Here is a 57,671-nt window from a genome sequence, read left to right as displayed (position 1 = left end):
CTATTCCGCTGACTATCCGGGCAACATTTCGGCTCCGGGGGAACCTCGAAAAGGTGGGTGGGCTTCCCCTGCCGGGGCATTCACGGCCACCTGGTATTTTTATGACACATTCGATCCAACAGATACGCGCAGAGCCCTTTTGATCCCTTCTTACAACCCTATAAATTCTTCCGGCGTTCCAACCGGAGCAGTAAAGAATCGGGAAAATGGCCTGCGCGGGCCTGTTATCAATAAGTATCCAGATGACGACCCTACCGCATTTGCAGGCAACGATATCCCTATATGCCGCTATGCAGACGTGCTTCTTATGATGGCAGAGGCCATTAATGAACAACAGGGCCCTGTTTCAGAAGCCCAGGGCCTCATTAATCAAGTGAGGAATAGAGCAAATCTTCTTGATCTGGAAGGAGCGGATATTGCTTCCACAGAGGCCTTCAGGGACGCCATACTTCGGGAAAGAGGTTGGGAATTGTTTTTTGAGGGACAGCGAAGAATAGACCTGGTACGGATGGGAAAATTCACGCAAATTTTGACTGCGGCAGGGAAAACGCCTCAACCTGGGACAGGGTTGTTTCCTGTGCCCCAATACATGCTTGACTGGGGGATGGAACAGACGCCGGGATATTAGTAGTTTGCAGATGACCCTGCGGGACACCGAACGCACGCTGGAGCGTTGAGAAAAAGAATATGCCTTAGGACAATGAAAATGAAGCGAAATACCGAAAATAACAACTAGAACTATATATTATGTTTTTAAACAAAATCATCGGCCTATTGCTCGTATTACCGACATTCATATTTGCCCAACAGGTCAAAATTCCTGATGGTTGGTCGGATGGCTATGCTTACGCCAACGGAATTCGAATTCACTACTACCGCGCTGTTCCTCAGCCGGATAAACCCGTGATGGTGATGGTACATGGCGTTACGGATAACGGACTTTGCTGGACGACGCTGGCCTTGAAACTTCAGGATACATACGACATTTATATGCTTGACGCCCGAGGACATGGATTGTCTGATCCTTTTACCTCGAGCGATAATGGCGAGACGTTGGTGAAAGATGTAGTCGAATTCGTAAAGGCTATGGAATTCAGCAATCCTATACTGATGGGGCATTCGATGGGTGCAGCTACAGTAATGAGGGTAGGAGCGGAGTATCCCGAAGTTGGCCGTGCGATCATCATGCTGGACCCTTTGCTTCGCGCTCGTACCGGTGGTCCTGGTGTGACGGCAAGGAATAGTGCAAACCGAAACCCTCAGCCGGAAAGTAGACCGCAATCCGGAACATCTAACAACAGGCTCTCTGTGAGCATGTTCGGAAGTCCTGAAACGCTGGTTGCGCAAAACAATTATAGTTTCGAAGAGCTAGTAGTCCTCGGACGTCGCCAGAACCCCTTGTGGGACGAGATGGATATTGCATACTGGGCGCTGTCAAAAAAGCAATATCACGGGCCATACACCAGCGAGGCTGCTCAAGCTATGAGTGGCACGATGAATATTGGTAATTCACTAGCTAAAATTCAGGTGCCTGCCATCATATTAAAGGCGGATGCTTCTCCCGAGGTTCGTAAAACAAACGAAGCGGCAGCTGCTGTCATGCCGAACGGCAAGCTCGTACACATAGACGGAGGCGGACATAACCTGCATCATGATAAACTGGAACGCACTACTCAAGTGCTACAGGAGTTCTTATCAACGCTGTAACAACCTGAAACGCCAAATGGAAGTTGAATTTCGTAGGATGAAAACAGATTGATTAAATGCTAAATTAAACAATAATGAGCCATATAAAAATTTTAATAGCAGTAGCTGCAGTGCTGTTTCTCACATCTTGTAGCAGTCAAAAGGGAGTCAAAAGAGGATCGAACGCATTCGTGAAAGGGGCAGACATCGGATGGCTCAAGCGGATGGAAGCTACTGGCTATAAGTTTTACGGCGACGATGGCACGGAACAGGATTGCTTTAAAATCTTAAAGGATCACGGTATCAATACGATCCGGTTGCGCACCTGGGTAAATCCAAGAAATAATCATAATAGTAAAGAAGAAACTGTCGAGATGGCTGTCCGCGCAAAAAAATGGGGCATGCGGGTGATGATCAATTTTCATTACAGCGACAGTTGGGCCGATCCGAGTAAGCAAAAGAAACCGGCAGCATGGGAAGGGCACGACTTTCCCACCCTGCTGAACGATGTTTACGACTACACTTACGATGTGATAAACGCCATAAAAAATGCAGGCGTGACACCGGAATGGGTGCAGGTGGGGAACGAAACTCCGGGAGGAATGATTTACCCGGAAGGGAGTACGTCAAACTGGCCTCAATTGGCGCAACTAATCAACAAAGGCTATGATGCAGTAAAAGCGGCTAGCCCTAAGTCGAAGGTCATCCTGCATGTGGACCGTGGCAACGATAGTGCCCGATTCGTGAGCTGGTTCGATAACGCCCGCAAGCATGGTGCTAAGTACGATGTGATTGGATTGTCGTATTATCCCTGGTGGCTGGATGGTAAGCCTGATTATACATTATCAATAGATGATCTGGCTGCAAACATGAATAACGTATCAAAACGATACGGAAAGGAAGTGATGGTAGTCGAAGTGGGAGGCGAGGACAATCAAGCTCAAAACACCTACGATATGTTGGTAGCCGTGCAGCAGGGGGTTAAAGCGGTCCCCAATGGTAGGGGACTCGGAGTAATCTATTGGGAACCACAAGGTGCCAGGAGCTGGAGCAGGTATCCGTTAAGCGCCTGGGGCGACGATGGCAGGCCTACAAAAGCTCTGGATGCGTTTTTAGTCGAGTAAGCTGTGTACTGGATTACAGTCAAAAAAATGCTGTATGCAAAATTGAAGTCACATGCAGGAAGAGTCGCTATCCATATATGATTGGTAGATTTGGACATTAGTGTTGCCCCGACCGTACCCCGGGGTTCCAACCGTTGTGGTTTTCGCCTTCCATTCGAAGCCGACCGGAATAGATAGTCTTGAGCGGTTTCAATTCTGGATGCCGTTGAACAACAACATGTTGACGGGCAACTAGGGTTCTGCCCCACTTTTGGTGCTCATAACGGAGCGAAAACCTGTTTACTCCAGAATTTACAGTTAATCCACTGGATGAAACTATTTTACCCTTTCTGCTTTTGAAGGCTTGCGGATTTAAGGAAGCTTTAAATCTTTCTGTTCGAACACCTTTTTAAGTGTCGTTAGCGCTTTGGATCGGGCAAAATAAACCGTATTGGTGGTGGTGCCTAAGCGCTCACAAATTTCCTGGGTACTCAGCCCTTCGAGATAGCTCATTCGAAATATAGTAGCCTGTTGTTCGGGAAGATTATTAACTTCCTGAACAACAATATCTACCAACTCTACATGTATCATTTGTGTGAGGATGTCGGCATCTGGCTCAACTAAATCCGCTAGAGCCTCTTCCTCCTCCGTTTTTAAATTATTTTTCGGTGAGCCTACATAATCGTAACAAGCATTTCGAGTCGTTATATATAAGAAAGCCTTCATACTATCTACAGATTTGACCCTATCCCTTCCTTTCCAAAGTTTATAAAAAGAATCCGAAACAATCTCCTCCGCTACTTCTTTGTTTTGGACAATGGAATAGGCAAAAAAACGAAGCGATTTACCAAATTTTGACATAAAATACATCAATCCGGACTCTTGACCGAGCTGAACCTGGCGCAGATATTGAATGGCTTGCTTCATAAAACAGACCTGAAGTTTATAATTTTTTAGGCGTAGTGTAAATATAGGAATAAATAACAGGAAACAGAGAAGTTTTACTTGCAATTTACCTATGGTGTGCCCCACCTTCCATTCTCCATTGGATTAGCTTAGGTAGCCGCAGGTACCGCTTGGCATTATATATCCAGTTATCCAAGGCACACAACAATCCGTTCGGTTAATGCGCTACATTACATCCTTTGACTAGATATTATCAATCATAACATTGATTATGATCAGGTAAATAATTGGAATTATAAGGCATTTGGATGCCAAACAAGGGCAATGCGTTAAAATTTTCTCAGATAGATAGCTTTCGCAAGCATACCAACCACACCGAACTCCGGCCCATATCACCCATCTTTGGAATCCAGTTTCTACAAGGTGTTTAATTGATGACGGAGTGCCTCTATGGCCTTTGGCAATTCCGCTTCCATGTCCGTAAAGCCGCACTCCAGCGCAATTTTCCCCGTATACGAGATATCCCTGAGCGCCCTCAGGTATGGTCGGAAATCGTCGCCAGCAAATCCCGGGGCCGTCCTTTCGGCCATTTCCGCGATATCCACATGGTATACGTAACGGTTACCAGCCAACACGATATTCTCGGGTGGTTCAGCTTCCCGCAACATATGGAATATGTCCACCAGCAGTTTAAAATTGGGGTGGCCGACCCTAACGGCAATCGCATGCGCTTCCGCCACGGTGTTTATAAAATTGGTCTCCCCGGAATTTAAATTCTCCAAGCATATCATCACGTCATATCGCTCAGCCAATTTGGCAAGCCTAATACACAATTCGACAAACTGGTCCGTTGCCTTTTCCCGGTCGAATCCTTCGGGGATACGCCGTGACCCACCACTGCCAAAAACAATCATCCGCACCCCCGCTTGCTGCGCCCGTTTAAACACCTCGTCCGCATATGACATCACCCCATCGGGATTGGCATCCTTACCCACCACTTTCAATTGCCCCGGCAAGAAAACGTTGCACGCATAAACTGGAAAGTCCTTCACGAAAACAAGGCTGTCTGCTGGATAAGCGGGTTTCAAATAGTCCTGCACGCCTGGCTGTATGAAACCGTACCCGCAACGCTTTAACAGGTGTATATGCTCCGTTTTCGTGCAAACGCCCAGTTCGGGATGGAATGGTTGAGCCTGCCCGTGGCACCTCAGGAATACGCAAACAAGTATTCCCACGGTCCATGTAAAAATTATCGGTTTCTTTGTTCTGATTTTTTGCACGATGTTGTTCGTCATGGTCATTTGCGCTTTAATAGTTGAATACGGTGCCACCGGCTAACACCTGTTTGGTTATGGGGTCAAACGTAGCCCGTTGCCCGGTACGGTACGCCGCGTTGGCCATGATGCAAGCAATCGAATGGTTGTATCCTGCTTCTATAGGCGCATGTGGGGTTTTGCGCGAGCGGACGCACTCCATCCAATTCCGCATATGCGCCGAGGTGAGTGAATCTCCTCCAGTATTGGCTTCAGACGCTGCCTGTACCTTAGGCAGCCCAAAGGCTTCCAACTGGTTGGGTTTCATCCCCATCGCCGCCGCATGGTTGGCCGCCAATCCACCTGTGGGCGTGATTTCGTTTTTATCCAGATCCAGCATCCCAGCATTGGAGTAATAAAGTTCCTTGGTGTCTCCAGCGGAATTGCTGAAACGGGAAGAATAAACCACCTGGAAACCCTTCCCCGGACCGTCCAACAGTCCGTAATCGAATACCGCCGTCAAGGTATCGGCGTTCGTGCGCCCATCCCGCCACTGGTAAATGCCTCCGTTAGCCGTCACGCTGCGCGGATATGGAAGATCGGTGAACCAATGCACGGTATCAATCTGGTGGCTCATCCATTGGCCTGGGATACCCGAGGAATAGGGCCAAAACAAGCGGTATTCTAAGTATTTCCTCGGATCCCAATGTTCATGGGGCCGGTTGATGAGGAAGCGCTTCCAGTCCGTGTCGCCTTCCTGTATGGAAGCCGTCAACGCAGGTAGCCTCCACCGCCCCGGCTGGTTCACATTCCAGCACATCTCCACCATCACGATATCGCCAAACCGCCCTGAGCGGATATACTCGTTCGCAGCGTGGTAATTTGTCCCGCTACGGCGCTGTGAACCGATCTGGACGACAACCCCGCTCTTTTTCACCGCCTCCAAAGCCGTGTTTGCGTCATCCATCGTTTCCGCGAAGGGTTTCTCGCAATAGGCGTCCTTTCCGGCCGTGGCCGCTTCCGTAAGGTGGTAGGCATGCTGGAAGTCTGCCGTGCTGATGATGACCGCATCCACGTCATTACGGGCATACAGCTCCTCGTTGTTCCGGCATAGGCCCACCTCTTCCCTCGTCTTTTCCTTGATCAGCGCCTGGCCTTCGGCCCTTCGGCGGTTCCAAATATCAGACAAGGCCACGATTTCGAAATTCATCCCCTGCGCATGGTCCAGGAAAGAGGGCAGTAATGATGATTTAAAGCGATCGGAAAAACCGACCACACCTACCCGGATCCGGTCGTTTGACCCCATGATTTTGCCATAGCTTCTGCTGCCCATCCCTACCCCGCCGATGGCCAGCCCTAAGGAGGAAATCGCTGTTTTCTTTATAAATTCTCTTCTGTTATCCATAATTATTACGTGTTTATTACTACATGGTTGTACTGGCAATTAAAAACCGAGTTAACAGAGAAACACTACAAGTATATCACAATCACCCAGTTGAAACCCAAAGATAGACTTTAATTATAGCCTGTCCACAGAGTCAGTGGTTAGGCTATAACGCTGCTTGCAGCCTCATGAAAGCCCTTGAAACATACGCTTTGAATAATGGTGTCTGGCAAGGCGCACGAAATGAAAAAAAGCGCAGTTTACTAATAGTAAATGAGCATTTTTTTAATAAGTGCAACGAAGCTAGGCGACATTATAGACAGACACTAATTATCGAAACTTAATCATCTCCGTGTCTGTCAAAGCCCTATCAAATACCGCAAGTCCTCCTATTTCACCCTTAAAAAAATTCCCCATCTTACCTGCAACGAAAACCGCTCCTACTGTAAAATCAGACCCGTTGTCGCCTATGCCATACGGAAAATAATAAGGGTTTTTTGACTGTACGATTCCATCTGGATAACCTTCAAATCCAGCAGTATGACTAATCAATTCTGCTTTCCTCTCCTCAAAAACACCATTTAAGAAAGATTTGATATATTTCCCATCATATGTAAAACCAACACAGACCCATTCTTCCAAAGGAACCAATTGTTTACTGGCCGAATAGTCAATTGAATAGGGAAATGGACCAGTAGGTTTCCCTGATTGAGAGATGTGACCACATACCTGGTTTGTCCCATTGTAATGAGGTAAATTGACAAACAGCCCATATTGCCTCTTCCCACCATCTGCATACTCATTCCACATTCCTGCGATAAAGCCGATCCCACTATCTCTTCTTTTAATCCAAGCGATTACAGTCACCTCATTCTGACGAACATTTAACGCACCAGTATCTTCATAAGGAATTGACAAGTAAGCCTCCCCGCTTAATTCGATAGCATAACCCGACAACGGACCTCCATCAATCCGTGGGATTTTGTTCGATGCCTCGCTAAGTCTTAACATATTCCCATCAATGCTTGAAACTCTATCAGTCCCTTCTTTCTCTTTAAAGTCCCATAAAGCAACTAAACCGTCCGTAGATTTTAATGTGGCATAGCGATCAGAACTGGTTTGTCCATAACAGTCTCCATTATACATGAGGGTGAATAAAATTATTACTAAGAATGGGGATAAAGAGCATTTCATTATACTATTAATTTAAGTGTTCATCATCATGACGCCTGTCAATATCCCGGGTTTTGATCTCGTTCGGGAACCAAAGCTTTATTGTAATTCATTTCAGACAGTGGTATTGGCCATAACATATGTCTTTCGGATACATCAATATTATAAACATCCTTCATTGTTACTTTAGCGATGCCGAGACGCTTTAAATCTAGCCAGCGTTTCCCCTCATAACAAGTCTCGTAACCTCTCTCTTTTACGACTACGTTTAAAAACGTCTCCATATCGGTATAATTTTCCAATTTGAAGTCTATTGGCGAGGGTTGATTTACCTGATATCCATATCCCCTTCGGCGCACTTGATTTAGTGCTTCCAATCCGCTTTCGGTAGCAACTCCGCTCACTCTACAATCCAGCTCGGCATACCACAATAATAAATCTGCGTATCGATATAGCGGATAGTCAATTCCAATAGAATTTGAACTAGGGGCACTTTCATCTCTGTACTTCCTGTTTAAGAGGGTTGTGGGTCCTAAACCAATATCCCATTCATACCAGTTAAATTCTTTTCTTAGGTCATTTTCATCCCAGTTTTTAATGACTTTATTTTCCGAATCAGAATGTAGCGCAAAATAACCAGCGCCTCCTAAATAACCAGCTGCAGGATGATGAGGAAACAGCGGAAATTGCCAACCCTTGCCGCCTTCCCTAGCGTATTTTACATAAAGTATTTCCTCTGTTGATGAAGTCGCATCGGTGCCAAAAATTTTTAGAAAATCTTCAGAATTATTTATCTCGACTAATTTATACTGATTAGAGGCCATAATGTCTTCTGCGATTTGCTTTGCTTCTTGATATCTTTCCAAGTGCAATAAGCATTCAACTAAGACAGTTTTAGCGCTCCATTTTGATGGAGTCCCCTTCTTTCTAGGTTGATCCGGAAGATGCTCAGATGCAGATCTCAAATCTTCTTCAATCAACGCCCAAACCTCACTTACCGGCGCACGTGGAATATCCACAACCCCCATATTATCCGCTGTTCGTAAGGGTACTCCTCCCCAGTTTTGAACCAATATTAAATACACTAACCCTCTAAGGAATTTAGCCTCACTCAAAGCTAGTGTTTTTTCACTATCATTCAAGGATTCACTTAAAGGCACTCGGTCCAATATTATATTTGCATTTCTGATAGCCCTATAAAAATTGCCCCACATACCATCTACACGCACTATATTTGCATCATCTAAGCCCTGAAACTTGCTCACCAACGTGTAGCTCCCTCTGCCGAATCCATAATCAGCATATGCTTCTTGCTGGGCCGGGTAAAGGTCTTTCATGGGCGTCGCAAACGGCGCATAAATTGCATTTAAACCACCTTCAACTTCTTCTTTCGTATTATAAAAATTCTCTGAGGCCAGTGATTTCGGGTTCTCATCCAATAAATCACCACAAGACACAAATATTAAAAGAAAAAAAACAACGATATGCGTTTTCATATTTTTTTATTTAAAAATCCAATTTTAATCCAAACGAAATGGTTTTTGAGGTAGGGTATGATAAGTGATCAATACCAATATTAATTGAAGAAGCACCTCCCCAAGAATTTACTTCTGGATCAAACCAAGAATATTTTGTAAATGTGATTAAATCTTGTCCACTGATATAAACCATAGCTTGCCTAACCCAATCCAATCCTAATTTCTCGCAGGGAATATAATATCCTAATTGAATGTTTTTTACTTTTAAGAAAGATCCATCTTCAATAAATCGGTCAGAGACATTAATAGGATTGCTTTTAGACAAACGAGGATTCTTAGCGGCTTTATTTTCAGGATTCCAACTATCGTATAAGATATCTTTCGTTTTATTCAGACCGACCAAGTAGTCCATATTTACTGTAGCTTTACTCATGTTGAAAATATCATTACCATAGGAGCCTAATAAGAATAAATTAAATTCAAAGCCTTTATATTTGAGGACATTATTCAAACCACCTGTGAATTTAGGATTTGGATTTCCAATTTTTGATTTATCATTAGAAGATAGACCTTGGCCCGGATCTGACCTCTTGTAAATAATTCTTCCTTGATCGTCGTATCCGTCCTCTCGATAACCGTAAAAAATTCCCAGTGGCTCTCCCTCTTTTAGTATATTAACATAGTCATTAAGAATTGTTATATTTATATTAGAACCACGGATCACTTGCCCATCATTAAGCTTAACTACCTTATTTCTGTTAAAGGCTATGTTCCCAGAAACTTGCCATGAAAAGGCTCGGTCGATGACGTCTGCGTCAACGCTTAACTCAACCCCCCGATTTTGTATTTTACCAACATTACGAATCGAATTCAAATAACCTGTTGATGAAGGAATCTGTACATTATTTAATAAATCTTTTGTGTTCTTTACATAATAATCAGCTGTAAACCTCAATCTGTTATCCAACAAAGCTAAATCCAACCCAAAATCTACTTGAATTGTCGTTTCCCACTTTAAAGAAGACGGCAACCTAGAAGATGGTGAATAAGCCGTAACCAATTCCTTATCAAGAACCACTTTAGTGGCCTCTAATACATTTAAAGTTTGATAAGGGGATATTGCAGTGCTCCCACTTGTACCATAACCAACACGAACTTTCATATCCGATATTAACTCAATATCACTCAAGAAATCTTCCTTTTTCATTCTCCAGGCAAACGCTCCCGATGGGAAAATCGCCCATTTATTACCCGTACTATATCTAGACGAGCCATCAGCCCTAATGCTGGCAGTAAAGAGATATTTGTTATGAAAAGAATAATTAACTCTACTAAGATAGGATATCAAGCTCCAGTCAGTATAGCTTGATCCCGGAACACTAAAAACATCCGCCGAGCCTACATCATGTGTCTCGGAAAGATCACTTACAAACCCACTTCCTCCCAAATTTGCACCTTTATTGACAAATGATTGGTATGTTATTCCGGCCAATGCCGTAAAATCATGTATACCTTGGCTGAACGAATAAGTGACGATATTTTCACTTAATAAATTAAGACTATTACCTACTTGAATAGTTGCCAATCCATTGGAATTATGAAAATTCTTGGTAGCATAAAAATCGGTTCTTTGGTTACCATTCTCCAAACCACCTGACAGTTTAATGGATAGTCCAGAAAGGGGTTTGATGGTAACGGCCCCATTTAAAAGCAACGTACTTGATGAAAGCGCATCCGTTTGCTCATATAAATAATTTAATGGATTAATCAGTCCGTCAGATATATAGGTATAACTACGATTAAGAATAGTTAAAGATCCGTCATCTTCGTAGGGTTGCAACGTGGGCGGAGCGCCAATCATCCCTGCTATCATGGAATTTCCTCTTCCTCCTCGAGCTGAGTTTTTTCTTGAGCTCTCAATTTTACTAAAATTTGTGTTGAGTGAGAAGTCAAAATAAGAGTTTAACTGATGAGACAAATTGGCCTGTAGCGTATAACGAGAATAGTCGCTATTACGAATAATACCTTGTTCATTGTAACTACCAAATGAGGTAGAGAACACCGTTTTATCGTTCCCTCCTGACAAAGAAATGCTTTGGTTCAATAACGGTGCGCTATGAAAAACTTGATCTTGCCAGTCTGTTCCTTCTCCAAAACTCCCTGGGTCGTTAAAATAGGGTTGACCTCCGTCATTTTCGAACATCGCATTAATCATCTGCGCGTATTCAGATGCATTCAATAAGTCTAATTTTTTACGTATTCTATTTACACTATATCCCCCTGTATAATTTACATTCGTCTTGCCTGCCTTACCTTTCTTTGTGGTAATAATTACAACACCATTAGCACCTCTTGATCCGTAAATCGCTGTAGCAGATGCGTCCTTTAATATTTCAATCGATGCTATATCATTGTTGTTTATCAAATCAGGACTACTACTAAATGGAAAGCCATCAACGACGTATAAGGGTTCATTACTGCCCATAATAGAATTTGTACCTCGAATACGTATATTGACTTGACCGCCGGGAGATCCTGTCCTGGGTAGAACATGCACTCCGGAAGCTCTTCCTGCCAATGCTTGAGCCGGAGAGGAAACGGGCAATGAAGTTAGTTCAGATGAACCAACAGAAGCTAATGAGCCAGTAAGATCGGATTTTCTTCGCGTCCCATATCCCACAACAACCACTTCATCCAAATCATCAATCAGTCCCTTAAGTTTTATACTAACCTTTGGTCGATTAGCTATTTCTATTTCAGAAGATTCAAACCCGACTATGGAAAATACTAAAATGTGAGCATTGTCCGCTACCACCAATGAATAATTTCCCTGCTCGTCCGTCATCGTTGCTATCGTAGTGCCTTTGACAGATACGGTAACTCCCTGCAAAGGCTCACCTTGTTCATCCGTAACATTTCCGCTAACAGTTTTTTGTTGTTTAATTGGTTCTACGGCTGTATTCTCCTTCTCCTCAACCGAGTGCCTTATTACGTTGGAAAACGTAACGATAATCGTTTCATCATTCAACACCCAATCTACTGGCTTCCCTTTTAGCAATTTATCCATCGCCTTTTCCAGACTTAAATTATCTATTCGAACATTGACCTTGATACCGGCCAAATCTTTGCCGTTCAAGAAGAATGGGTGTCCGCTTTGTTGCTGTATGCTCTGCATCGCCTGTACCAAAGAAATGTTCTCTGCCCGAAGCGTAACGGTTTGGGCAAAACCTTCTGCAGCAGCTTGTAGTACACTTAAGCATGTAAGAAATACTGCCAGTTTCATAATCAGGAGCAATCGCTTGGTTAAAGACCATCGCCGATCTTTAACTTCTTGATAAAAAATCATAAATTTGTAATGTTTAGATCATGTTATAATTAAAATGGTTAGTCATATGTCGCACATTTGTTTAATCATTATAATGAGTTCCAAACGTTACCGAGTAGTGTGTCCGCACTATTCGGTTTTTTTTGAACCCGCTTTTTTCAAATGCTTCGATAGGTTTGCAAGTCTCTTCTCATAATTTTTTTGGTTAATGGTTAAAAATCTATTTATTATAGTACGGTACACCGTTATATTCTTAGCCTTTTGCTAAGGAGAAACGACTAATCTGTTCATATCGCCCACCTTTTCCATCCTAAATTTCACCCCCCCTACCTCCAGGATTTTTAATACTTCAGCTAATCCTTTCTCCCTACTGATCTCGCCGTAAAAATGAGATATAGGCACTTCCCCTTCATATATAACCTCCAAGTTGTACCAACGACTCAAGTCTTTCATCGCCGCATGGAGTTCTGTCTCATAAAAAATAAACTTGTTATTTTTCCATGCTATATGCCGATTTACATCCACCTTACTTTTAGATAGCGCTGATCCTTGCAATATACCTTGTTCTCCTGGCGTAAGTTTCAGGCTGCCTTGATTGGATTTCAACAATACTAAGCCCTCTACCAATGTCGTTTTGGTAGCAGGTTCATCTGCATAAGCCATCACGTTAAACTGCGTGCCCAGTACCTCCACCACCTGGTTAGGAGTTTCGACAAGAAAAGGGACGCTACTTGAAGACTCCTTCCTGTTACTATCTTTTCTAAATAGCTGGGCTACTTCAAAATACGCTTCTCCGTCCAACGCTACCACACGTTGCTCATCCGAAAACCGAGTGGGATAGGTTAAGGTCGACGCCGCATTTAACCATACTTTTGTCCCGTCTGGTAAAGTGACCTGATACTTTCCGCCTTTGGGGGTGGTAAGTGTTGCCATGGATATCGTTTCGTATTGATCAGATGGAATAATTGTCCCGTCATTATAGGTCAGCTTATCTCCTACAACGATACCGTCCCGCGCACTACTCAACTCGATGACACGTCCATTTGCCAAGGTAAGTTGAGCTCGATTGCCTCCCGGATCTATATTATGTATAACTTCAAGGTTTTCTGAAGCGTCCTTTTGACTACCAACATCATACAGGATAGCCGCAACTGCAAACAAAAGAATAGCCGCTGCATAAGGAATAACTTTGGATAACATACGACTAGGCTTATGCGCTTTACTAGCAACTGAGGAAGCTATTTTGGACAACGTTCTTCTTTCTAATTGCTTCTCCCAACTTTCTTGATCCAACTTTTCTAACTCCATCCACTTCAAAGCATCTTTCCATATCATATCTCCCTGAAGAACTTTATCCAAAAAAACTTTATTGGCGGGGTTATCATCCGCCCAAACCTGCAAACGCAGACGCTCGTCGGAGGTTAAAACCCCATCCATATGCCGTTTAATCAAAGTCGCTATATCCTTAGTTTTATACATGGTATATCCGTAGGTAGCTATAGATACGGTACAAGGAGAAAAACCTTAGTAAGAATATAAAAATTGTACTGGTTAACCCCTCTTTTAAGGTATTTATCCACAGATGCATCCCACAGACGGAAGACAGGTCATTTCGGATGCCGGTCGGCACGGTCTGGAACCGATATTACTCCTTGAAAACCAACCGAGCCTGATAAAAAACAAAGAAAATGTAACTTGGACAAAATTGGTGTTCCAGAATTCGACGAAGACAAATTTGGAAATGGGTCGGTGTATTTGTATCAGTTGAAATAGCTCCGGTAGCCATCGGAGTTTTCTGCTTTCGCCCTTTCATCTGAACTGTTTTGGTTTCAGTTTTTGGCCAGCAAGTTCAGCAATATCGTTGATTCGTTTTTGTCGTGTTTCGGCCCGTTTGGCAAGAACTATCCATTGTAAAATCATTTTTCTCATAGACTTACTTAAACTTACAAAAAAGTCCTTTGAGCCTCGTTTGGTTTTGAACGCTTTTTCTAAGTCTTTGGGTATGATTAGTTCTTCAACTTCGTCCAAGATCGTCCACGAACCATTTTGCTTTGCGGTTTCGATGCTTTCATATCCTGCTTTGGTCATAAGTCCCGCTTCAATAAGGTTCGCAACCTTCTCTTTGTTGATTTTTGACCAAGTACTTTTTGGTTTACGTTTACAAAAAAACTGATGTGATTCTTCAGAATCTATAGCAACTTTCTTGCTATCTATCCAGCCAAAACATAAGGCTACATCAACAGCATCACTCCAATTAATAGTCGGTCTCTCTGAATATTTTTTATAAAAAACAAGCCAAACTTTGTCCTTTTGAAAGTGGTTTTTCTCTAACCACTTTCGCCAGGCCATTTTACTCGTTGGATAAAATATCGCTATATCACTTTTTGACATCCTTATATTATTGATTCCAAGATAATCTTATTTATTTAGCGAAAACTCATTTAAATGCAGAAGTTCTTGCACTAATAATGTATTGAAACATTATAGAAATTATAAGCTGTCATTGGTGCATTTGTAATACCAATGTTTTTGGCAAATTACAGAATACCAATATTCAATTAGATATATCTGCGGCCGTTGAGTCTGTTGAAAAAAGAGTAAAAGAAATCCTTACTTCATGCCAGTTTGGAAGCTTGGGAACAAGCTCGCAGTAAAACGTCCCAAATTGAGAACAAGCCTTTACCAAAACAGCGCATAAAGCATCACCAAAATCAAGCAGATTATAAAGCCACCTATATTGAATACCGGATCTGTTTTAAACAATGATTTCTTGATAATAATGGCCTTGTCGTAATCTTTCCCCTTCCCTTCTATATAACTTAATACCACCATGATGAGCATGACCAAAATCCAGGTAATCATCATCTGGTGCATAAAGGGTAGATTCAAAAAGAACAAGCTTTCTGACCAGCCATTGGGCCCTACCTTGAAATAAAATGCGATGGGGATTGATGCCAAGATACCCCAAATTGCTGCATTATTGGTGGTCTTTTTCCAAAACAGTCCCAGCATAAAGACCGCAAGGATACCCGGGCTTACAATGCCGGTATATTCTTGAATATACTGGAAAACCTGGCCCAAACTGGCCAACTGAGGGGCAAGAATAATCGCGATGACCAAGGCTAGAAAAGCAGAAATCCTACCTACACGTACCAATCCTTTTTCTGAGGGTTTCTTTTGAAAATAAGGTTTATAGATATCCATGGTAAATATGGTAGCCGTAGAATTTAACATGGAAGCTACAGAAGATACAATGGCTGCCGCTAAAGCGGCCACTACCAGGCCTTTTAATCCTGATGGCACGAATTCCTTGATGAGCCACGGGGAAGCGTTGTCGTTTATTATTCGTCCTGTCTTTGAAAAGAACGAGGGATCGGCATGACTTTGTGTAATCTGTCCGCTAGGATCCATATTCATGACATACGCCACAATGCCCGGTATGACTACGATAAGCGGAATAAGCAGTTTGATGAAACCTGCAAGCATGATTCCCTTCTGTGATTCCTTTAAGCTTTTGGCCGCCAGCGTTCGTTGAATAATATATTGGTTGAATCCCCAATAGTAAAGGTTGGCCACCCACATTCCACCAATTAGGACCGCCAAGCCCGGCAAATCCCACCAGGCATCCTTGCCATCTGGGGTAATCACTTTGCCTTTTTCGAGTACCATGGAAAATTTTTCCGGTACTTCGTTATAGACCTTCACCAGACCCGAGATAATCCCTCCATCATCTGAAATATGCGTTAGGGCCATATACGTTGTGATCAAGCCGCCGACAATCAACAATATGACTTGTACAACATCTGTCCAAGCTACTGCAGAAAGCCCGCCGTATAAGGAATAAGCCGCCGCAAATAAAGCCAACCCAAAAATGGCATACATAAATATGGATCCATCGCCAACCCCAAGTATGGTATCCAGCGCCGTGGCTCCTAGGTAAAGGACCGAGGTCAGGTTTACAAAAATAAACAGGCACACCCAAAACACAGCTAAAATAGTCTTTAGGTTCCTACCATACCGTACTTCCACAAATTGCGGAATGGTATATAGCTTCTTCTCTATAAATATCGGGAGGAAATACTTGCCTACGATCAATAGTGTGATGGCTGCCATCCATTCGTAGGAAGCGATGGCAAGCCCGATGGCAAAACCCGACCCAGACATGCCAATAAATTGTTCTGCTGAGATATTTGCAGCGATTAACGATGCCCCTATCGCCCACCATGGCAATGATTTACTCGCCAGAAAGTAATCCTCGGAAGATTTGCCTTTCCCCCGTGAAACCCATAAACCAATTCCTATAATCAATATAGCATACCCTATAAAGATTAATTTATCTAGTAAAGTGAACTCCATGTCTTAATTAAATATACTGTTGATTTTGTCTTAGCGCTGGGATTTCCATAGCCATGTATTACCTATGCATGATTAAGTTTATAATGCCGACTAATGTAAATATTAATCGCAAAATATCAATGCCTCGTGCTATTATTTGCTTTATTTTTTTGCAAAAAAATACGCAAATACCTCAAATTAAGCCCTTTAAAATAGTGTTAAAAAAACACTAAGTCGTCATTAAATAGAGTTTGTCCATGAACTCAGTGTCTTGGATAGAATGTTCGCCAACAAGGCTTGTGCAGTGAAAAAAAACGCAGTTTACTGATGGTAAATGAGCATTTTTTGAGCAAGCGTAACGCAGTTGGCGGCCATTATAGACAGACACTAAATAAACTGATCGATAAAATGTTGGATTACCCAAGGATAGAAGATAATGGTGAGAACAATACCAAAAATTGCTCCGTAAAAATGTGCATCGTGGTTGATGTTGTCCTTGGCATTCTTGGAAGCCCATACGCAATACCCTAAAAACAAGATGCCAAACAACCACGCCGGCATAGGGATCACCATGAAAATGCCCAGCATCATTTTGGGGTCAAACAGAATGAAGCTAAATAGCACGGCACATATTGCACCTGAAGCGCCCAAGCTATAATACGAAAGGTTGTTTTTCTGCTTGATGACCGTTCCAATGTCACTCAACACCAATCCCAGGATATAAATCACTGCAAACTGCACATGCCCCCAGGCACTCAGGCTTGCCAACAACGCTTCTAACGAAAAGCCAAAGAAATAGAAGGTAAGCATATTGAATAACAGGTGCCCCCAATCCCTATGAATAAGCCCACTGGTAAGTAAGGTGTGCAAACGCTGACCCCTGCTTAGGCTGTAAGGGTGCAACATGAATTTCCCAAAAAGGTGGTGGTTGGAAAAGGTATAAATGCTCGTGACTATGGTAAAGGCAAAAATGATACTCGCCACTGGTGTTCCTATCAGGTATTGTTCCATGCTATGTTGTTAATCGGTCGAAAGTAAGAAAAATTATCCGCTGTCAAAATAAATCCAATTGCTTTCCGTGCTTAGGCGCGAATAAATCCGTCCGGAGGTTAGGGATCGCTGTCTGCGACATATATCGCTTAACACTCGATTTAAACAATTGCCTGATGCTCTCCGCAATCTTGCCCTCACCCCGCATCCGCAGCCCCCACCGGCTATCATTCAATTTGCCACCATGGCAAGCTGCGATGTTGTGGAGCACCTTTTCCGCACGGTCTGGATAAGCCTTATGCACCCAATCCGTAAACAACTCACCTATGGCTCCATTTAACCTTACAATGGTGTAGCCTGCTGCACGTGCGCCATGTGAGGCGGCGGCTTCAATCACTGCGGGCATTTCGTCGCTATTAAGCCCCGGGATAATAGGAGCGCACATCACCATTACAGGTATGTTTGCTTCGCTTAGCTTTTGGATGACCTTGAGCCTTCCTTTGCCTGTCACTGTACGGGGTTCCATTTTTTGACGGAGTTCCTCATTTAGCGAGTTGATGGTAATTGCAACATGCACGAGCTTGAGCTTGGCCATTTCAGCGATGATATCCACATCGCGCAGTATAAGATTGTTTTTGCTGATAATGGATACTGGATGGCGGTACGCCAGCATGATCTCCAAAATCGCACGGGTGATTTTCAGCTTGCGCTCAATGGGTTGATAGCAGTCGGTGTTGCCCGAAAGCATGATCACCTCAGGCTTATAGCCTTTTGCATTAAACTGTCGTTCCAATACTTCGGCCGCATTCCGTTTAACGATGATTTTACGTTCGAAATCCAGTCCTGCGCTATATCCCCAATATTCATGTGCATTACGGGCATAGCAGTAGATGCATCCATGTTCACATCCTTGGTAGGGATTTACGGAGTAAGCCATGGGTAGATCGGGGCTATCGCTTATACTGATGACTTTCTTCGGGTTTTCCTCGATGAGTTGAGTATCTGAGTTTTCCAGAAATTCCTCGTCCAACCCTTCGATATGCTCAGCTACATAGCGATGGGCCGCAAATTTATTGTGTGTGTTGACTTGCGCCCCGCGTCCTTTGAAATATTCCGGATTTTGTATGGTATCCATACCACAAACATACTAAAAATATTAGTATGTTTAATGAAAAGATTCCAACAAAAACACATACACTTCCTTGGGACCATGGGCTCCCAAAACGAGGGTCTTTTCGATATCGGCGGTGCGGCTCGGTCCGGTAACGAAGCTAATCATTGAGGGAAGATTACTACCATATCGCTGACGCATGAGGTCAAGGCCATCTTTGATATCCATCATCAGCTGTGCACTATGAGCCACTACTATATGTGTATGGGGAAAGATTGATAATCGACGTCCGGCGGTATTTCCATTGCTCACCAAAATGCTCCCTGAGCGGGCAATAAGCGCTTCACAGGTGGTAATACCAGCCTCCGTCTGTATAAAGTCCTTATCCGTACGGAAATATGGAAATTCGTATTTATCTAGCAGTTGCTGGATACTGGGCTCCCAAGCATACATTTTGCGTAGCTTTTCCTTTTCTGCCAACAAAAGCAAGTTTTCGATGAGCTGTATCTCATCTTCGCAATAAACAAATTTTCCTGCTACAGCCGTAAACTGCTGCGCAAACAAAACATCAATTGGCGTCTTTTCATCCTGATATAGGGGTGTTTCCTCAAAATTGGGAAATGGATGTTCCCGCTTTTGCAGCAGCGCATGCCTTATTTTTTTCAGCATTTGCTCCTTGGCTGTGGTGGTTTTTATGTTTTTCTGCAAAACAATGCCAAATAATTCCAACGCGCATTGCCATCCCCTATCTTCGGGATGGCAACTCCACGTATCTTGTTATTCCAATCCCTTATCAACGGATTGGTCATCTTTTGATGGCTTGTCACCGAACGTTCCTGAATTGTCGCCTACACCATCATGTACCATGCCTTCTGCCACCGTACTTTGGTCTCCGTCTTCTCCGTTTACAAATTCATCATAGGTAGTCCGGTTGTCAAAGGGACGCCTACCGAGTATTTCCTCCAAGTCTGACTGGAAAAGGATTTCTTTTTCAAGCAGTTTTTCCGCAAGCATGACAAGTCCTTTCTGGTTATTGAGCAACAACTGCTTTGTTTTCTCGTAAATATCTGATATCAATAGGCGTACTTCTTCGTCTATGAGCTCAGCGGTTTTCTCAGAATAAGGCCTTTGGAATTGGTTTTCCTGGTTTTCACTGAATGAAACGTTACCTACACGGTGATTCATGCCATATACCGCAATCATCGCATAAGACAGCTTAGTGATGCGCTCCAAGTCATTTTGAGCACCGGTTGAAATCTTGCCAAACGTGATGTCTTCTGCTACCCGTCCGCCCATGGTCATACACAACCCATCTATTAGTTGTTCAGTGGTGTACAAAAACTGTTCCTTAGGTAAATATTGGGCATAACCTAGTGCGGCAACGCCACGCGGTACAATAGATACCTTGACCAGCGGATCGGCATGCTCGAGATACCATCCGGCTATAGCATGCCCAGCCTCATGATAGGCAATAATACGTTTTTCCTCAGGCGAAATGATCTTATTTTTCTTTTCCAGTCCACCAATTACCCGGTCGATCGCATCCTGGAAATCTTGCATCTCTATGGATGCTTTATTGCGTCTTGCAGCAATAAGTGCCGCCTCATTACATACGTTGGCAATCTCAGCACCCGCAAAGCCGGGGGTTTGTGCCGATAATTTCTTGGCATCTACTTCTGCCGCAAGTTTCAATGGTTTGAGATGTACTTTGAAAATCTGCTCTCGTCCAACCAAATCCGGTTTGTCTATGGATATCTGCCGGTCAAAACGTCCGGGGCGAAGCAAAGCCGAATCCAACACGTCGGGCCTATTGGTCGCGGCCATGATGATAATGCCCGAGTCCGTACCAAAACCATCCATCTCCACAAGCAGTTGGTTCAGGGTATTTTCACGCTCGTCATTGCCACCCATGACACTGTTTTTCCCCCGTGCCCGGCCAATGGCGTCAATCTCATCAATGAAAATGATACAGGGAGCTTTGTCTTTCGCTTGGCGGAATAAATCACGCACGCGCGAAGCACCTACACCTACAAACATTTCTACAAAATCCGATCCTGAAAGCGAGAAAAATGGCACCTGTGCCTCACCTGCCACGGCTTTTGCCAATAAGGTTTTCCCTGTGCCTGGAGAGCCGACCAGCAATGCTCCTTTGGGAATTTTGCCTCCCAGATTGGTATATTTCTTGGGATTTTTAAGGAAATCAACGATTTCCATTACTTCCTGTTTCGCTTCTTCTAGGCCTGCAACATCGCTGAACGTTATCGCCACCTGTGCTTCCTTGTCAAACAGTGTAGCTTTTGATTTTCCAATGTTGAATATCTGTCCACCAGGGCCACCGCCTCCACCACCCATGCGTCGCATGATGAAAATCCAAAACACGATGATCAGCAGCAATGGTAGCATAATGGAAAAAATCCACCCGGTCCATGCATTGGTACGATCTTCCAACCTTAGCGATACCCTGTCATTTTGCTCAATTCCTGCCTGTGCCTCGTCAAGCTTGCGTTCTAACGCATCATAGGACCCATCCGTGAAAAAATATTGGGGACCGTTATTGGGCGTTAAGGTAAGGCTATTGGCACTGGGACGTACCTTTTCATATTTTTCATCCGTGAGGCGATCTTTCTTGATAAATACTTCAACAAAAAACAAATCATTCCGTTTGTAAGCTACCAGCTTATCCACATCTCCCTTTTTGAGCATGTTTTCTTCAAACTCATGGTAAGTGATTTGCTCCGCTTTATCGTCGCTAAACAGATATTGTAAGACAAAAAAACCTAAAATCATGGCCACCCACAGCCACATAATATTGAACCGCGGCGGCTTAGGCGTCACTTTCTTACTAGGCACTCTCTTCATTCTATCGGGTCCGTTCGACATATCTTTCCTTTATCGTTTCATTTATATTTTAATGCAAGACGCGCTTAAGCTATGATGCACTTTGATAATATTCCAATTCGGCATCACCCCATAAGTCCTCGATGCCATAATATTTTCGTTTGTCGGTTTTGAATATATGCACCACGACATCTACAAAATCCAGTAATATCCACTCTCCATGTGCTAATCCTTCTTTTCGCCAAGGTTCTTGCTGCAATGCTTTATACACCTCCTCTTCCACGCTTTTGGCCAGTGAATTGACCTGAGTGGAGGAGTCTGCGTGGCAAATTACGAAATAATCTGATACCGAACTATGGATATTCCTCAAATCAAGCCGCACAATTTCATTCCCTTTTCTTTCCTGCATACCTTGGATTACAACCTCAGATAAGCGAACGGACAAGCCTGATTTTTTATTTTTTACCATTAAAAAATGTTATAGTTTTGGGTAATATTACCGCTAAATTTATAAACATATTGCAAAGTAACACAATTTTGGGATTATTTGTTGGACAAAATATCATTACATTACAGCAGGTGCCCTCTACAAACGAATACCTAAAAGATAAACTGTCAAATTCCACGCCACTTGCCGAGGGGACTGTAATAATGGCAGTACATCAATTTGCCGGTCGTGGGCAAAAGGGTACTTCTTGGCATAGCGAGCCGGGCAAAAACTTAACTTTCAGCCTATTATTGACCCCTACTTTCCTCAATCCCAAACATCAATTCAGCTTAACTGTGGCTATCAGTTTGGCTATCGCCCAATGGCTGGAATCGTTGCTCCATACAGCAATAAAGGTGAAATGGCCTAATGATATCTACATCGGGGACAAAAAAATCGGAGGTATCCTTATTGAGAATATCCTGAAGGGGAAGGTTTGGAAGTCGGCCGTTGTGGGGATAGGTATCAACGTAAACCAGGTCGATTTTCCCGAAACATTCCAAGAACATTCCATTGCCATCAAACAAATTTTACATAAGGATAGCAATATAGGCGAATTATTGCCCGACCTTTGCAAGTATATTGAACGGGAGTACTTCGAGTTGAAAAATGGGGGTTTTGAAGGGCAACTGGCTATGTATAAGCAATATCTATACAGGCTTGGCGAAGTCCATCCTTTCCTGATTGACGGAGTAAGTGTAGCTGGCGTATTATGTGGGGTAACGGCGGCAGGCCGTTTGATGATTGATTTTAATGGGCATGTGGTTGATTTTGACATCAAAGAGGTTGCGTTTTCCGTTAAACCCAATTGAAACTATAAAAAAATGTTAAAGACGTTAAAGCCACATTGGAAATAGTTAACTTTGGCAGCGCTAAGTCATGCATCACTAATCAATATATGGAGGTGCTGATTAAACCTCTGCAAGCAATTGCTGTCTTATATATTGTAAACAACAAGAAATTAATTTATAGCATATCATGAAGAAAATCACATTAGCCATAGTAATACTCTTATTTGCCGCAGGTGGTGCCTTCGCGCAAATTCTAGAACCCGTGAAATGGCAGTTTGGCGCAAAAAAAATCAATGACAAAGAGGCGGTCATTTTCATGAAAGCCACCATAGATAATGGCTGGCATATCTACTCCCAAAATATAGAAGAAGGGGGGCCGATAAAAACCTCGATCACGTTTAACCCTTCAGGCGACTTTACCTTGGTAGGGAAACCTGCCGAACCAAAACCTAAGACTAAACATGAAGAGGTCTTCGGGATGGATGTTGCCTATTTCGACAAGGAAGTGGTATTTCAACAAAAAATATCACTGAAGAAAGGTGCTACAACGGTAAAAGGCGCCGTGGAATTCATGGCTTGCGATGCCAACCAATGCCTCCCACCGGATGAGGTTGAATTTACGGTAGCCGTGAAGTAAGGGAGCTTAAGCCCATTAACATATAAAGATAAGGCAGGTTCCTGCCTTTTTTTATTAGTTTTGCATTCCCTTAAACGCATCAATTAATGAAACGTACGTTCCTCATTTTATCCCTGCTATTGGGCCTTCTGTTTGGCATAATACCTGCCGTTCATGGCCAGGATACGTTGCTCAACTTCGACGATGTAGAATTTTCAGATGGGCAGGACACCACTGTGGAGGAATCGCTGGAGGTGCCCGATGATGTGGTATTCACGGACGGGCAGGACACGACAACCGAGGGTTCCGCAGTGAACACGGACCGAGAAGATGAGGTGAACGATGCCGCCCCCCGCACGCTTTGGGGCATCTTCATTGCTGGGATTATCGGCGGGTTCGCCGCATTTTTGATGCCATGCATCTATCCCATGGTACCCCTTACGGTTTCATTTTTTACCAAACAAAGTGGGACAAGGGTAAAAGGCATTATCAATGCCTTGCTATATGGTCTTTTCATCATCGTCATCTACGTGGCTTTGGGGATGCTGGTTACCCTCGTTTTCGGAGCATCAGCACTCAATGAGGCCGCTAGCAGTGCCTGGTTTAATCTCTTGTTTTTTGCAATCATCATCCTATTTGCCATTTCCTTTTTAGGTGCTTTTGAAATCACCCTCCCTTCACGATTTGTCAACAAAATGGATGAAAAGTCCAATAGAGGCGGGTTATTGGGTTTGTTTTTCATGGCATTTACACTGGCTTTGGTATCGTTTTCATGTACAGGTCCCATCATTGGTTACCTACTTGTGGAGGCAGTATCAAAAGGCGCTTTGATGGGACCAGCCATGGGGATGCTAGGATTTTCGGTAGCGTTGGCTATCCCTTTCATGCTTTTTGCCTTTTTCCCTTCCTGGCTTAAGGAGATGCCTAAATCGGGAGGCTGGTTGAATACGGTGAAAGTTTCCTTGGGATTTCTGGAACTGGCTTTGGCGTTTAAGTTTTTATCCAATGTAGACCTCGCGTACCATTGGGGCATCCTTGACCGAGAGGTATTTTTGGCCATTTGGATTGTGATTTTTGCCTTGTTTGGTTTTTATCTCTTGGGCAAGCTGAAGTTTTCGCATGATAGTTCGGTGGGATTCATTTCCATTCCTCGGCTCTTCTTGGCGATAATGGTTCTTTCATTTACGGTCTACATGGTTCCGGGGATGTGGGGGGCACCACTAAAGGCCTTAAGTGCCTGGTTGCCGCCATCACCCACCCAGGATTTCAACCTTCACCAAGTGGGTTACACCTCGGGCGATCCACAGCAAAGCACGGGTATTGTGAAGAAATATGGCGACGTGTTCCACGCCCCCCATGGCATTGACGCTTTTTATGACTACGATCAGGCGCTGGAATACTCACGACAGGTCAACAAGCCCGTCCTCTTGGATTTCACCGGATGGAGCTGCGTGAATTGCCGGAAAATGGAAGAATCTGTATGGCCGGATCCCCAAGTATTGAAGCGCCTTAAAGAGGACTACATTTTGGTGTCATTATATGTCGACGACCGTACCACCTTGGAACCAAGCGAGCAGTACGTATCCGAATTCAGTGGTAAGAAAATTAATACGGTAGGAAGGAAATGGTCCGACCTACAGGCGTCGCGATTTGGCACGAATGCCCAGCCGTACTATGTCATTGTAGATGGACAAGGCAAGCAGTTGGTGCCCGCGCAAGCATATAAAGAAGACATTCCACATTACATCAAATTTTTAGACAGCGGTTTGGCTGCATTCAAAGCAAATACGCCAAATTAAAGCAAACTTATTTAGCATAATGAGCAACATTAAAAACATTGCCGTATTTACATCGGGTGGAGATTCCCCCGGCATGAACGCTGCAATACGAGCTGTGGTTCGGACTGGATTATTTTATAACCTGAATGTATTTGGTATCGGCCGTGGTTATGACGGCATGATCCATGGTGATATTTTTCCCATGAATGCCAAATCGGTGGCCAATATCATCCAACGTGGTGGTACCATACTCAAGACTGCCCGAAGTGAGGAATTTCGAACCGTCGAAGGAAGAAAACTGGCGTACGAAAATTTGAACGCACACAGCATTGACGCTGTGGTGGCCATTGGCGGCGACGGCACATTCACCGGGGCGGCCAAATTCATTGAAGAACATAACATCCCATTCATTGGTCTGCCCGGTACCATAGACAATGATCTAGCAGGAACGGATTTCACGATAGGCTATGATACGGCTATCAATACCGTCATTGAAGCCGTTGACAAAATTCGAGATACAGCAGAATCACATGATCGTGTTTTTGTGGTGGAGGTTATGGGTCGCGACTCGGGATTGATTGCCCTACGTTCGGGTATCAGTGTGGGTGCTGAATGTGTGCTTATTCCTGAAATTAAGGTGGATTACGAAGCCATGATGGATCGGTTGGATCGAACCCGCAAAAACAAGGCATCACGGGTTATCATCGTGGCCGAAGGCGATGAAGAGGGTGGTGGCTTTGTGGTCGCCGAACGTATCAAAGCCCGTTTTCCACACTATGATTTGCGGGTTTCTATCTTGGGCCATATTCAGCGTGGAGGTAGCCCTACTTGCATGGATCGCGTATTAGCAAGTCGTCTCGGGGTTGCCGCCGTGGAGGCCTTATTGGAAGGTCGGCGGGGTGAAATGGCGGGGTTAATTCACGGACAAGTATCGTTTATTCCATTCAGCAAGGCCATCAAGCATATCGGCTCGGTCAATGACAATTTGCTTCGGATAGTAGATATCCTTTCATCGTAAAAATAAAAAGGGGAGTGTTGCTCCCCTTTTATATGATACTAATTTAGCATTTCTTCCAATACGGCATGTAGCTCTTCTTCTCGCAGGTTCTTGGCGATGATTTTTCCTTCTGGATCTAGTAGGAAATTAGCTGGGATACCGCTGATGGCATATAGCGCTACCACATCAGACTCCCACCATTTCAATTCAGACACATGCGGCCAGTCCTGTAAGCCGTCATCGTGAATGGCCTTTATCCATGCTTCCTTTGCACCCGGACGATCAAGTGACACACCGAACACGGTAAAATTCTTGTCCTTAAATTTATGGTACGCTTCCACTACATTGGGGTTTTCTTGGCGGCAAGGACCGCACCAACTTGCCCAAAAATCGACCAGCACATATTTACCCCGAAGAGAAGAAAGCGCTATCTCATTGCCCGCTGTATCCGGTTGCGAAAAATCCGGTGCAATCGCACCTACATCTACCCGCTTGATATTTTCAAGTTGCTTAGTGATGGCTTTCCCTTTTTCGGAATCCTTGAGTGTCGCTGATAAATTATTGAAAGCCGGTTCTATCACTTCCTGTATTGGTTCTGATCCCACATAAGGCATAAGTAAATCAAGGCTCACAAAACTTTTGGGATTGGCACGAATATATTCAAAATCAATACCCTTTTGTTCTTCTTGTACGGCCATAGCTTCTGTTTGAAGGCTAACCATGAAATTGGCGTCTTGCTTTTGCTCATCAGACGCAGCTGTATAACGGGCTATCAAGTTGTCCATTTTCGCTTTTGGAGACTTCAACTTTTCCTGGTATGCTTTGAAATCTTTATTCGTATCCCCACCTACTATGGATGCATTTGCCAATGAATCATTGGCCGTAATCTTAATTGCCCCTTTCTCAAGGTAAATCTCTACATGGTCTGGACGCTCAGTTTCGCGGATATCTCCTCCTTCATGCGCAAGCAATACCATGGCCCGTGACGGACCGGCTACACTGCCATGAAATTTGAATTCCCCATTGGACACCTCCGTCGAATCCAACACCGAACCTCCTTCTGTACGATAACTTAAGTAGGCCTTCGCTGGCGCACTCACTGTGCCAACTTTTGCTGTAACCGTAAAGTCATCCTGTGCAACCACCGCCATGGGCAATGCCGCTATCGCTACCAAAACCAGCTTTTTCATCATATGTGTTCTCTTTTTAATTGTGTGCAATTTGACAAAGATGCTATATTTTCATGGAACCTCTATGTTCATAAACGGATTTTTATGAAGGGATGTTTTGCTTATCAAGCTTTTCTCGCAATATTTTTAAAGGCGGGAGACACGGGTTAAGCAAAACTTATCTACGTTGACTAAATCCCATCACACGTATTGCCTTGCCTTAATTTCTAAATATTTGTTAATCGTATTGACGGTAAGATCCTCAGGAGGTGTAAGGATGGTTTGAATCCCATGCATGTTAAGTTCACGTACGAGCTGCTTTTTCTCGTATGCAAATTTGGAGGCGACGGTATGCAGATAAATTTCCTCTACGTCGTTTGCTGCTTTACCACCCAGTGTACCCAATTCCGTGTTTTCAAAGAAAACCACGATTAATGCATGGAATCGAGCTATTTTCCGGAGAAAAGGGAATTGCCTCTTCATACCGGACAGACTTTCGTAATTCGTAAAAAATACCAATAGGCTACGCTGTTTGATGGTTTGTCTGATGGTTGTATAGAGCAATTCCATATCGGTTTCCAAATAACGGGTTTTCTCCTTGTATAGCACCTCCATGATACGGTTGAGCTGTCCGGTTTTCCGATCTGCGAGCACGACCGCTCCCTTCCTATCGGATATGGTAATAAGCCCCGCCTTATCTTCCTTGAGCATCACCACCTTTGATAAGGCCAGGCTTGCGTTGATGGCATAATCCAGCAGGCTCAGTTGATTAAACGGCATACGCATTACACGCGACTTATCTATGACGCAATAGATATGCTGCGACCGCTCATCTGTATACGTATTGATCATCAAATGCCCTTGCCGGGCTGTGGCCTTCCAGTTAAGTGTCCGGTAATCATCGCCTGGCACATAGTTCTTGATTTGGTCAAACTCCATGCTATGCCCAATCCGTCGCATTTTTTTTACACCATAATCGCTCAGTCGGTTGGATATGGCCATCATTTCGTATTTCTTTAGCTGGATGAAGGATGGATAAACGGGTAATGTATCAGATTTGCCTACATTGTATCGCCGCTGTACCAAGGCGATGGGTGATTGCACATATAACCGGATGATCCCAAATGCATACTCCCCACGTTTAACGGGCCTCAGTTGATAGGTTATCGTTTTCCGCTCTCCCACCGCTAATTCCGTATCAAACCATACATTCCGGCGTTGGAATTGCACAGGCACTTCATCAATCATTCCCACTTTAATCTGGAAGCCATAGCGGTTTTCTATATAGATGCCGATTTCATTATCATCCCCATTGCTTAGTCGTTCTGGGGCTTGCCGATGCGCATATACTCCATTTTTGTTATGATAAAGGATGAAAATATCGATAAGCAGCAAGGCTAATAATACATAGAAACAAATTATTGGGAGTACCTCGATGGCAGGAAAGAAAAATGCAAGTAAATATAATATGGAAACCGTACCCAATGCTACAAACAGTCGGCTTGTGAGGAATAAATCAAGATAAAAATTACGAAAGAATTTCTTCACTGCTTACTAACTTTCGGACTTTCCAACTTACTGACTTTCCAACTGGTTCACACAAAGGTCGCAAAGGCGCTGGCGCTTACCGCGCAAAGCTTTCTTGACGCCGTTGGACTTACTGACTTTCGGACTTCCAACTTCACCACCTGCCACTGGCTCCGCCGCCGCCGAAACCGCCGCCGCCAAATCCACCGAAACCACCTCCGCTACCACCGAATCCGCCACTTCCTCCGCCGAAACCACCTCCACCACGGCCCATGCCACTGAGTAATGTCCACCACAACAGGTCTGACGCCCCTCTGCCATCCATCACTTTGCCGCCACCGCGGCCACCACCACCCCGCCCAAATAGGCTAAGAACCACCACAATAATGATAAAAATGAATATGAGGGAACCAAATCCCCTACCCTTGCTTTCCTTCTTTGGTGGAGCTGTATATTCCCCTTTGGTATACGCCATCAGCGCATCCGTAGCCCGGTCAATTCCTGCGAAATAATCCCCTTGCCGGAAGGCAGGTTTGATTTCGTTTTCGATAATGCGGTAAGCAATGGCATCGGGCACTGCGCCTTCCACGCCATATCCGGTCTGTATGGTTACCGCGCGGTCACCCAAAGCCACTAGCAATAGGATGCCATTGTCGTGCTCCTTTCCTCCAATACCCCATTTCTGCGCTAGCCGCGTACCATAGTCTGCAATGTCATGACCCTCCGTCGACTGCATCACCACCACTGCTATTTGGGTGGATGTACTATCGTCAAACGCCACCAGTTTCCGCTCCAGCTGTTCTACCTGTGCCGCTCCCAATGTCTTGGTATAATCGTTGACAAGCTTATTGGGCTGTGCCGGAAAGTCTTGCCCGAACACTGTACCACTTAATAGCACAAATAGCGTTAAAAAATGAATAAGTCTAAGTCTCATTGTTTTCCTTCTGCCCATTTTTCCCTTCATTTTACCGCTACTCTTTACCATCCCCAAACGCAATATCATTGGGCAATTCATTGATATCATCATCTTGGCGTGGGAAAAAATGCTGCAGTTGCTCCCCGGCATGGGTAATGCCTTCTATGAGCCCTTGTACTAGATTATTTTGTTTGAAATGTTGTAACATGAGGTCTTTGGTCTCCTCCCAAAAATCAGCTGGTACACGACTATTGATTCCGCTATCGCCTATGACGGCAAATTGGTGATCTTCCACGGCAATGTATAGCAACACACCGTTATGAAGGGCCGTTTTGTCCATTCCCAAACGGCGAAAATACTGGGCCGCTCTGTCCAACACATCAATCTTGCAATGCGCTTCCACTGCCAGGCGGATTTCACCTGACGTGTTGTTTTCAGCCATGTTAATTGCCTGTACAATCCGTTCTTGTTCTTCTTCAGTAAATATTTCCATTTATTAGACGTGAGATTTGGGACATGAGAGCTGATTGCCGACGGCTGATAGCTACCCACTAAAACTGCACTTCCGGTGCTTTCTCAGCTCCTGCTTCTGAGGTGAAATAACCTTTCTGCTTGAAACCAAACATTCCGGCAGTGATGTTATTGGGGAATCGCCTTACCGATGAATTGTATTCCTGTGTGGCTTCGTTAAATGCTCTTCTTTCCGTACTGATCCGGTTTTCCGTTCCTTCCAGTTGTACCTGCAACTCTTGGAAATTCTGTGTGGCTTTCAATTCAGGATAACGCTCCACCGTGACCAGTAAGCGGCCCAGGGATTGCGATAATGCATCCTGTGACTGCTGGAACTGCTGTATGGCCTCCGGGGATAGGTTTTCAGGATCCACGGTGATAGAAGAAGCTTTGGCACGAGCTTCGATGACTTGCGTGAGGGTTTCCTGCTCGAAATTGGCTGCACCTTTCACGGTATTTACCAAGTTTGGGATAAGGTCTGCCCGCCGTTGGTAAGCGTTTTCCACTTGGGCCCATTTGCCTTTTACGTTTTCTTCCAAATTGACCAATGTGTTATATCCGCAAGAACTGAATGATAAAGCGGTGAACAGGCCAACAATAGCGATGACTAATCTTTTCATATTGATTGAAATTAAAATCTATACTGCCACTAATTTAACACTTTGATGGCAAAATCCATACCTTTGTTACGCTTCGGGATAAAAACCCGACATCATTTCATGCAAAAAGAGATTGAATTAAGTATCCCACCAGAGAAAATCACGGACGATGCTTATATTATCCAAAAGGGCGCAACCCAACTGAATGTTGCGCTATCAAGTGTTAAAAGCATAAAAATCCGTAAACGTTCCATCGATGCACGGAGCAGATTAGCCGTGTTCCGCATCCGGGTAGTTTTCTTTATCGATGAAACGCCTGTTCCTGATATTTTCCACTTCCAGCATGCCAATGTTGCAGATGCAATGCCTATTATCATCATCGGTGCTGGCCCGGCAGGTTTGTTTGCGGCCCTGCGCTGCATAGAACGGGGCCTACGCCCCCTTGTTATTGAGCGTGGCAAAAATGTGCAGGAGCGACGTAGGGACTTAGCAACACTAAATAAGGAAGGCATCGTCAATCCAGACTCCAACTATTGCTTTGGTGAGGGTGGTGCGGGCACTTATTCCGATGGGAAGCTGTATACACGATCCAATAAACGGGGGGATATTCAGCGTGTATTGCAACTGCTAGTAGCCCATGGTGCCACTGAGGACATTTTGGTAGATACCCGCCCGCACATTGGCACCAACAAATTACCGCATATCATCCAAGCTATCCGTAATACCATCTTGGAGTACGGCGGTGAAATCCACTTTAACAGCAAGGTGGTAGATATTACGGAGTGTGCCGGACAAGTACAAGGCGTCACACTGGCTTCAGGAGAGCAACTGGCTGCCAACTCCGTCATTGTGGCCACCGGACATTCTGCCCGAGATATCTATGAACTGTTCCACAATAAACGCTGGCATACTGAGGCCAAACCCTTTGCCCTTGGCGTGCGTATTGAGCATCCCCAAGACATCATCGACCAGGCCCAATACCATTGTGATGTACGGAGCGAATACCTTCCTCCTGCTTATTACAGCCTAGTGGAACAGGTAAACGGACGGGGTGTTTTCTCTTTTTGCATGTGTCCAGGTGGAATCATTGCTCCTTGTGCTACAGACAAGGGTGAAGTGGTGGTCAATGGTTGGTCGCCATCCAAGCGCAACAACCCGTATGCCAATTCGGGCACTGTGGTACAAATCAATTTACAGGATGTTTCAGATGTAGCACATTATCCTTTTGCCCTGCTAGATTTCCAGCGTGAAGTGGAGCAACGAGCATGTGTAGTTGGGGGCGGTAAATTGGTGGCTCCTGCACAACGGATGGTAGATTTTGTACAAGGCAACTTGTCTACTTCCTTGCCAGAAAATTCCTACAAGCCGGGCACCAAAAGCGCCTTGTTATCCGACGTGTTACCTCCTTTTGTACACGATGCCTTGCAGCAGGCACTTCCGCTATTTGGCAAAAAAATGAAAGGTTATTATACCAATGAAGCTATTTTGGTAGGGGTGGAATCGCGCACTTCTTCCCCCATTCGGATACCTAGGGATAAAGACACCATGCAGCACCCGCAGGTAAAAGGATTATACCCCTGTGGAGAAGGGGCCGGATATGCCGGAGGCATTGTATCAGCGGCAATTGATGGGATGAACTGTGTGGATCGCATAAAATCCTAAGAGGTTTTGAAAACCTATTAGGTTTTATATCAAACTATCCATTTTCAAGTCCTTGCTCCACCAGATGCTCTACATATTTACGCACGGTAGCATTGGCAAAACGGTTGGTCACATCAAAAGCAAATGCATGGACCAAGAGCACGCGCGCTTGTGCTTCGCTGATGCCCCGCGACCTTAGGTAGAACAATGCCTGATTGTCGAACTGCCCGATGGTACAACCGTGGCTACATTTGACGTCATCCGCAAAAATCTCAAGCTGCGGCTTGGTATATATGGCAGATTTCTCGCCGATGAGCATGTTATTGTTCTGCTGGAATGCATTGGTTTTTTGTGCATCGAGGCGTACAAATATTTTGCCATTGAACACCGCTGTGGACGTGTCTTGTGTAATATTTTTATACCATTCGTAGCTTTCACAGTGCGGTTTGAGGTGGTCTACGACCGTGTGATTGTCTACAAACTGGTTTCCAGCTGTGAGGGTAACGCCATATAAGTGACTTTCAACCTGGCTGTCATCCAACCGAACATTGATGTTATTGCGCACAAAAGCCGATCCTGGAAAACTGCAATTATAATTGTTATAAAGACTATATTTTTTCTGGTAGATTTCTGTGTGATTAATGTAACTACTTTGTTTTCCAGCCAATTGCAAGTAATAATGATGCAGTTTTGCATTTTCATGTACCACGATTTCGCTTACCAGACTGTTCAGGTTATTTGCCGCGTTATCTTCAGTAATAAATGATTCGATTAGCTCTGCCTCCGCATTGGCTTCAATAACATAGAGATTGCGTGTTTGCGTAAACAAAGGCTCCGTGGCAGAGGCTACATGGATAATGTGGATGGGCTTTTCCAGCACGCTATTTTTGGTTACCGTTATAAAAACTCCTGATTTGAATAATGCAGTATTTAACGCCACGAAGGGATTATCCGTCTTATCCGCGTATTCTGCAAAATACTTGGCAAAGGATAACTGGTCAAACGCCTCTTGGATAGGCAGAATATGGAGGCCAGGCACATCGATGCCCGAAGACAACTCGGCATTGAAAATACCATCCACCAACACCACCCTATATGTATCCAAATTAGGAATAGCCGCTTTACCTATAGCCACCTCGGCTTGAGAGGTCGACGTATCCAATAGATAATTTTGACTTATAAGCGGCTGAACATTGGTGTACTTCCAATCCTCATGTTTGACAGTAGGGAATCCCAGCTTTTCAAAACGTTTAAATGCCTGTCCACGAATCTCATCCAATGAATGGGGGCCCTCTTCCGTAGGCATCCGTTCTTCGTAGGCCCTAATCAGTTGTTTGTATAATGAATCAGTAACTTGTGTAATCATTGTTTGTTTGGTCAATCCGCCATTGCTACCTATTTCGGCCAATGCTTCGTCTACCACAGTTGTTGCTTCCTCACGCTCAATGGTGTCTCCCTTATGTTTATATTGCGTTTTCCGCACCAGCTGTCTCTTTAATCCAATCATAGCCCTTTTCCTCCAATTCTAATGCAAGTTCCTTTGTGCCCGAACGGACAATACGGCCATTGTACAAAACATGCACGAAATCGGGCACGATATATTCCAGCAATCGTTGGTAGTGAGTGATGACAATGAATGCATTATCCTTTGAACGCAGTTGGTTTACGCCTCTTGCCACGATACGTAATGCATCAATATCCAATCCAGAATCCGTTTCATCAAGGATGGCCAATTTGGGTTGCAGCATGGCCAACTGGAATATTTCGTTACGTTTTTTCTCGCCGCCAGAGAATCCTTCGTTCAACGAACGGTTGGCCAGCTTGGCCTCGAATTCCACGAGTTTCTGCTTTTCCTTCACCATATTCAAAAAATCCCTAGCTTCCACGGGTGGCAGTCCTTTGTATTCGCGAATTTCGTTGATGGCAGTTTTTAAAAAATTGATATTGGATACTCCTGGGATTTCCACTGGGTATTGGAATGCCAAAAACACACCTTCACGCGCGCGGTCTTCAGGCGATAGTTCCAGCAGATCTCGTCCGTCAAGCAACACCTCCCCTTCGGTCACCTCGTAAGATTCCCTTCCAGCCAAGACATTACCCAATGTACTTTTGCCCGAACCGTTGGGTCCCATGATGGCGTGTACTTCTCCGGCATTTATTTCCAAATCCAACCCTTTAAGGATTTCTTTTCCTTCTACTTCCGCGTGTAATTTTTTTATACTTAACATTGCTTTTGTTATCTCTCAACGCCGTGTAGACGTTATACTGTTCTTCAACTCTATCTATTAATTTTACCCAAGCACTAACACTAACGCCTGAGTATTAACGAAACGCCTACTGACTAAGTACTAATAAGTATTAGACCTACCCCACACTGCCTTCCAATGATATGGCCAGCAATTTCTGTGCTTCCACGGCAAACTCCATGGGCAGTTGATTGAGTACTTCTTTGGCATAACCATTTACGATAAGTCCTACAGCCTTCTCCGGATCGATACCTCTTTGGGTAAGATAAAACAATTGGTCCTCACCGATTTTCGAGGTGGTGGCCTCATGTTCCAATTTGGCAGATTTGTTCCTGTTTTCGATGTATGGGAATGTATGCGCCCCACAACGGTCGCCAATCAAGAGTGAGTCACACTGGGTGAAGTTACGAGAATTTTCGGCTCCAGCCGCTATCTTGACTAGCCCGCGGTAACTATTGTGGCTGTGTCCCGCTGATATCCCTTTGGAAATGATTTTGCTCTTGGTGTTTTTGCCCAAATGGATCATCTTGGTTCCCGTATCGGCGACCTGTCTATTGCGTGTAAGGGCCACAGAATAAAACTCGCCCACAGAATTGTCTCCCTTGAGGATCACCCCAGGGTATTTCCAAGTGATAGCCGAACCTGTCTCTACCTGTGTCCACGAAATTTTACTGTTGTCGCCTTTGCATATACCCCGCTTGGTAACAAAATTGTAAATACCTCCTTTGCCATCCTTATCGCCAGGATACCAGTTTTGTACGGTTGAATATTTGATTTCTGCATCTTTAAGTGCTATCAATTCCACCACGGCGGCATGCAATTGGTTTTCATCACGCATCGGGGCGGTACACCCTTCGAGGTAGCTAACATAGGCCCCCTCATCAGCAATGATCAACGTCCGTTCAAATTGTCCGGTATTCTCAGCATTGATACGGAAATATGTCGAGAGTTCCATGGGACAGCGCACCCCCTTGGGGATATACACAAAGGAACCATCCGAAAATACCGCAGAATTCAACGCAGCATAAATATTGTCTGTTTGTGGCACAACAGAGCCTAGGTATTGTTTTACCAATTCAGGATGTTCCTGTACAGCTTCACCAAACGAGCAAAAAATAACACCTTGCTCTTTCAGTTTCTCACGGAAAGTGGTTTTCACTGATACGCTATCAAATACGGCATCTACGGCTACCACACCTGCCAACACTTTTTGTTCATCCAGTGGGATACCCAATTTCGCAAATGTGGAGAGCAATTCGGGATCCACCTCATCCAAACTATTCAATTTCGGTTTGGCTTTGGGAGCAGCATAGTATGATATATCTTGGAATGATACCGCTGGATGGTCAAAATTCTGCCAAGTGGGCATATCCATCTGGAGGAAATGCCGCAACGCCTTCAGCCGCCATTCCAATAGCCATTCAGGCTCATTCTTTTTGGCAGAAATCATTCGCACTGTATCTTCGGTCAGCCCTATTGGGGCAATATCCATTTCGATATCAGTGGTAAATCCGTATTTGTATTCTTCGAGCGTCAGCTCCTTCAATAATTCATTATCTTTCGTACTCATAACGCTTTCCCCATTTTGATAAACAAGCAGACGGGCAACCGTCAAACTTCAGAAGTGCAAAGTTACGATTTAAGTGGCAATAAATCTTAGTTATTACCTGTTCATTTTACGTTAAACAGGAGAAAATCAAGCTGATTTCGAGGTTTTGAACTTAAAGCCACCGCTTCTCCATATATTTTTACAAATTGGTGATAATGGCTGATAACACGTGCTACCTCTACCTTATTTCAGATTACCACAACCCATTAACGAATAATATGGAAAATAAATTGTATTATTGCCAAATATAATTTGGTAACGGTATCTATACTCATTACAAGGACAATAACATCAAAAGTATGCCATTCCAACCCGATAAAACCGATTTCAAAATCCTGAAATTACTACAGGAAAACGGCAGGATTACCAATCTACAACTGGCGTCAAACATTGGGCTTTCGCCCGCCCCCACCTTGGAGCGTGTACGGAAACTTGAAAATTCGGGCTATATCAAAAGTTATCATGCCTTCGTGGATGAAGAAAAATTGGGACTGGGTATCAAATCATTTATACAGGTTTCGCTCGACTTTCATACTCACAATGCCATCCCCGAGTTTGTGGAAGCTGTGCGGAGCATCAAGGAAGTGACCGAATGCCATCATGTGACCGGGCAATGTGATTTCATGCTCAAGGTATATGTGAAAGACATCAAAGCCTATGAGTCGGTCATCATGGAAAAGATCAGCAAAATACCATATGTGAAAACTTTCCAGACGATGATGATCATGTCTACCAGTAAAAAAGAACCCATTGTGCCAATGGAGTATTAATGCTTAGACCTCCCAGTTGATGGGCTCCAACCCTTGCTTCTCCAAAAACTCATTTACCTTGGAGAAATGCCTGCATCCAAAAAAACCGTTGTTTGCCGAAAATGGTGATGGATGCGCCGCAGTAAGGATATGGTGTTTATGATAGTCAATGATGGCCGCCTTGTTCTTGGCATATCTACCCCACAATAAAAAAACAATACCACTCCTGCGTGCAGACAATTCAGCGATGGCCTTATCCGTAAACGCTTCCCAACCCTTACCTTGGTGCGAACCTGCGGTATGTGCGCGCACGGTCAACGTGGCGTTGAGCAGCAACACTCCCTGATCGGCCCATGAAGTTAAGTCGCCGTGGTTGGGAATTTGGAGTCCGGGAATATCCGCACGTAATTCCAGATACATATTTCGAAGTGAGGGCGGTATGCCCACACCTTGGGGAACGGAGAAGGATAAACCGTGCGCTTGATCCACATTGTGGTAAGGGTCTTGCCCGAGGATAACAACTTTTACCTGATCAAATGGCGTATGATTAAAAGCATTAAAAATGAGGTTGCTAGGGGGATATACGGAATATTGTGCCTTTTCCGTTCGTAAGAACTCTTTGAGTTGCGACATATAAGGCTGCTCAAATTCGGATTCCAATACCGCTTTCCAGCTGCTTTCTAACTGTATGCTCATGTTTCCAAAACTAAGAAAAATTTGTTTTTGCAATTATACACCTATGTACAATTTTGCAGAAAAACAATTTTGTCGATCTCTTCGCTGTTGTTTGGAACAAATTATGCATAGTGGAAAATACATTTTGCAAAATCTACAATAAAACAAGTTGTTTAAGCGCTCAAATAAACGGATATTTGCATAGTTTTTGTTGAAACAGTGTTACAAAAGAAATAGTACATGTCAAATCTTGTTCGAATTATCATATCCTCCCTTTTGTTGGCGGGAACTGTGGCTTTATTCTTTTACGGTGAATGGGGCTGGGGAATACTGGGTATCCTAATTACCATCATTGCATTTGTGACCATATTCTTCAATGAAAATATGCTCGTTGCTCAGTTTTACCTGCGTAAGGAAAACATGAGTAAAGCAGCCAAATGGCTAGGACACATCAGTAACTATGAAAAGCAACTTATCCGCGCACAGCATGGATATTATCATTTGCTTATCGGTTTGATCGAGTCGCAGAAATCACCCATGCAATCCGAAAAATATTTCAAAAAAGCGCTGTCTTTGGGTCTGCATATGGGGCATAACGTAGCGTTGGCTAAGCTTAGCCTCGCGGGTATAGCCATGGCCAAACGAAATAAACGGGAAGCTACCAAATACCTGCAAGAGGCCAAAAAGGCCGATAAAAATAAGCTGTTAGCCGATCAAATCAAAATGATGAAAGACCAAATGGGCTTGATGGATCGGCAACAAATTCGGTACAGGTAGATTAGGCGTTTATCAGTTGCTCAAGTAAGCATCTAAAAACCGGCCACTTTCTGTGCTGTCTTCGAACACGATTTTCACTACTTGGATAAAAGCTGCTGTCGATGAAATGTTTTCAGCGGTAACCACCAACTTTACAGGAGCGTCAGGCTGCAAGAGGTAATGCAGGTAGTTTTGCTTATCTTCAAACCGCATCAACACACGGCCCAGCGCCATTGTCGAAAAATAATAGGCGTTCCGGTCATCATCCACCAACTGCGTCCCATAAATGTTGATTTTAAGTTCACGCGGATTTTCCTTAAGGCTGGTCAGCAGTAGTGTTGCCGTAGCCGTATTGGTCGCCGAATCGATATGGAATTGCTCCGTTTCAAACTGGATATCATCCACAACAACAACACTGGAATCCTTGGCAGCGGGTTCTAGGTTGCTGTTTTGTGCGAAAACAAGGGTAACCGATGGAAGCGATAATGCCAGTATTAATAATGTGGTCTTCATCATATATGATTTGAAATAAACAACCGCCGTCACGATATGATCACCTCAACCGATCGGCCGACTTAATTAATTTTTCATCCCTACGAATACCGCCAATAGCCATAAGCATAAATATAATGCTTATTGGCAACAGGAAAAAGCCTACACCGATGTTTCGGGCAGAAAGGAATTGCTTAGCTTCGATCAATGCCGCGCTTGATAAGGTGTACAACCAAAAACCAAATAAGACAATGAGCACAATTTCCAAGACAATCAGTTGGATTTGTAACTTGCGATTACGGAATTTGAAGATGATATATAAAGGAAATGCACCCAACAACACCGTGGCAACGGTTTGTAAAATGAAAAATTTCTCCCTAACGGCTTGCCCCTCTAGACCATAATACGCTCCTTTCACATATAGCGCTTTGCCCATACCGCCAATATCCGAATATTGCAGATAAGGGAAAAGGAATAAAGCAAAGATCATAACTGAAGCCAAAATCAACCAAATACTCTGGATGCGTTGTATCATAGGGATATATAATTATTAATAGGGCAAATATAGGGCTTTATGTGCCTTTGGGATATGCTTTTTTTGTTTTTTTACTATTGGCTATCAGCAATCGGCTTCCAGCCATCAGCTCCCAGACCATCATCAACCATTAACCACCCGCCATTAACCATTATCCATAACCAAATTTCATACCTTTGCATCCGTGGAAACAACAAGCAGGCGGTTTTTTATCGAAATAGCCTTCAACGGCGGCAGCTACCATGGTTGGCAAATCCAACGGAACGCCGTGACCGTGCAAGAAGTGCTTGACAAGGCGTTGAGCGTCGTTTGGCACCAATTGATCACCACAGTAGGATGTGGCCGAACGGATACGGGTGTGCATGCAAAGCAACTATATGCACATTTCGATGTTATGGATGATGGTCCTTTTGACCAACCCGATAAGGCCTTGCATAGCCTCAATGCGCTGCTTCCCTCTGATATCGCGGTCAAGCGGTTCATCGCTGTGGCACCCGATGCCCATGCTAGGTTCGATGCCGTGAACCGTTCCTATGAATATCATATGCATTTTCGGAAAGACCCATTCCTCCATGGTTTTTCATGGCGGCTCCGCGACGTCCCAGATGTGGAGGCCATGAACAAGGCGGCTAAAATCTTGCTGGAATATGAAGATTTTTCCTGTTTCAGCAAATCAAATACCCAAGTATACACCAATATTTGTCGCATCACACAGGCAGTATGGCAGTGGGAGGATGATGGGCGGTTGGTTTTCCGCATTTCGGCCAACCGCTTTTTACGCAACATGGTTAGGGCCATCGTGGGCACACTAATGGAAATCGGGCGAGGCGAAAAGCCATCCGATTATATACACACCGTCATCTCAAGTAAGGATCGTTCGGTGGCCGGCGCTTCTGTACCTGCATGCGGCCTGTACCTTACTGAAGTGGTCTATCCTTATTTTTAAGGTTGTCTTAATGATGGGAGCGCCTTCAGCAAGAAAGCATTACTTCTCATTGCCACCTCCTTGCATTCCGTTTAAGTCAAATTACCTAAATTTGGGCATTAATTCAGCGCAACATGAATACACTTCCATTTATTCGGATCATGATCCTAGCTGCATTGCCTGTTTTTTTTGCCTGCCGGGAATCACCCCGTGAGCAGACCAAAGCCACGGCGCAAATCCGCTATGCCTACACACCTAAATATGGCACACTACGAATAGCCAGTGATGTAAACAACCCAGAAATTACCGCGATCAAGCTTTTCAATGACAAACGTACTGATTCATTGACCGCTGTCGAAACGGAAAACGGTGCTTTCATGCTCGTTGTAGACGAATTGCCTTTCCACGAGGTCTACTTCCTGGAAATCAGCGGTAAATCTACGCGGAAAGGCACCAATGGGTTGAGCTGGACCGAACATATTCCGATATGTTTCGAAGGGCAGGCTGACCTAAGCCTAGAACATCGCTTCTTTGATCATCCTGGTTCCATCAGCAAGGTTGAATTTTCCATTGCCGGAGGTGGTGAAGAACAGCAGTTGTTGAATGAATGGCAAGAAGCTCTCAACCACAAACAGGCTGACGTTGAAGGCCAAGTGGTTGGTTTCGGGCAGCTGTCTGCCTCACCTGATCAAGATGCAGAAGGCATTGACATAACCCAACAATTTTTACAACAAAAGAAGCCGTTAGTTGCCTCGCTCTTTTTAGCCTACACTACCAACGACCACCGGAGGCATACTGCGGATTACCTGGATCTGTACATGTCATTACCGCCCCAATCCCAACATACAAAATACGGAATCGACCTCATCCAACGGTTAGACCGAATCAGGGCACCTATACAGCACTTAAACCCCTACACGCAGGTAGTGGCTGTGGACCATGGGTTAAAACCCGTTAATTGGGAAGCTTTTAATGCCCACAAGTATCTTTTATTATCCTTTTGGAAGAGCACGGATAAAACATCGCATGCCAACATGAAACAGATCGTAGAAAAGTTACCACAACTTGAACAGCAGGGAACTGCCGTTGTATATTTATCATTGGACAACAAATTCAGCCGGTGGAAATCCGCAAGTGAAGCAATGAATTTGAAACACAGCTACAAATTGCGAAATGGAGTGCAGCAAAAATTAATTGATTCGCTTTACTTGACAGAGCTCCCCCGCTACATACTCATCCAACCTGATGGAGCGGTGGTTGATGCAGATGTGTCTGTTGAAGAGCTCCCCAAACTCCTGAAGCTCGTGGAGTAACTAGGGTTTGACAAACCGATGAACTTAGATACCATGCAAAATCGTATTTTTGCATCCGGCTAATTTATTTTGGTCAAAAAAAGCAGTTTAAATTGAGCAATCCCCAGGTAACCGGCAAAACATATGATGCACACCTGCTCCGCAGGATGATGCGGTACGTACGACCCTATCGGGCCATTTTCATTGTTTCCGTACTACTTACCATCATCATGGCCGGTGCTGCCCCGGCCCTACCCATGCTCACCGAGTATACACTCGATAAATTTATTCTCCAAAATGATACAGCTGGCCTTCGGATCATGCTGCTATTGATGTTAGGCCTATTGCTGCTGCAAACTGTTATCCGATATTTTCACACGTTGATGACCAGTACCCTCGGGCAATCCGTTATTCGAGATTTACGTATCGATGTGTTCAACCACATCACCAGCCTTCGTCTCAAATATTTTGACCATACCCCGATAGGCCGGCTCATCACCCGCACCGTTTCGGATTTGGAAACCATTGCCAATATCTTCTCCGAGGGACTTATCCAGCTAATCGGGGATATTCTCCAATTGGTGGTTATCCTCGGCGTGATGTTTTACACGGATTGGAAGCTTACGCTTATCGTATTAATTCCAATGCCCTTGATGATTGGCGCCACATACATTTTCAAGGAAGCCATGAAATCGGCTTTCCAGGACGTGCGCAAATGGGTTGCCAATTTGAACACCTTCTTGCAAGAACATATTTCTGGCATCAGCATCATCCAGTATTTTGCCCGAGAAGCACAGGAAATGCGCAAGTTTAAAGCAGCGAATGCTGAACATCGCAATGCGCATATACGAGCCAATTGGTATTTCTCCATTTTTTTTCCTGTCATTGAAATCATCATGGCCATTGCATTGGGGCTATTGGTATGGTATGGTTCAAAATTGGTATTAGCCGGGGAAATATCGCCCGGCGTCATTGTCGCCTTCATCATGTACATCAACATGATCTTCCGGCCTATCCGGGAATTGGTGGATAAATTCAATACGCTGCAAATGGGCATGGTGAGTGCTGAACGTATCTTTGCCGTACTGGATACCGATGAGAAAACACCGAATAAGGGGACGAAGCAACCCAGCCGTATCCAAGGGGAGATTACCTTTGATCATGTTTGGTTTGCGTATGACGAAGATAAGTGGGTGTTGAAGGATATCAACTTCAAAGTAAACCCCGGCGAGACATTAGCTTTGGTAGGCGCCACGGGGGCTGGTAAATCTTCTACAATCAATATCCTTAGCCGCTTTTATGAGGTCAATCGCGGATCGATACTGTTGGACGGTTTAGCTATTCGCGAATACGAGCTTAACTATTTACGCCGTACCATCGCTACGGTGTTGCAAGATGTGTTTCTATTCTCTGATTCTGTGGCCAGCAACATTAGCCTCAATGATCCAACGATTACCCGGGAACAAATCGTAGAAGCCTCACAGCAGGTGGGGGCACACGAATTTATCATGCGGTTGCCGGGGGGATATGATTATAAGGTGCAAGAGCGCGGGGCTACCCTCTCCTCCGGACAGGCGCAGCTCATCTCCTTCATCCGGGCCTTAGTGCATAATCCGAGAATATTGGTGCTGGATGAAGCCACCTCATCAGTAGACACCGAATCTGAGGAACTTATCCAGCAAGCCATTGATACCCTGATGAAAGGACGCACCTCCATCGTCATTGCCCACAGGCTTTCCACCATCCAAAAGGCCGATAAAATCATCGTGCTCGATAAAGGCGAGATGAAAGAAATGGGCTCACATCAAGAGTTGCTACGTATGGATGGCTACTATAAGCGGCTTTACGACCTGCAATATCATTCGGCAGGTATCTAGTCCTTCAGTGTTTTAAATTTCTCCCAGGCATTCACCCGGTATTTTAGTTGACATCATTGTTTTTTGTTTGCCTCCCATTTACGGCACCGAAGTCCGTAATCGGAAAGTCGCTTTGCGGGAAATTATACACTTTAATCGCGGGCATCGAAAAGGCGGCATCCACACGAACGGTATTGTAACGGCTGACGCTGTCCTCAGCGTAGACAGCTACCGATCCGCTTTCGCTCAATTTATAAACCTCCGTACCGGCTAGCAGAAAACAGCCTAAACCATAATCCTCAAAGTCCGGTTGGCTTGAATAGGTCACGGGCTGCCCGTCTTTAGGTTCCTTACCAGTTCCTTGCACATAGCCCAGGAAACCGCTTTCATGCAAAGCTTCGCCCGCTAGTGCATTCCAAGCTTTGGTGATAACCGGCAAATATACATCCACATCCACCAATCCCTTATTTAATGCCCACGCCATCCCATACGCGAAAAGCGCCGTGCCTGTTGTTTCCTTTCCGCCGAAGTGGTTGGGATCATGCAGGCTCACATTCCAGAACCCATCCTGGCGCTGCAACGGAATTAACGCTGCAAGCATGTCTTTCAGATCCTGCCGGTACTCTGCGTAATGCGGGTCTGCTTCGGGCAATTCTTCCAATACACGCACCAAAGCGGCAACCACCCAGCCATTTCCGCGCGACCAATAGCAATCTTCCCCGTTGGGTTCCCGGTGGGGGGGTACGAAATCCTTATCCCGCCACCATAGCTTGTCTTCCGGATTGTAAAGGCCGTTGCCGCCCTCCCGGTATTTGGCGTGGCTATACAGCTCATACATCTTATCGAAATAGCGCGTATCTTCGAGTGTTACACCAAGCTTGGTAAAAACGGGCATCGCCATCTGGATGGCATCGATCCAATTCCAGTCGTCCGCCCGTTCATTTTCCACCATCCGGTCAACATTATCTTTGATATTACGAACGTAATCAGGATTCTTATCTATTCGATAGAGATCGATATACGTCTGGCCGCAGCACTGGTTATCGGCATCGCGAGTCACCGACTGGTAAGCAGTTTCCCAATTATGTTTGTTTCCCCATTGCACAGCATATTCGTAATACCGTCTGTTCTCATCTATTGTGTATAAGGCCATTAACCCTTCGTAATAGACGGCCCGGGTCCAGATATTGGCCGGACGGTCCTTATTGGTGACGATGCGTTTGCCAGCATCGGGCCATTTGTCCATGAAATAATCATTCACCCGCCTAAGTTGTTGCAGCACCTGCTCTTTCTTGGGCAGTTGGTCGCCGTCAAAAGGTAGACCAGACGTAACGATCACAGGTTTCGGTGTTGGTGGCAGGTCCTCACCTATGTAAAATCCGGTGTGCGGGGGCTGGTTATACCCCACGTTTTGCCATGCTGCGCTTAACCGATACTGTGGATCATGCATTAGGGTGTGCAGTCGGTGTGGCGTCGGAATCGTCGTGGAATAAATGCGCAGGGATCGGTGGTCTGCCGTGGGAAAGATCACTTCTTCCCGCCAATCGCCAAAGATATCTGCGCTGAGTACCGGTGTAGATTTGGTTCCGTTTATGGATACACACCCGTCGGCGGTAAAAATCGGTCCCTGCCTGTATTTGTCAATGGTGATGCCATTAAGTAATTCTCTTGTGAGGTCACCATCCCACCAGATTAGAAAATTCACGGAACTTGGCATGGGGCCTATCCGTTCACCTTTTGTGTTTAACAGTCCGCCTGAGCCTAAATACCAGAGCTCGGCACCCGGATTATCTCCGTCAATGTTCGCCCCGACGCCCCGCCCTACATCCTGGCCGTACGCGCCCTGCCAAAGCGCCTCTCCGGTACGTGCGTCGCGAAGTGCGGCACCCGGACTATTTACCGGAGGGTTTTCATGGATGGTAAAGATCTCCAGTCCGGGACGCGAGGGCACCAGGTTACCCAAGTGCTGGGCATCCCCATGCCCCCAACCTGTAGTATACAGTGGTTTGCCATCATCATCGATTGCCATCGCTCCGTAAATAACCTCATCTTTGCCATCTTCGTCCACATCGGCAATGCTCAAGTTATGGAATCCTTGCGCGGAATAAGGATTGTTGCCATCTTTTGAGTCGAACACCCAACGCGATGTCAGTTTACCATCTCTGAAGTCCCATGCTGCGATGACCGAACGGACATAGTATCCCCTGCACATCAACAAACTGGGCAGGTGGCCATCCAAGTAAGCAATGGCGGCCAAAAACCGATCTGACCGATTTCCTCGGTTGTCGGTACGCCTAGGCGTACCCCACCCGTCCACGGGTTCCCTGGTGGGTATATAGTCTGCCGTAGCCAGCGCTTTGCCGGTTTGGCCTTCGAATACCGTGAGGAATTCAGGGCCATCCAATATACGCCCTTGCTCATTGCGCCAGTCTTTCGTGCGGTCACCGATTACATTGCCGACACCGTCAACGGTTCCATCCGCTGTTTTGCAAGCGATTTCGGCTTTCCCATCCCCATCGAGATCATATACCATAAACTGGGTGTAGTGTGCTCCCTCGCGGATGTTTTTACCCAGCTGAATGCGCCACAGAAACTAGTAAACCAACTACTGGATATCCGGCGAATCGAAACAGGCAACGAGCGGCTGACCCTTGAAAACAGGGATATAGTCCGGTTCGTCGCCGATACGGTTGACACGTTCCAACAACTGGCGCGGCTGAAGAACATCCATCTCGAAACAAACTTCAGTTTCGCTTCGATGTGGATCAGTTTCGACGCAGACAAAATCGAAAAAGTACTAAATAACCTACTTTCAAATGCTTTGAAGTTTACCAATGATGGCGGGCAAGTCGAGGTTGGCCTGCGTGTAGAAGACAATCACATCCCCGGGTTTGTTGTTATCGAAGTAGTAGACAATGGCCGCGGCATTGCTGCAGGCGATATGGACCATATCTTCAAACCGTTCCAGCAGAGCAGTTTCAACAACGCCGGTGGTACCGGCCTGGGCTTGGCCTATAGCAGGTCGTTGGTTGAGCTCTATGGCGGCGCCATTGCCGTAACGAGCACTACCGGAAAGGGCTGCGCAAACCGCACGGCATTTACAGTCAAAATCCCCAAGGCACTGCAGGCACCTAGCGAACAACCGAATGCAGCTGCCCTCCCTGCGACTGACGCCACAATCACCGGAGCAGAAAAGCACTACGAACACCACCCTATCCAAACTATCAACGGTAAAAATCTACGCAAGCGCTTTACCCTGCTACTCGTCGAGGACAATCCCGAAATGCGGGAATACCTCCGAGACTGTTTTTCCAAGCAATACCAAGTTCTCATCGCGTCAAACGGCGTGGTAGGGTTAGCGGCGGCAATCAAACATACACCAGACTTGATTGTCAGCGATGTGATGATGCCCGAGATGGATGGGATTACCCTTTGCAGCAAGTTAAAAGCGGACGTCCTCACCAGCCATATCCCCATCATCCTTCTTACCGCAAGGACACCTATTGAGTATGAAATGGAAGGCATTAAGACCGGGGCCGATGATTATATTATTAAACCTTTTAATTTGGAGTTACTGTCATTAAAAATCAAGAATCTACTGCTTAACCGTACTCGATTACAGGAGAAATTCAAGGCCAACATCACCATTGAGCCTTCCAAGATAGACCCCATTTCGCCGGACGAAAAACTGCTCAAGAAAGTACTTGGCTATGTGGAAGAACGAATTGATGATTCCGGATTGAACGTGGACGAGATATGCACCAGCATCGGCTTAAGCCGTACCCAGCTTTACCGCAAAATGAAGGCCCTTACGGGCTCAAGCATCGCCGATATCATTAAGGAAATACGGCTTAACCGTGCGAAGCAATTGCTCAAAGACAATAAATTCAATGTGAACGAGATCGCATACATGGTGGGTTTTACGGACACCGATTATTTCCGAAAATGCTTCAAGACCAAATTCGGTTACTCACCATCCAAATATACCAAAAAATACGAAGAAGCTTAAGATCGTCGTGGGATGCTAATGTTTATCGATGCTCACCGCAAAAATGAGCCCGCCTTGGAGATTCATTTCCAAATTAGTCGAGAAACATCAATGCGCTGTCGTTGACTTCATACGATGCACTATTGAGTAGCCGATATACCTCCGCACCTGCCAAGATCACTGGCCCGTATCCATGCGCGGCGAATTTGTTCACCGGCCGGTAATAATAAAAAGCGGGGTCGAAACCCATGCCCGTTCCCACACAAGTGCCTTCCACCTGCCCGTTTTCATTAACCTTGGTGCTGACAGCGTTCCACGCTTGCAAGGCCATTGGCCCGTAAGCCTTTACATCGAGCCACCCCTGATTGATGCCGTGGGCAATGCAATAGGCGTAAATCGCTGTCGCGGACGTCTCCAGGTAGGTGTCGTTGCGATCGAGCAGCTGGTGCCAAAATCCAGTGCCATCCTGCAAGCGTGTTAAGCCCCGAACGTGTGCCCTGAACTGTTCCAATAGCTTCTCCCTCGCCGGGTGGGTCGCCGGCAACGCCGAGAGTATCTCCAGTTTCGTAAGCAACGCCCATCCGTTGGCACGCGCCCAGTGGAAATGCGGATGCGGCTCCATACCCTGCACCCATCCATGCATGTACAGTCCCCTTTCCGGGACGAACATCCGGTCGGCAAACAACCAGAACTGCGTGATGACCTCGTCAAAATAGCGCTGTTCGCCGGTCAGTTTACCCATCTGGGCTAACGCCGGCAAACTCATATAAAGGTCATCCAGCCAAAGTGTGTTAAGTAGCGGCCGATTACGCGCCAACGTACCGTCTTCGAGCCGGAATTCCCTGTGGAGGATGTAATCGATATAGTTCTCAATCAGCGGTGTAACCTCTTTCTGTATAGCGCCCGTTTGCAGCGCTTTGATGATTGCGGCGCACATCGCACCGGCATCGTCCAACGCACCCGGATGGGTAACCGAGTGTACGGCCGACCGGGAGAGTGCCCCCTCGCCGAGCGAAGCCTGGAAAGCCGAAACGACATCGGCAATGAAATCGATCCGTTTCTGCGTGTATTGGAGGTACCGGTTGTCGCCTATGGCTTCTGTTGCTGTAAGCATCGCACCGTATGTCACCCCCCATTCGTAGCTGATTAAGCGGAAATCACCCTGCTCGAACACCGTATTCGTATCCACAGCGCTCAAATCGTCCACAGGGTGTTGGCTGTTTTTGTCGACCAGCCGTGCAGGTGTCGTCTCATTAAGATAGGCATGCACCCGGTCTACCACCTCCTTCACGTTGTCTGGGGTTGTTTCACCGTAGGTTACCGGGTATTCAGGTTTCAGCAAATGGAGCGGGGTATTCGCGTCGTTAGTCACATCCTCCTCATCCTCCTTCGGGTTCATGCATGAAAAGAGCAGGCTCGCGGAGATCGCAAAGACGGCTATCTGTTGGAAAAAAAGTTTATACATAGTTTTACCTCGAAGGCATACAAGTGTTCGACACAAAGTTATGTGAGGCGGTGTTGACGTCGAGGTAAAAATCATCCAAATTCCATGTAAAAATATTTCATTTTGGCAATCGGAATGACTAGAAGGTCGCTTCGTTGATATCTTCGGGTCTGACATCGAGATACTTCTACTGAACGGCCGCTTTAAATTTAAATGCCCGCTCATCGCCCCCAGCCATACAGGCCAGGAGCGCCTTTTTGTCGGGCAAAACATGGATGGGCATTAATCTAATCCCCGCTTCTTCATCAGGTGTACCGGATTTGGATCGGTTCCCCGGAAGTTGCGATAAAGTACGGCAGGTTTTGCTGTTCCTCCGCGTTCGAGGATGTTCTTTCTAAACGAATCGGCCATGGTCTTGTCATAGAGACTGGTTTCCTTGAAAGCTGCAAACGCATCAGCATCCAGCACCTCAGACCAGATGTAACTGTAGTACCCCGCTGAGTATCCCCCTGAGAAAATATGCTGGAAATATGTGCTGCTATGCCGTGGGATGATTTCATCGATAAGCCCCGCTTTTTTCATGGATGCTGCCTCAAATTCACGGGCGTTTACTGTAATGGGGCTTGTGATCGTGTGGTAGTCAAAATCCAATAGTGATGATGCCAAATACTCCACGGTTGCGAAACCTTGGTCAAAGGTACCCGCGCTTTCTAGTTTGGCAATCAGTTCATCGGGTATGGCTTCGCCGGTTTGGTAATGCTTGGCGTACACTTTCAATACCGCTGGGTCTTCCGCCCAATTTTCCATCACCTGTGAAGGCAATTCAACAAAGTCCCTCGAAACCGACGTACCTGCCAAGCCACAATAAGTCACATTGGACAACAACCCATGCAGCGCATGCCCGAACTCATGAAACAATGTGGTGGTTTCATCGAATGTCAACAAAGCGGGCTTGTCGCCAAAGGGCTTGGTGAAATTGCATACATTGATAATCACCGGAGCCACACGTTGCCCATCTTCGGTGCTCTGGCTTCTAAATGAGCTCATCCATGCTCCGGGACGCTTGGATTCACGCGGAAAGTAATCGACATAAAACACGCCCAAATGGCTGCTATCGGCATCAAGCACTTCATATGCCGATACTTCCTCATGGTATACGGGCATATTTTCAAGAGCCTTGAACGTGATTCCATATAGCTTTGTCGCCACCTCGAAAGCTCCTTGCCTTACCTGATCCAAGCTGAAATAGGGTTTCAGTTCATCTTCGTTGAGCGAAAAGCGCTTCTGCCGGATTTTCTCTGCATAATATCGCCAATCATAAGGAGCCGGGTCAAAATCTCCTCCGGCCGCTTCGATTTCCTTTTTGATATCATAGGCTTCAATTTTGGCTTTGGCAATGGCTGGCTTCCATAGATCGTTCAGGAGTTTTTGCACATTGTCTGGATTTTCGGCCATTGCCTCCTCCAGCACGTAATGTGCATGTGTGGGGTAGCCCAATAGATTGGCTTTCTGCAAACGGAGATTCGCAATCTTGACCAGAGTCTCGCCGTTATCCCTGTCATTACCATTGCCTCCACGGTTTTTATAGGCCTCCCATACCTGTCTGCGCAAATCCCGGTTGTCTGCATATTGCAGGAAAGGCATCACGCTGGAGTTTGAAAGAGTAAACACCCATTTACCTTCATGCCCTTTATTTTTAGCGGTTTCAGCAGCAGCGGCAACCAGTCCGTCCGGCAATCCGGCCAGGTCTTCCTCCCGCTCGACAACCAATTCATAGGCGTTGGTTTCGGCCAATACATTTTGTCCAAACTCGGTGGTCAACACCGCCAGTTGTCCATTGATTTCGCGCAATGTTTCTTTGTCTGACTCGCTTAAATTGGCCCCATTGCGAACAAAACTCTTGTAGGTTTTTTCAAACAGCATGAGTTGTTCGTCGTTTAGGTTCAGATTTTCGCGGGCCTCCCATACAGCGTTGACCCGGGAAAACAATTGCGCATTAAGGGATATGTTATCGCTGTGAGCCGACAGTTTCGGTGCCAACTCTTTATCCAATGCTTGGATATCCCCATTGGTGTTTGCCGAATTGAGATTATAAAATACGGACGATACGCGCTTCAACAACTGCCCTGCATTGTCCAATGCTAAAATAGTGTCATCAAACGTGGCGCCTTCGGAATTGTTCGCGATGGAGTCGATCTCCGCTTCGTGTTGCTTGAGAGCTTCGTCAAACGCAGGGCTGAAGTGTTCATTTTTGATTTTGTCGAATGGCGGCACCCCGTATGGCGTATCGTATGCTGCCAATAATGGATTTTCGGTTTTTTGTTCACAAGACACCAATACGGTGGAAATAATCATGAATGATGGTAAGATTTGGTTAAACTTCATATAATGGAATGCTATATTTCGGAACCAAAGTTAAGAATAAGTTTTGTGTTGGTGTATGCGTTACTGCCTCACCAACTCCAACTTATTCAATTCTGCTGTGATAAATCCTAGCTCATCCGATGTAAGGCTAGCGTCAACGGCCCTAGCATCCTGCACAGCCTGTTGGGTATTACGTGCCCCTACCAACGTGATGGTAATACCCGGTTTTCTAGCATCAAGGAGGATCTTAAACATATAAGTGACAACATTTTGGCCGATAGACTAAAGCTACTTGAACAGCATAAACTCATCACACGGAATGATGATTTTAGTGAAGTGCCTATACGGGTAGAATACGTGCTCACCCCTACGGGCGATCAACTAAGTGACCTGCTGGATCAGCTTTGTAAATTTACGGAGAACCAAATTGTATTTCCCGGATAAACGAATATCCATGTTTCGCTTGCTATTAATTAAGCGCGGCTCTTACCACGCGAACCTCGTCAATGGAAATGGTATACGTTTGGTAAGGATGCCCAATGGAAGAAGCTATCAGCCATGCCCGAATACCAAAACAATGTATCCAGAAACGAACAAATTTTCTTATATCCTACAGCATATTCCGATTTTTAAACCGTTGGTTTAGGCTTCGATATGTTTGCTATTGGGGTGTGTTTTATTCCATAATATTTTATTTCCAAATACTGATGCCCCTAAATGAGTGAAGCATCAGTATTTGGTGACATGCTTACGCTGTATTACCTAGAGCCGTCTCATCTACAATGACGGCATCAGGCGCATTCTTCTTTACGGAAGCGATGCCGTTTTCCATTCCAGAAGTGGCGCTGTACATTTCACTCGTACCGATAATTTGGCCGTTACTGGCCTTCAAATTGAAGAAAGGGCTACCATTTTTAGCGGTTTTTCTTTCATAACGGCTGTCATCTGTTGCGTTTTTCTTGACCGATGCAACACCGTTTTCGCAAGCGGCTTTTGTTGTGTACCCCTCGCTGGTTAAAATCACTTCACCATTACCTGCCTTCAAAACAAACTGGAATTCTCCGTTCTTTCGGGTTTTAATCACAAATTTTCCCATAACAATCTGGTTTTTTTTATTAATACGTATGATTAGATAGATTCGAATATATAAAAACTTTTGTATATGCTGTATAAAATATTATCTAATAATCTTTTAATAACATAAATTTAAAACAGCTTCCTATACATTATGATGGATTCACCTTGGCCATTTATCAGCAAAATTCTTCCACGTGCTGCAATAATGAACGTAAAGCTTGGGATTTAGAAAGACGGTAAATTGTCGCCATTTAATGACACAAAAAAGGCTCCCAACCGGGGAGGTTGGAAGCCTTAACTAACCAATTATAAACCTAAATTATGAAGGTACAAATATAGCCCATGTGCATGGACAATCCATAATCATTAACGTTTTTTAACATAATGGCATCAAAATTCGTCCCGCATTTCTGCCCTTTCGTCCCATCCATGTGGCCATCAATCCCATAAAACTTAATATTGCACCGATGAATTTCAAAGGGATGTAACAACTTGGCTTCCAATTCATCTAAATTACCATAATCCACGCATAGATGAGACAGCTAACCCGTTTCTTTTGGTTTTGCAGCGGTGTACACCAGCAGACACTGGAAAAATACCCCGCCGAGCATAATAAGTACGTGGGTATTGGAGCTACTATATTCTTCACGGGGCTGTTTGCCGCCCTGTCTGGTGGTTATGCCTTATATTTTGTGTTCAGCGGCGGTGCTTTTGCCATCCTATACGCTGTCCTGTTTGGCATGCTGTGGGGGTTAGCCATTTTCAATATGGATCGCTATATCGTGTCAAGTATCAACAAAAATGCTTCGGGTGGCCGACAGCTACTACAAGCCACACCCCGCATACTCTTGGCCATACTCATTGGCATCGTCATTGCCCGGCCATTGGAGCTCAAAGTGTTTGACAAAGAAATCCGAGAGCAACTTCGGGTGACTTACCTGGATCTGCAACGTGCAAAGATAGACACGCTCAACAACGCTTTCGAAAGCAAATACCGCATTGAATTGAATAAGCTAACGGAGTTGAAGACCGAGCGGGATTCATTGGAATCGGCCATCAAAACCGACCGCATGAAGTTGAAACTGGAAACTTTTGGCGACAAGACTCCTGAAACCTCAGGTATTATCGGTTACGGCCCCTATGCCAAACAACGACAGGCGGACCTCGAGAAACAGGAGCAATACTTGGATACCCTGCGCGCATCCATTCAACGACAGGAAGCCTTCATTCAGCAGCGCAAACAATTTGATGGATTGTTGGATGAACAACTGCTGACAGGTGCCCAGCTCGACAGCGCTGTGAACATCGCCGGATTCGCTGACCGGAATGCAGCACTAGGCGACTTGAAATACCATGCAGATGGAAGCATACATACGGCAAATTATTGGTCCATCACCTTCATCATGCTGCTTTTTATCTTCTTTGAGTGTCTCCCAGTATTCGTGAAGCTGATGAGTGCGCGCGATGCCTATGACGTGGACCTCAAGGACAACCAATCCATAGCTATGCATCGCTCAGGAAAAGGCCGCGACGCGGAGATCGCCATTATTGACGGTATGCATGATACGTATGTGCAGGCAACCCTCGAAAAGCGCAAGGCTGAATTATGGTAGGATGAAAGCCTAAACCATTAATTCTCCTTTTGCTCATGTACCCGACATGGAACACCTCCTCCATTCATCCCACCTTCCCCCGGTTTCATCCCAATTTATTGTGCCAACCTAATTGATTGCCTAACATTGTAGCAAATCAATTGGACATGAAACTCAATCGCATCGAATCCATTTTGGCTACGGCCATTTTTATTTTCATTCTCATATTTATGTATAGTAATGGTATCCATCATGAAGGCAGACATACTGTTTTTGCCCTGATGGCTTATACTACGGTCATCTATGGGACTTTCATGGTATTCACTCAATGGATTTCACCAACGTTTTTCCAGCCCCGTAAAATCGAAGGTGGTATCGCCTTCACGCTGCTGCTTTTCTTCTTGGTTTGGCTGGGGCTCACCACCAGCATCTGGGTACGGGACTACCATCATTGGGGCGAGGGCCAGTTTGTTATTCACCTGAAGCGAGGTGAGTCGTTGGGGGGCGCATTGCTCGTGTTTCTACTCCTCTTTGCCTATGAAGGCATCAAGCGGCTGATCCGTTACCTGCAGCAAACCCAAAATACACTGGCTACACGTATCGCCAAAGAAAGCCTGGTGGTGCTGGGCGCGGGAGCGCTGATTGCTCCAATGCTTTTTGCAGTTAGTGGCTCACTCGCGGCATTCTGGGTGAGTGTGGTGCCGTATGTATATGTGATCTATGCCATGAATATGTATTGGTTGCTGCCACTTAAGGAGAAACGGAAGCATACGTTCCTACTGTATATCGCTATCGCCATCGGGATATCATTCGTTGCCTTCATTCCCTTCGGCCTGTTCTTCTTAAGTGTGATCCGGTCTGACGAAGAGGTATATTTTGTGATATGGATATGCATCAACCTGATTATGCTTCCACTGGCTAATTTTGTATACCAACGCCAACGGGAACGCATTACGCAATTGGTGAACCTCAAAATGGAGCTTGGGCAGACATCGGCCGATCTCAGTTTTCTGCGTTCGCAGATTAATCCCCATTTCCTGTTCAATATCCTGAATACCCTGTATGGTACCGCGCTTCAGGAAGATGCCGAACGTGCGGCTACCGGTATTCAGAAATTGGGCGACATGATGCGCTTTATGCTGCATGAAAACAACCAGGATAGCATTCTATTGGCGCGCGAGATTGACTATCTCCGCAACTACATTGACCTGCAGCTATTGCGCACCGCTACTACTACGGGTATCACCGTGGAGTGCGATATCAACGATGCATTGGAAGGTACGTACATCGCACCGATGCTGCTCATCCCCTTTGTGGAAAATGCGTTCAAGCACGGCATCAGCCTGCAGGAAAAATCGTGGATAAAAATCAGTTTGTACGAATCGGAAGGCAAGCTGTATTTCGATGTGCATAACAGCATCCATCGCAAGCCGAAATCCGATCCGGAGGGGCGCCACTCGGGCATTGGGCTGGAAAACGTGAAGCAGCGATTGGCGATGCTGTATCCCGATAGGCATGACCTGGTGATACGGGAAACTACGCAGGAATTTTTTGTGCATTTGACCGTAATATCCTAAGGAAAGATGAAAAGAATCATATTGAGCGTTGTTGCAGTGTACGGCTACTTATTTTCGTACGCGCAATTTGACCTGAAGGGACATATTAAAAACTTACCGATAGGGGAAACAGTGACCGTGAATGTGCCGTTTGTCTTTGGGTATTTCGAAGACGAGAACAAGCCATTGGTTGCAAGCAAGGATGGAAGCTTTGATATGATGTTGCCGCTGGATGAAGAAAAAATAGGCTATCTCCGATGGGGGGATTATGAGGCTTTCCTGTGGATGCGGCCAGGCGCCGGGTTGTCTGTTGAACTGGACGCCGCCAACGGCAGCATTACGTTCGGAGGCCCCATGGCCAATGCCAATAGGCTACTCCATGAGCTGGAATTGAACGCCAGCCCAGATTTTTATAGCGAAAAGAAGCGAGTTGACGTTAATGAGATGCAGGATAGTGTTATTCGGCCATATACAGTACAGCTAGCTGTAAAAGTGGAACAGATCGATGCTAGCCCGCTAAGTGCCCGTGAAAAAGAATTTCTGAAAGCCGAACTACATGACCATTTCTTGGCTTATCTTGATCTTTATGTGCGCACAGCGGACTGGCCTACTGAGGTATGGAGCGCTTTTGTCTTGGATATGATGAAAGGAGAGACGCCGCAGCCCCGATCGTACCTAAGGGGACCGATGTATTATGCCTTTATCGATACGTATTTGGGTTTTCTCGAAACGCGGGCGTTTGCTAACCGGGATAATCCGGCACGGTTTGCCGAGCTATTGGACTCGGTATATGGTGTAAGTAGCTTTGATAGCCTGGATGCGGTGTATGAACGGAATGGAGAGGCTTATATAGAATGGCTAGCTGTGAAACGTGCGTTTGATGCCCAGACCGCCGAGGAATACCTCGCCAAGCAAATTCAGGAGAACTATGAGGATGGCCACCTTTCCGAAGGGGAGTGTTTGCTGGATGAATTGCGCACGTCGTTCAGCAATAGCGTGTATCTGGAGGCGTTGACAAGCAAAAGGGCACGGTTGGCGGAACAACTAACGAAGCCCAATAATCAAATTGTGATTCCGGAGGACTACAGAACGTTTTCGAGCATCAACACGTTTGTACAGCAATTCCACGGGAAAGTGGTGTATTTGGACATCTGGGGAACGTGGTGTGGACCCTGCAAAATGGAGATGCGCCATGTACCACAACTCAAGGAGCGCTTCGAGGACAACGATGTAGTTTTCATCTACCTGGATATGGATGACGACAACAAGGACACCAAATGGCGCGAATACATCCAGGTGAACGGGATAACAGGAATCCACCTTCGCAAAAACAAGGTGGATATACAGGCCATATGGAGCGAATTGCTGCCCAATGACAAAAACCTGCATGGCCGCTATCCTAGTTATTTTTTATTTGATAAAAATGGTAATTTAGTGGACGAATCCGCTAAGCGGCCAAGTGAAAAAGAAATGTTGTATTCACAAATAAAAAAATACCTTAGACAGTGACCGCTATTGCCATAGACGACGAACCGATTGCGCTTGACGTGGTAAGCAGCCACGCGGCCAAGGTGCCCCTCTTGGATTTACAGGCGACCTTTACCAATGCATTCGAAGCGATGGATTACTTGCGGCAGCATCCGGTGGACCTGCTGTTTCTCGATATTAAGATGCCAGACATTTCAGGGATTGAGTTTTTTAGGAGTCTCAATAAAAAACCGCTTGTGATCTTTACTACCGCGTATTCCGAGCATGCGGTTGCAGGCTTCGAATTAGACGCTGTGGATTACCTGCTCAAACCCTTTTCGTTACCCCGCTTCCTCAAAGCGTGTAATAAAGCGCATGAATGGCTGCAACTACGCAATACAAATGACACGAAATCAGCATACATCTTTGTAAAGA

49 protein-coding genes (2 of these 49 cut by a window edge) are annotated in these 57,671 nt (G+C 45.3%); 19 read left to right on the top strand and 30 right to left on the bottom strand.

Annotated elements, in window-relative coordinates:
* The 3 genes from NF543_RS21200 to NF543_RS21190 all read left to right on the top strand — a co-directional run.
* Positions 1-628 carry the end of a RagB/SusD family nutrient uptake outer membrane protein gene (locus NF543_RS21200; protein WP_257670200.1) on the top strand. The gene continues 902 nt to the left of window position 1, outside the view, so only the last 628 of its 1,530 coding nucleotides appear in the window; the start codon falls outside the window, past its left edge; it ends in the stop codon at positions 626-628.
* Positions 629-747: 119 nt separating this feature from the next.
* Entirely contained in the window at positions 748-1,707 is a 960-nt protein-coding gene (locus tag NF543_RS21195; RefSeq protein ID WP_257670199.1) for an alpha/beta fold hydrolase, read from the top strand.
* 74 nt (positions 1,708-1,781) lie between these two features.
* Positions 1,782-2,810 carry a glycoside hydrolase family 53 protein gene (locus tag NF543_RS21190; protein WP_257670198.1) on the top strand — a complete coding sequence of 343 codons (1,029 nt, stop codon included), beginning with the start codon at positions 1,782-1,784 and terminating at the stop codon, positions 2,808-2,810.
* A gap of 351 nt (positions 2,811-3,161) precedes the next feature.
* Here NF543_RS21190 and NF543_RS21185 read toward each other — a convergent pair whose 3' ends face one another.
* From NF543_RS21185 to rsfS, 14 genes are all read right to left on the bottom strand, one after another.
* Positions 3,162-3,716, bottom strand: coding sequence for an RNA polymerase sigma factor (locus NF543_RS21185; RefSeq protein ID WP_257670197.1), 555 nt, complete (start codon positions 3,714-3,716; stop codon positions 3,162-3,164).
* 395 nt (positions 3,717-4,111) lie between these two features.
* Positions 4,112-4,990 carry a sugar phosphate isomerase/epimerase family protein gene (locus NF543_RS21180; RefSeq protein WP_257670196.1) on the bottom strand — a complete coding sequence of 293 codons (879 nt, stop codon included), beginning with the start codon at positions 4,988-4,990 and terminating at the stop codon, positions 4,112-4,114.
* A gap of 13 nt (positions 4,991-5,003) precedes the next feature.
* Positions 5,004-6,353, bottom strand: coding sequence for a Gfo/Idh/MocA family protein (locus NF543_RS21175; RefSeq protein WP_257670195.1), 1,350 nt, complete (start codon positions 6,351-6,353; stop codon positions 5,004-5,006).
* 309 nt (positions 6,354-6,662) lie between these two features.
* Positions 6,663-7,526, bottom strand: a complete 864-nt coding sequence (locus NF543_RS21170; protein ID WP_257670194.1) for a LamG-like jellyroll fold domain-containing protein — start codon at positions 7,524-7,526, stop codon at positions 6,663-6,665.
* 38 nt (positions 7,527-7,564) lie between these two features.
* Positions 7,565-9,001 (bottom strand): RagB/SusD family nutrient uptake outer membrane protein, encoded by a 1,437-nt coding sequence (locus NF543_RS21165; protein WP_257670193.1) that lies wholly within the window; start codon positions 8,999-9,001, stop codon positions 7,565-7,567.
* A 10-nt stretch (positions 9,002-9,011) separates the two neighbouring features.
* Positions 9,012-12,329 (bottom strand): TonB-dependent receptor, encoded by a 3,318-nt coding sequence (locus NF543_RS21160; protein WP_257670192.1) that lies wholly within the window; start codon positions 12,327-12,329, stop codon positions 9,012-9,014.
* Positions 12,330-12,572: 243 nt separating this feature from the next.
* Positions 12,573-13,787, bottom strand: coding sequence for a FecR family protein (locus NF543_RS21155; protein ID WP_257957543.1), 1,215 nt, complete (start codon positions 13,785-13,787; stop codon positions 12,573-12,575).
* Positions 13,788-14,117: 330 nt separating this feature from the next.
* Entirely contained in the window at positions 14,118-14,699 is a 582-nt protein-coding gene (locus tag NF543_RS21150) for a YdeI/OmpD-associated family protein (RefSeq protein ID WP_257670190.1), read from the bottom strand.
* Positions 14,700-14,987: 288 nt separating this feature from the next.
* Entirely contained in the window at positions 14,988-16,664 is a 1,677-nt protein-coding gene (locus tag NF543_RS21145) for a sodium/sugar symporter (protein WP_257957542.1), read from the bottom strand.
* 366 nt (positions 16,665-17,030) lie between these two features.
* A complete protein-coding gene (locus NF543_RS21140; protein ID WP_257670188.1) occupies positions 17,031-17,654 on the bottom strand; it encodes a rhomboid family intramembrane serine protease in 624 nt (207 codons plus the stop codon).
* 43 nt (positions 17,655-17,697) lie between these two features.
* Positions 17,698-18,768: a PA0069 family radical SAM protein gene (locus NF543_RS21135; protein ID WP_257670187.1), complete on the bottom strand. Its 1,071-nt coding sequence runs from the start codon at positions 18,766-18,768 to the stop codon at positions 17,698-17,700.
* A gap of 30 nt (positions 18,769-18,798) precedes the next feature.
* Positions 18,799-19,452 (bottom strand): LutC/YkgG family protein, encoded by a 654-nt coding sequence (locus tag NF543_RS21130; protein WP_257670186.1) that lies wholly within the window; start codon positions 19,450-19,452, stop codon positions 18,799-18,801.
* Positions 19,453-19,521: 69 nt separating this feature from the next.
* Positions 19,522-21,603 carry an ATP-dependent zinc metalloprotease FtsH gene (gene ftsH, locus NF543_RS21125; RefSeq protein WP_257670185.1) on the bottom strand — a complete coding sequence of 694 codons (2,082 nt, stop codon included), beginning with the start codon at positions 21,601-21,603 and terminating at the stop codon, positions 19,522-19,524.
* Positions 21,604-21,673: 70 nt separating this feature from the next.
* The gene (rsfS, locus tag NF543_RS21120) at positions 21,674-22,051 is read right to left on the bottom strand and encodes a ribosome silencing factor (protein WP_257670184.1); all 378 of its coding nucleotides are present in this window, start codon (positions 22,049-22,051) and stop codon (positions 21,674-21,676) included.
* 17 nt (positions 22,052-22,068) lie between these two features.
* Between rsfS and NF543_RS21115 the strand changes: the two genes are divergently transcribed.
* The 4 genes from NF543_RS21115 to pfkA all read left to right on the top strand — a co-directional run bounded on the left by NF543_RS21115 (position 22,069) and on the right by pfkA (position 26,272).
* Positions 22,069-22,881 (top strand): biotin--[acetyl-CoA-carboxylase] ligase, encoded by an 813-nt coding sequence (locus NF543_RS21115; RefSeq protein WP_308379268.1) that lies wholly within the window; start codon positions 22,069-22,071, stop codon positions 22,879-22,881.
* A 166-nt stretch (positions 22,882-23,047) separates the two neighbouring features.
* Positions 23,048-23,497, top strand: a complete 450-nt coding sequence (locus tag NF543_RS21110) for a protein-disulfide reductase DsbD N-terminal domain-containing protein (RefSeq protein ID WP_257670182.1) — start codon at positions 23,048-23,050, stop codon at positions 23,495-23,497.
* Positions 23,498-23,583: 86 nt separating this feature from the next.
* Positions 23,584-25,275 carry a protein-disulfide reductase DsbD family protein gene (locus NF543_RS21105; protein ID WP_257670181.1) on the top strand — a complete coding sequence of 564 codons (1,692 nt, stop codon included), beginning with the start codon at positions 23,584-23,586 and terminating at the stop codon, positions 25,273-25,275.
* A gap of 19 nt (positions 25,276-25,294) precedes the next feature.
* Positions 25,295-26,272: a 6-phosphofructokinase gene (pfkA, locus tag NF543_RS21100; protein WP_257670180.1), complete on the top strand. Its 978-nt coding sequence runs from the start codon at positions 25,295-25,297 to the stop codon at positions 26,270-26,272.
* Between the two features lie 38 nt (positions 26,273-26,310).
* Here pfkA and NF543_RS21095 read toward each other — a convergent pair whose 3' ends face one another.
* From NF543_RS21095 to NF543_RS21075, 5 genes are all read right to left on the bottom strand, one after another.
* On the bottom strand, positions 26,311-27,444 hold the full coding sequence (locus NF543_RS21095; RefSeq protein WP_257957541.1) for a TlpA disulfide reductase family protein: 1,134 nt from the start codon (positions 27,442-27,444) through the stop codon (positions 26,311-26,313).
* A 177-nt stretch (positions 27,445-27,621) separates the two neighbouring features.
* Positions 27,622-28,968 carry a DUF58 domain-containing protein gene (locus NF543_RS21090; RefSeq protein ID WP_257670178.1) on the bottom strand — a complete coding sequence of 449 codons (1,347 nt, stop codon included), beginning with the start codon at positions 28,966-28,968 and terminating at the stop codon, positions 27,622-27,624.
* A gap of 133 nt (positions 28,969-29,101) precedes the next feature.
* Positions 29,102-29,881, bottom strand: a complete 780-nt coding sequence (locus tag NF543_RS21085) for a TPM domain-containing protein (RefSeq protein ID WP_257670177.1) — start codon at positions 29,879-29,881, stop codon at positions 29,102-29,104.
* A 37-nt stretch (positions 29,882-29,918) separates the two neighbouring features.
* Positions 29,919-30,356, bottom strand: coding sequence for a TPM domain-containing protein (locus NF543_RS21080; protein ID WP_257670176.1), 438 nt, complete (start codon positions 30,354-30,356; stop codon positions 29,919-29,921).
* Between the two features lie 58 nt (positions 30,357-30,414).
* Positions 30,415-30,993: a LemA family protein gene (locus NF543_RS21075; RefSeq protein ID WP_257670175.1), complete on the bottom strand. Its 579-nt coding sequence runs from the start codon at positions 30,991-30,993 to the stop codon at positions 30,415-30,417.
* A gap of 99 nt (positions 30,994-31,092) precedes the next feature.
* Here NF543_RS21075 and NF543_RS21070 point away from each other — a divergent pair, with 99 nt between their 5' ends.
* Positions 31,093-32,634, top strand: coding sequence for an NAD(P)/FAD-dependent oxidoreductase (locus tag NF543_RS21070; RefSeq protein ID WP_257670174.1), 1,542 nt, complete (start codon positions 31,093-31,095; stop codon positions 32,632-32,634).
* 34 nt (positions 32,635-32,668) lie between these two features.
* Here NF543_RS21070 and sufD read toward each other — a convergent pair whose 3' ends face one another.
* From sufD to sufB, 3 genes are all read right to left on the bottom strand, one after another.
* Positions 32,669-34,120: a Fe-S cluster assembly protein SufD gene (sufD, locus tag NF543_RS21065; protein ID WP_257670173.1), complete on the bottom strand. Its 1,452-nt coding sequence runs from the start codon at positions 34,118-34,120 to the stop codon at positions 32,669-32,671.
* Complete coding sequence (sufC, locus tag NF543_RS21060; RefSeq protein ID WP_257670172.1) at positions 34,077-34,841, bottom strand: Fe-S cluster assembly ATPase SufC; 765 nt, start codon at positions 34,839-34,841, stop codon at positions 34,077-34,079. Before sufC ends, sufD begins: the two co-directional genes overlap by 44 nt.
* A gap of 136 nt (positions 34,842-34,977) precedes the next feature.
* Positions 34,978-36,429, bottom strand: a complete 1,452-nt coding sequence (gene sufB / locus NF543_RS21055; RefSeq protein WP_257670171.1) for a Fe-S cluster assembly protein SufB — start codon at positions 36,427-36,429, stop codon at positions 34,978-34,980.
* A 338-nt stretch (positions 36,430-36,767) separates the two neighbouring features.
* Between sufB and NF543_RS21050 the strand changes: the two genes are divergently transcribed.
* Positions 36,768-37,238, top strand: a complete 471-nt coding sequence (locus NF543_RS21050) for an Lrp/AsnC family transcriptional regulator (protein WP_257670170.1) — start codon at positions 36,768-36,770, stop codon at positions 37,236-37,238.
* 3 nt (positions 37,239-37,241) lie between these two features.
* Here NF543_RS21050 and ung read toward each other — a convergent pair whose 3' ends face one another.
* On the bottom strand, positions 37,242-37,913 hold the full coding sequence (ung, locus tag NF543_RS21045) for a uracil-DNA glycosylase (protein ID WP_257670169.1): 672 nt from the start codon (positions 37,911-37,913) through the stop codon (positions 37,242-37,244).
* 219 nt (positions 37,914-38,132) lie between these two features.
* Between ung and NF543_RS21040 the strand changes: the two genes are divergently transcribed.
* The gene (locus NF543_RS21040) at positions 38,133-38,669 is read left to right on the top strand and encodes a DUF2892 domain-containing protein (protein ID WP_257670168.1); all 537 of its coding nucleotides are present in this window, start codon (positions 38,133-38,135) and stop codon (positions 38,667-38,669) included.
* A 12-nt stretch (positions 38,670-38,681) separates the two neighbouring features.
* On the opposite strand, the gene NF543_RS21035 is transcribed toward NF543_RS21040, so the two are convergent.
* Both NF543_RS21035 and NF543_RS21030 read right to left on the bottom strand, forming a co-directional pair.
* Positions 38,682-39,161 carry a type 2 periplasmic-binding domain-containing protein gene (locus NF543_RS21035; RefSeq protein ID WP_257670167.1) on the bottom strand — a complete coding sequence of 160 codons (480 nt, stop codon included), beginning with the start codon at positions 39,159-39,161 and terminating at the stop codon, positions 38,682-38,684.
* A gap of 40 nt (positions 39,162-39,201) precedes the next feature.
* Entirely contained in the window at positions 39,202-39,675 is a 474-nt protein-coding gene (locus NF543_RS21030) for a DUF4293 domain-containing protein (RefSeq protein WP_257670166.1), read from the bottom strand.
* A 184-nt stretch (positions 39,676-39,859) separates the two neighbouring features.
* On the opposite strand from NF543_RS21030, the gene truA reads away from it, so the two are divergent.
* From truA to NF543_RS21015, 3 genes are all read left to right on the top strand, one after another.
* A complete protein-coding gene (gene truA, locus NF543_RS21025) occupies positions 39,860-40,621 on the top strand; it encodes a tRNA pseudouridine(38-40) synthase TruA (RefSeq protein WP_257670165.1) in 762 nt (253 codons plus the stop codon).
* A 113-nt stretch (positions 40,622-40,734) separates the two neighbouring features.
* The gene (locus tag NF543_RS21020; protein ID WP_257670164.1) at positions 40,735-41,913 is read left to right on the top strand and encodes a thioredoxin family protein; all 1,179 of its coding nucleotides are present in this window, start codon (positions 40,735-40,737) and stop codon (positions 41,911-41,913) included.
* A 146-nt stretch (positions 41,914-42,059) separates the two neighbouring features.
* The gene (locus tag NF543_RS21015) at positions 42,060-43,769 is read left to right on the top strand and encodes an ABC transporter ATP-binding protein (protein ID WP_373275022.1); all 1,710 of its coding nucleotides are present in this window, start codon (positions 42,060-42,062) and stop codon (positions 43,767-43,769) included.
* Positions 43,770-43,812: 43 nt separating this feature from the next.
* Here NF543_RS21015 and NF543_RS25430 read toward each other — a convergent pair whose 3' ends face one another.
* Positions 43,813-46,281 carry a rhamnogalacturonan lyase family protein gene (locus NF543_RS25430; RefSeq protein WP_308379259.1) on the bottom strand — a complete coding sequence of 823 codons (2,469 nt, stop codon included), beginning with the start codon at positions 46,279-46,281 and terminating at the stop codon, positions 43,813-43,815.
* 12 nt (positions 46,282-46,293) lie between these two features.
* Here NF543_RS25430 and NF543_RS21000 point away from each other — a divergent pair, with 12 nt between their 5' ends.
* Positions 46,294-47,757: a hybrid sensor histidine kinase/response regulator transcription factor gene (locus NF543_RS21000; RefSeq protein ID WP_308379258.1), complete on the top strand. Its 1,464-nt coding sequence runs from the start codon at positions 46,294-46,296 to the stop codon at positions 47,755-47,757.
* A 73-nt stretch (positions 47,758-47,830) separates the two neighbouring features.
* Here the strand turns inward: NF543_RS21000 and NF543_RS20995 are convergent, their stop codons facing one another.
* The 3 genes from NF543_RS20995 to NF543_RS20985 form a co-directional block, all read right to left on the bottom strand.
* Entirely contained in the window at positions 47,831-49,201 is a 1,371-nt protein-coding gene (locus NF543_RS20995) for a glycoside hydrolase family 88/105 protein (RefSeq protein WP_257670162.1), read from the bottom strand.
* 261 nt (positions 49,202-49,462) lie between these two features.
* Positions 49,463-51,565 carry a M3 family metallopeptidase gene (locus NF543_RS20990; protein WP_257670161.1) on the bottom strand — a complete coding sequence of 701 codons (2,103 nt, stop codon included), beginning with the start codon at positions 51,563-51,565 and terminating at the stop codon, positions 49,463-49,465.
* Between the two features lie 60 nt (positions 51,566-51,625).
* Positions 51,626-51,799, bottom strand: a complete 174-nt coding sequence (locus NF543_RS20985) for a hypothetical protein (RefSeq protein WP_257670206.1) — start codon at positions 51,797-51,799, stop codon at positions 51,626-51,628.
* On the opposite strand from NF543_RS20985, the gene NF543_RS20980 reads away from it, so the two are divergent.
* Positions 51,728-51,988 (top strand): winged helix-turn-helix transcriptional regulator, encoded by a 261-nt coding sequence (locus tag NF543_RS20980; protein WP_257670160.1) that lies wholly within the window; start codon positions 51,728-51,730, stop codon positions 51,986-51,988. The genes NF543_RS20985 and NF543_RS20980 overlap by 72 nt on opposite strands.
* A gap of 304 nt (positions 51,989-52,292) precedes the next feature.
* Here NF543_RS20980 and NF543_RS20975 read toward each other — a convergent pair whose 3' ends face one another.
* A complete protein-coding gene (locus tag NF543_RS20975; protein ID WP_257670159.1) occupies positions 52,293-52,640 on the bottom strand; it encodes a YegP family protein in 348 nt (115 codons plus the stop codon).
* Between the two features lie 514 nt (positions 52,641-53,154).
* Between NF543_RS20975 and NF543_RS20970 the strand changes: the two genes are divergently transcribed.
* The 4 genes from NF543_RS20970 to NF543_RS20955 form a co-directional block, all read left to right on the top strand.
* The gene (locus NF543_RS20970; RefSeq protein ID WP_257670158.1) at positions 53,155-54,234 is read left to right on the top strand and encodes a DUF4407 domain-containing protein; all 1,080 of its coding nucleotides are present in this window, start codon (positions 53,155-53,157) and stop codon (positions 54,232-54,234) included.
* Positions 54,235-54,380: 146 nt separating this feature from the next.
* Positions 54,381-55,790 (top strand): sensor histidine kinase, encoded by a 1,410-nt coding sequence (locus NF543_RS20965; RefSeq protein WP_257670157.1) that lies wholly within the window; start codon positions 54,381-54,383, stop codon positions 55,788-55,790.
* 6 nt (positions 55,791-55,796) lie between these two features.
* Positions 55,797-57,278 carry a TlpA family protein disulfide reductase gene (locus NF543_RS20960; RefSeq protein ID WP_257670156.1) on the top strand — a complete coding sequence of 494 codons (1,482 nt, stop codon included), beginning with the start codon at positions 55,797-55,799 and terminating at the stop codon, positions 57,276-57,278.
* Positions 57,275-57,671, top strand: partial view of a LytR/AlgR family response regulator transcription factor gene (locus NF543_RS20955; protein WP_257670155.1) — the 5' portion only. The gene runs 287 nt beyond the window's last position; only the first 397 of its 684 coding nucleotides appear in the window; its start codon is at positions 57,275-57,277; the stop codon falls past the right edge of the window. Before NF543_RS20960 ends, NF543_RS20955 begins: the two co-directional genes overlap by 4 nt.

Origin of the sequence: Parapedobacter tibetensis (assembly GCF_024704835.1) — a bacterium.
Taxonomy (GTDB): Bacteria; Bacteroidota; Bacteroidia; order Sphingobacteriales; family Sphingobacteriaceae; genus Parapedobacter; species Parapedobacter tibetensis.
This window is presented reverse-complemented; position numbering and strand designations above follow the sequence as displayed.

What these genes read in the sequence shown, in the direction of transcription:
- NF543_RS21170 (WP_257670194.1), bottom strand. Translation starts at nt 7,526, where the DNA reads ATGAAATGCTCTTTATCCCCATTCTTAGTAATAATTTTATTCACCCTC.
- NF543_RS21190 (WP_257670198.1), top strand. Translation starts at nt 1,782, where the DNA reads ATGAGCCATATAAAAATTTTAATAGCAGTAGCTGCAGTGCTGTTTCTC.
- NF543_RS21075 (WP_257670175.1), bottom strand. Translation starts at nt 30,993, where the DNA reads ATGAAAAGATTAGTCATCGCTATTGTTGGCCTGTTCACCGCTTTATCA.
- NF543_RS21050 (WP_257670170.1), top strand. Translation starts at nt 36,768, where the DNA reads ATGCCATTCCAACCCGATAAAACCGATTTCAAAATCCTGAAATTACTA.
- NF543_RS21155 (WP_257957543.1), bottom strand. Translation starts at nt 13,787, where the DNA reads ATGTATAAAACTAAGGATATAGCGACTTTGATTAAACGGCATATGGAT.
- NF543_RS21015 (WP_373275022.1), top strand. Translation starts at nt 42,060, where the DNA reads ATGATGCGGTACGTACGACCCTATCGGGCCATTTTCATTGTTTCCGTA.
- NF543_RS21135 (WP_257670187.1), bottom strand. Translation starts at nt 18,768, where the DNA reads ATGGATACCATACAAAATCCGGAATATTTCAAAGGACGCGGGGCGCAA.
- NF543_RS21070 (WP_257670174.1), top strand. Translation starts at nt 31,093, where the DNA reads ATGCAAAAAGAGATTGAATTAAGTATCCCACCAGAGAAAATCACGGAC.
- NF543_RS21180 (WP_257670196.1), bottom strand. Translation starts at nt 4,990, where the DNA reads ATGACGAACAACATCGTGCAAAAAATCAGAACAAAGAAACCGATAATT.
- NF543_RS21175 (WP_257670195.1), bottom strand. Translation starts at nt 6,353, where the DNA reads ATGGATAACAGAAGAGAATTTATAAAGAAAACAGCGATTTCCTCCTTA.
- NF543_RS21145 (WP_257957542.1), bottom strand. Translation starts at nt 16,664, where the DNA reads ATGGAGTTCACTTTACTAGATAAATTAATCTTTATAGGGTATGCTATA.
- NF543_RS20970 (WP_257670158.1), top strand. Translation starts at nt 53,155, where the DNA reads ATGAGACAGCTAACCCGTTTCTTTTGGTTTTGCAGCGGTGTACACCAG.
- ung (WP_257670169.1), bottom strand. Translation starts at nt 37,913, where the DNA reads ATGAGCATACAGTTAGAAAGCAGCTGGAAAGCGGTATTGGAATCCGAA.
- NF543_RS21035 (WP_257670167.1), bottom strand. Translation starts at nt 39,161, where the DNA reads ATGAAGACCACATTATTAATACTGGCATTATCGCTTCCATCGGTTACC.
- NF543_RS21080 (WP_257670176.1), bottom strand. Translation starts at nt 30,356, where the DNA reads ATGGAAATATTTACTGAAGAAGAACAAGAACGGATTGTACAGGCAATT.
- NF543_RS20985 (WP_257670206.1), bottom strand. Translation starts at nt 51,799, where the DNA reads ATGTTTAAGATCCTCCTTGATGCTAGAAAACCGGGTATTACCATCACG.
- NF543_RS21085 (WP_257670177.1), bottom strand. Translation starts at nt 29,881, where the DNA reads ATGAGACTTAGACTTATTCATTTTTTAACGCTATTTGTGCTATTAAGT.
- NF543_RS20995 (WP_257670162.1), bottom strand. Translation starts at nt 49,201, where the DNA reads ATGTATAAACTTTTTTTCCAACAGATAGCCGTCTTTGCGATCTCCGCG.
- NF543_RS21195 (WP_257670199.1), top strand. Translation starts at nt 748, where the DNA reads ATGTTTTTAAACAAAATCATCGGCCTATTGCTCGTATTACCGACATTC.
- sufD (WP_257670173.1), bottom strand. Translation starts at nt 34,120, where the DNA reads ATGATTGGATTAAAGAGACAGCTGGTGCGGAAAACGCAATATAAACAT.
- ftsH (WP_257670185.1), bottom strand. Translation starts at nt 21,603, where the DNA reads ATGAAGAGAGTGCCTAGTAAGAAAGTGACGCCTAAGCCGCCGCGGTTC.
- NF543_RS20975 (WP_257670159.1), bottom strand. Translation starts at nt 52,640, where the DNA reads ATGGGAAAATTTGTGATTAAAACCCGAAAGAACGGAGAATTCCAGTTT.
- NF543_RS21140 (WP_257670188.1), bottom strand. Translation starts at nt 17,654, where the DNA reads ATGGAACAATACCTGATAGGAACACCAGTGGCGAGTATCATTTTTGCC.
- NF543_RS20990 (WP_257670161.1), bottom strand. Translation starts at nt 51,565, where the DNA reads ATGAAGTTTAACCAAATCTTACCATCATTCATGATTATTTCCACCGTA.
- sufC (WP_257670172.1), bottom strand. Translation starts at nt 34,841, where the DNA reads ATGTTAAGTATAAAAAAATTACACGCGGAAGTAGAAGGAAAAGAAATC.
- NF543_RS21150 (WP_257670190.1), bottom strand. Translation starts at nt 14,699, where the DNA reads ATGTCAAAAAGTGATATAGCGATATTTTATCCAACGAGTAAAATGGCC.
- NF543_RS21105 (WP_257670181.1), top strand. Translation starts at nt 23,584, where the DNA reads ATGAAACGTACGTTCCTCATTTTATCCCTGCTATTGGGCCTTCTGTTT.
- NF543_RS21110 (WP_257670182.1), top strand. Translation starts at nt 23,048, where the DNA reads ATGAAGAAAATCACATTAGCCATAGTAATACTCTTATTTGCCGCAGGT.
- NF543_RS21040 (WP_257670168.1), top strand. Translation starts at nt 38,133, where the DNA reads ATGTCAAATCTTGTTCGAATTATCATATCCTCCCTTTTGTTGGCGGGA.
- NF543_RS25430 (WP_308379259.1), bottom strand. Translation starts at nt 46,281, where the DNA reads ATGGTATATGATCTCGATGGGGATGGGAAAGCCGAAATCGCTTGCAAA.
- rsfS (WP_257670184.1), bottom strand. Translation starts at nt 22,051, where the DNA reads ATGGTAAAAAATAAAAAATCAGGCTTGTCCGTTCGCTTATCTGAGGTT.
- NF543_RS21020 (WP_257670164.1), top strand. Translation starts at nt 40,735, where the DNA reads ATGAATACACTTCCATTTATTCGGATCATGATCCTAGCTGCATTGCCT.
- NF543_RS21160 (WP_257670192.1), bottom strand. Translation starts at nt 12,329, where the DNA reads ATGATTTTTTATCAAGAAGTTAAAGATCGGCGATGGTCTTTAACCAAG.
- sufB (WP_257670171.1), bottom strand. Translation starts at nt 36,429, where the DNA reads ATGAGTACGAAAGATAATGAATTATTGAAGGAGCTGACGCTCGAAGAA.
- NF543_RS21095 (WP_257957541.1), bottom strand. Translation starts at nt 27,444, where the DNA reads ATGATGAAAAAGCTGGTTTTGGTAGCGATAGCGGCATTGCCCATGGCG.
- NF543_RS21185 (WP_257670197.1), bottom strand. Translation starts at nt 3,716, where the DNA reads ATGAAGCAAGCCATTCAATATCTGCGCCAGGTTCAGCTCGGTCAAGAG.
- NF543_RS21165 (WP_257670193.1), bottom strand. Translation starts at nt 9,001, where the DNA reads ATGAAAACGCATATCGTTGTTTTTTTTCTTTTAATATTTGTGTCTTGT.
- NF543_RS21030 (WP_257670166.1), bottom strand. Translation starts at nt 39,675, where the DNA reads ATGATACAACGCATCCAGAGTATTTGGTTGATTTTGGCTTCAGTTATG.
- NF543_RS20960 (WP_257670156.1), top strand. Translation starts at nt 55,797, where the DNA reads ATGAAAAGAATCATATTGAGCGTTGTTGCAGTGTACGGCTACTTATTT.
- NF543_RS20965 (WP_257670157.1), top strand. Translation starts at nt 54,381, where the DNA reads ATGAAACTCAATCGCATCGAATCCATTTTGGCTACGGCCATTTTTATT.
- pfkA (WP_257670180.1), top strand. Translation starts at nt 25,295, where the DNA reads ATGAGCAACATTAAAAACATTGCCGTATTTACATCGGGTGGAGATTCC.